Annotated in this window: 55 protein-coding genes (2 of these 55 running past the window's edge); 27 read left to right on the top strand and 28 right to left on the bottom strand. The window is 64.7% G+C overall.

Features of this window, described 5'->3' with window-relative positions:
- On the top strand, positions 1-1129 hold the 3' portion of the coding sequence (guaA, locus tag ABH900_RS03465; protein WP_005413109.1) for a glutamine-hydrolyzing GMP synthase. Its footprint begins 437 nt before the window's first position; only the last 1129 of its 1566 coding nucleotides appear in the window; its start codon lies beyond the left edge, outside the window; it ends in the stop codon at positions 1127-1129.
- A 164-nt stretch (positions 1130-1293) separates the two neighbouring features.
- Positions 1294-2271 carry a hypothetical protein gene (locus tag ABH900_RS03460; RefSeq protein ID WP_429621297.1) on the top strand — a complete coding sequence of 326 codons (978 nt, stop codon included), beginning with the start codon at positions 1294-1296 and terminating at the stop codon, positions 2269-2271.
- A 66-nt stretch (positions 2272-2337) separates the two neighbouring features.
- Here the strand turns inward: ABH900_RS03460 and ABH900_RS03455 are convergent, their stop codons facing one another.
- The 4 genes from ABH900_RS03455 to ABH900_RS03440 all read right to left on the bottom strand — a co-directional run bounded on the left by ABH900_RS03455 (position 2338) and on the right by ABH900_RS03440 (position 6416).
- Positions 2338-3702 carry a reverse transcriptase domain-containing protein gene (locus ABH900_RS03455; RefSeq protein ID WP_429621295.1) on the bottom strand — a complete coding sequence of 455 codons (1365 nt, stop codon included), beginning with the start codon at positions 3700-3702 and terminating at the stop codon, positions 2338-2340.
- Positions 3699-4298, bottom strand: a complete 600-nt coding sequence (locus ABH900_RS03450) for an SLATT domain-containing protein (RefSeq protein ID WP_429621293.1) — start codon at positions 4296-4298, stop codon at positions 3699-3701. The genes ABH900_RS03455 and ABH900_RS03450 overlap by 4 nt, the downstream gene beginning before the upstream one ends.
- A 289-nt stretch (positions 4299-4587) precedes the next feature.
- Positions 4588-4944, bottom strand: coding sequence for a hypothetical protein (locus ABH900_RS03445; RefSeq protein WP_429621291.1), 357 nt, complete (start codon positions 4942-4944; stop codon positions 4588-4590).
- Positions 4945-5492: 548 nt separating this feature from the next.
- Positions 5493-6416, bottom strand: a complete 924-nt coding sequence (locus tag ABH900_RS03440; protein WP_429621289.1) for a LysR family transcriptional regulator — start codon at positions 6414-6416, stop codon at positions 5493-5495.
- Positions 6417-6513: 97 nt separating this feature from the next.
- Here ABH900_RS03440 and ABH900_RS03435 point away from each other — a divergent pair, with 97 nt between their 5' ends.
- Positions 6514-7353: a type 1 glutamine amidotransferase domain-containing protein gene (locus tag ABH900_RS03435; protein ID WP_429621287.1), complete on the top strand. Its 840-nt coding sequence runs from the start codon at positions 6514-6516 to the stop codon at positions 7351-7353.
- Positions 7354-7391: 38 nt separating this feature from the next.
- On the opposite strand, the gene ABH900_RS03430 is transcribed toward ABH900_RS03435, so the two are convergent.
- A complete protein-coding gene (locus tag ABH900_RS03430; RefSeq protein ID WP_429621285.1) occupies positions 7392-8768 on the bottom strand; it encodes a hypothetical protein in 1377 nt (458 codons plus the stop codon).
- Between the two features lie 166 nt (positions 8769-8934).
- Here ABH900_RS03430 and ABH900_RS03425 point away from each other — a divergent pair, with 166 nt between their 5' ends.
- Positions 8935-9414, top strand: a complete 480-nt coding sequence (locus tag ABH900_RS03425) for a tetratricopeptide repeat protein (RefSeq protein ID WP_429621283.1) — start codon at positions 8935-8937, stop codon at positions 9412-9414.
- A gap of 61 nt (positions 9415-9475) precedes the next feature.
- Here ABH900_RS03425 and ABH900_RS03420 read toward each other — a convergent pair whose 3' ends face one another.
- Positions 9476-10309: an enoyl-CoA hydratase/isomerase family protein gene (locus ABH900_RS03420; protein WP_429621281.1), complete on the bottom strand. Its 834-nt coding sequence runs from the start codon at positions 10307-10309 to the stop codon at positions 9476-9478.
- Between the two features lie 103 nt (positions 10310-10412).
- On the opposite strand from ABH900_RS03420, the gene ABH900_RS03415 reads away from it, so the two are divergent.
- Both ABH900_RS03415 and ABH900_RS03410 read left to right on the top strand, forming a co-directional pair.
- Positions 10413-10787: a winged helix-turn-helix transcriptional regulator gene (locus ABH900_RS03415; protein ID WP_429621279.1), complete on the top strand. Its 375-nt coding sequence runs from the start codon at positions 10413-10415 to the stop codon at positions 10785-10787.
- A gap of 146 nt (positions 10788-10933) precedes the next feature.
- Complete coding sequence (locus tag ABH900_RS03410) at positions 10934-11716, top strand: 3-hydroxybutyrate dehydrogenase (protein ID WP_429621277.1); 783 nt, start codon at positions 10934-10936, stop codon at positions 11714-11716.
- Here the strand turns inward: ABH900_RS03410 and ABH900_RS03405 are convergent.
- Positions 11713-12477 (bottom strand): COG4705 family protein, encoded by a 765-nt coding sequence (locus ABH900_RS03405; protein ID WP_429621275.1) that lies wholly within the window; start codon positions 12475-12477, stop codon positions 11713-11715. The genes ABH900_RS03410 and ABH900_RS03405 overlap by 4 nt on opposite strands.
- Before the next feature lie 97 nt (positions 12478-12574).
- Complete coding sequence (locus tag ABH900_RS03400; RefSeq protein ID WP_429621273.1) at positions 12575-12952, bottom strand: DUF4180 domain-containing protein; 378 nt, start codon at positions 12950-12952, stop codon at positions 12575-12577.
- Positions 12953-13098: 146 nt separating this feature from the next.
- Here ABH900_RS03400 and ABH900_RS03395 point away from each other — a divergent pair, with 146 nt between their 5' ends.
- Complete coding sequence (locus ABH900_RS03395; RefSeq protein WP_429621271.1) at positions 13099-14385, top strand: alpha/beta hydrolase family protein; 1287 nt, start codon at positions 13099-13101, stop codon at positions 14383-14385.
- Between the two features lie 25 nt (positions 14386-14410).
- Here the strand turns inward: ABH900_RS03395 and ABH900_RS03390 are convergent, their stop codons facing one another.
- Genes ABH900_RS03390 through ABH900_RS03375 form a run of 4 tightly spaced genes read right to left on the bottom strand, consistent with a single transcriptional unit; the run spans position 14411 to position 16737 of the window.
- Positions 14411-15427, bottom strand: a complete 1017-nt coding sequence (locus ABH900_RS03390) for a DUF6896 domain-containing protein (RefSeq protein ID WP_429621269.1) — start codon at positions 15425-15427, stop codon at positions 14411-14413.
- A gap of 50 nt (positions 15428-15477) precedes the next feature.
- Entirely contained in the window at positions 15478-15936 is a 459-nt protein-coding gene (locus tag ABH900_RS03385) for an SRPBCC family protein (protein WP_429621267.1), read from the bottom strand.
- A gap of 2 nt (positions 15937-15938) precedes the next feature.
- Entirely contained in the window at positions 15939-16271 is a 333-nt protein-coding gene (locus ABH900_RS03380; RefSeq protein WP_429621265.1) for an ArsR/SmtB family transcription factor, read from the bottom strand.
- A 10-nt stretch (positions 16272-16281) separates the two neighbouring features.
- The gene (locus ABH900_RS03375) at positions 16282-16737 is read right to left on the bottom strand and encodes an SRPBCC family protein (RefSeq protein ID WP_429621263.1); all 456 of its coding nucleotides are present in this window, start codon (positions 16735-16737) and stop codon (positions 16282-16284) included.
- A 165-nt stretch (positions 16738-16902) separates the two neighbouring features.
- On the opposite strand from ABH900_RS03375, the gene ABH900_RS03370 reads away from it, so the two are divergent.
- Positions 16903-17427, top strand: coding sequence for a GNAT family N-acetyltransferase (locus ABH900_RS03370; RefSeq protein WP_429621261.1), 525 nt, complete (start codon positions 16903-16905; stop codon positions 17425-17427).
- 12 nt (positions 17428-17439) lie between these two features.
- Here ABH900_RS03370 and ABH900_RS03365 read toward each other — a convergent pair whose 3' ends face one another.
- Positions 17440-17895 carry a MarR family winged helix-turn-helix transcriptional regulator gene (locus tag ABH900_RS03365; protein WP_429621259.1) on the bottom strand — a complete coding sequence of 152 codons (456 nt, stop codon included), beginning with the start codon at positions 17893-17895 and terminating at the stop codon, positions 17440-17442.
- Between the two features lie 31 nt (positions 17896-17926).
- Positions 17927-18130 carry a hypothetical protein gene (locus ABH900_RS03360; RefSeq protein WP_429621433.1) on the bottom strand — a complete coding sequence of 68 codons (204 nt, stop codon included), beginning with the start codon at positions 18128-18130 and terminating at the stop codon, positions 17927-17929.
- Here ABH900_RS03360 and ABH900_RS03355 point away from each other — a divergent pair.
- On the top strand, positions 18041-19063 hold the full coding sequence (locus tag ABH900_RS03355) for an FAD-dependent oxidoreductase (protein ID WP_429621427.1): 1023 nt from the start codon (positions 18041-18043) through the stop codon (positions 19061-19063). The two genes, ABH900_RS03360 and ABH900_RS03355, sit on opposite strands and share 90 nt — an antisense overlap.
- A gap of 96 nt (positions 19064-19159) precedes the next feature.
- Entirely contained in the window at positions 19160-20929 is a 1770-nt protein-coding gene (locus tag ABH900_RS03350) for an oleate hydratase (RefSeq protein WP_429621257.1), read from the top strand.
- Between the two features lie 48 nt (positions 20930-20977).
- On the opposite strand, the gene ABH900_RS03345 is transcribed toward ABH900_RS03350, so the two are convergent.
- Positions 20978-21817, bottom strand: coding sequence for an oxidoreductase (locus ABH900_RS03345; RefSeq protein ID WP_429621255.1), 840 nt, complete (start codon positions 21815-21817; stop codon positions 20978-20980).
- Between the two features lie 102 nt (positions 21818-21919).
- On the opposite strand from ABH900_RS03345, the gene ABH900_RS03340 reads away from it, so the two are divergent.
- Complete coding sequence (locus tag ABH900_RS03340; RefSeq protein ID WP_429621253.1) at positions 21920-22870, top strand: AraC family transcriptional regulator; 951 nt, start codon at positions 21920-21922, stop codon at positions 22868-22870.
- Positions 22871-22934: 64 nt separating this feature from the next.
- Here the strand turns inward: ABH900_RS03340 and ftrA are convergent, their stop codons facing one another.
- Positions 22935-23936, bottom strand: coding sequence for a transcriptional regulator FtrA (gene ftrA / locus ABH900_RS03335; RefSeq protein WP_429621251.1), 1002 nt, complete (start codon positions 23934-23936; stop codon positions 22935-22937).
- Between the two features lie 262 nt (positions 23937-24198).
- On the opposite strand from ftrA, the gene ABH900_RS03330 reads away from it, so the two are divergent.
- The 9 genes from ABH900_RS03330 to ABH900_RS03290 all read left to right on the top strand — a co-directional run bounded on the left by ABH900_RS03330 (position 24199) and on the right by ABH900_RS03290 (position 34816).
- Positions 24199-26775 (top strand): TonB-dependent receptor plug domain-containing protein, encoded by a 2577-nt coding sequence (locus tag ABH900_RS03330; protein ID WP_429621249.1) that lies wholly within the window; start codon positions 24199-24201, stop codon positions 26773-26775.
- Between the two features lie 80 nt (positions 26776-26855).
- Entirely contained in the window at positions 26856-27437 is a 582-nt protein-coding gene (gene msuE, locus ABH900_RS03325; RefSeq protein ID WP_429621247.1) for an FMN reductase, read from the top strand.
- A 156-nt stretch (positions 27438-27593) separates the two neighbouring features.
- On the top strand, positions 27594-27956 hold the full coding sequence (locus ABH900_RS03320) for a DUF3088 family protein (protein ID WP_429621245.1): 363 nt from the start codon (positions 27594-27596) through the stop codon (positions 27954-27956).
- Between the two features lie 14 nt (positions 27957-27970).
- Positions 27971-28948: an MsnO8 family LLM class oxidoreductase gene (locus ABH900_RS03315; protein ID WP_429621243.1), complete on the top strand. Its 978-nt coding sequence runs from the start codon at positions 27971-27973 to the stop codon at positions 28946-28948.
- Between the two features lie 18 nt (positions 28949-28966).
- A complete protein-coding gene (locus tag ABH900_RS03310; protein ID WP_429621241.1) occupies positions 28967-30310 on the top strand; it encodes an LLM class flavin-dependent oxidoreductase in 1344 nt (447 codons plus the stop codon).
- A 4-nt stretch (positions 30311-30314) separates the two neighbouring features.
- Positions 30315-31535 carry a M20 aminoacylase family protein gene (locus tag ABH900_RS03305; protein ID WP_429621239.1) on the top strand — a complete coding sequence of 407 codons (1221 nt, stop codon included), beginning with the start codon at positions 30315-30317 and terminating at the stop codon, positions 31533-31535.
- Entirely contained in the window at positions 31532-32083 is a 552-nt protein-coding gene (locus ABH900_RS03300) for a GNAT family N-acetyltransferase (protein WP_429621237.1), read from the top strand. Before ABH900_RS03305 ends, ABH900_RS03300 begins: the two co-directional genes overlap by 4 nt.
- Positions 32080-33825, top strand: coding sequence for an amino acid ABC transporter permease/ATP-binding protein (locus ABH900_RS03295; RefSeq protein ID WP_429621235.1), 1746 nt, complete (start codon positions 32080-32082; stop codon positions 33823-33825). The genes ABH900_RS03300 and ABH900_RS03295 overlap by 4 nt, the downstream gene beginning before the upstream one ends.
- Before the next feature lie 16 nt (positions 33826-33841).
- Positions 33842-34816 (top strand): ABC transporter substrate-binding protein, encoded by a 975-nt coding sequence (locus ABH900_RS03290; RefSeq protein ID WP_429621233.1) that lies wholly within the window; start codon positions 33842-33844, stop codon positions 34814-34816.
- A 143-nt stretch (positions 34817-34959) separates the two neighbouring features.
- Here the strand turns inward: ABH900_RS03290 and ABH900_RS03285 are convergent, their stop codons facing one another.
- Entirely contained in the window at positions 34960-38079 is a 3120-nt protein-coding gene (locus tag ABH900_RS03285) for a discoidin domain-containing protein (RefSeq protein WP_429621231.1), read from the bottom strand.
- A gap of 520 nt (positions 38080-38599) precedes the next feature.
- Here ABH900_RS03285 and ABH900_RS03280 point away from each other — a divergent pair.
- Positions 38600-39100: a helix-turn-helix transcriptional regulator gene (locus ABH900_RS03280; protein WP_429621229.1), complete on the top strand. Its 501-nt coding sequence runs from the start codon at positions 38600-38602 to the stop codon at positions 39098-39100.
- Positions 39101-39138: 38 nt separating this feature from the next.
- Here ABH900_RS03280 and ABH900_RS03275 read toward each other — a convergent pair whose 3' ends face one another.
- A complete protein-coding gene (locus ABH900_RS03275; protein WP_429621227.1) occupies positions 39139-40215 on the bottom strand; it encodes an MBL fold metallo-hydrolase in 1077 nt (358 codons plus the stop codon).
- Between the two features lie 105 nt (positions 40216-40320).
- Here ABH900_RS03275 and ABH900_RS03270 point away from each other — a divergent pair, with 105 nt between their 5' ends.
- The gene (locus tag ABH900_RS03270; protein ID WP_429621225.1) at positions 40321-40932 is read left to right on the top strand and encodes a TetR/AcrR family transcriptional regulator; all 612 of its coding nucleotides are present in this window, start codon (positions 40321-40323) and stop codon (positions 40930-40932) included.
- Here ABH900_RS03270 and ABH900_RS03265 read toward each other — a convergent pair.
- A complete protein-coding gene (locus ABH900_RS03265; RefSeq protein WP_429621224.1) occupies positions 40920-41591 on the bottom strand; it encodes a TetR family transcriptional regulator in 672 nt (223 codons plus the stop codon). The two genes, ABH900_RS03270 and ABH900_RS03265, sit on opposite strands and share 13 nt — an antisense overlap.
- A 160-nt stretch (positions 41592-41751) precedes the next feature.
- On the opposite strand from ABH900_RS03265, the gene ABH900_RS03260 reads away from it, so the two are divergent.
- Complete coding sequence (locus ABH900_RS03260) at positions 41752-42411, top strand: O-methyltransferase (RefSeq protein WP_429621222.1); 660 nt, start codon at positions 41752-41754, stop codon at positions 42409-42411.
- 15 nt (positions 42412-42426) lie between these two features.
- Here ABH900_RS03260 and ABH900_RS03255 read toward each other — a convergent pair whose 3' ends face one another.
- Both ABH900_RS03255 and ABH900_RS03250 read right to left on the bottom strand, forming a co-directional pair.
- On the bottom strand, positions 42427-44373 hold the full coding sequence (locus ABH900_RS03255; RefSeq protein ID WP_429621220.1) for an EAL domain-containing protein: 1947 nt from the start codon (positions 44371-44373) through the stop codon (positions 42427-42429).
- A 96-nt stretch (positions 44374-44469) separates the two neighbouring features.
- The gene (locus ABH900_RS03250) at positions 44470-45186 is read right to left on the bottom strand and encodes an SDR family NAD(P)-dependent oxidoreductase (RefSeq protein ID WP_429621218.1); all 717 of its coding nucleotides are present in this window, start codon (positions 45184-45186) and stop codon (positions 44470-44472) included.
- A gap of 230 nt (positions 45187-45416) precedes the next feature.
- Between ABH900_RS03250 and ABH900_RS03245 the strand changes: the two genes are divergently transcribed.
- The 4 genes from ABH900_RS03245 (at position 45417) to ABH900_RS03230 (ending at position 49028) form a co-directional block, all read left to right on the top strand.
- A complete protein-coding gene (locus tag ABH900_RS03245) occupies positions 45417-46220 on the top strand; it encodes an APH(3')-II family aminoglycoside O-phosphotransferase (protein ID WP_429621216.1) in 804 nt (267 codons plus the stop codon).
- Positions 46221-46302: 82 nt separating this feature from the next.
- Positions 46303-46893 carry a TetR/AcrR family transcriptional regulator gene (locus tag ABH900_RS03240; RefSeq protein ID WP_429621214.1) on the top strand — a complete coding sequence of 197 codons (591 nt, stop codon included), beginning with the start codon at positions 46303-46305 and terminating at the stop codon, positions 46891-46893.
- The gene (locus ABH900_RS03235; protein WP_429621212.1) at positions 46890-47924 is read left to right on the top strand and encodes a DUF418 domain-containing protein; all 1035 of its coding nucleotides are present in this window, start codon (positions 46890-46892) and stop codon (positions 47922-47924) included. The genes ABH900_RS03240 and ABH900_RS03235 overlap by 4 nt, the downstream gene beginning before the upstream one ends.
- 99 nt (positions 47925-48023) lie before the next feature.
- Positions 48024-49028 carry a phosphotransferase gene (locus ABH900_RS03230; RefSeq protein ID WP_429621210.1) on the top strand — a complete coding sequence of 335 codons (1005 nt, stop codon included), beginning with the start codon at positions 48024-48026 and terminating at the stop codon, positions 49026-49028.
- 63 nt (positions 49029-49091) lie between these two features.
- On the opposite strand, the gene ABH900_RS03225 is transcribed toward ABH900_RS03230, so the two are convergent.
- The 7 genes from ABH900_RS03225 to amaB form a co-directional block, all read right to left on the bottom strand.
- Positions 49092-49979 carry a DMT family transporter gene (locus tag ABH900_RS03225; protein ID WP_429621425.1) on the bottom strand — a complete coding sequence of 296 codons (888 nt, stop codon included), beginning with the start codon at positions 49977-49979 and terminating at the stop codon, positions 49092-49094.
- Between the two features lie 32 nt (positions 49980-50011).
- Positions 50012-51073 (bottom strand): UDP-N-acetylmuramate dehydrogenase, encoded by a 1062-nt coding sequence (murB, locus tag ABH900_RS03220; RefSeq protein ID WP_429621208.1) that lies wholly within the window; start codon positions 51071-51073, stop codon positions 50012-50014.
- Between the two features lie 8 nt (positions 51074-51081).
- Complete coding sequence (locus ABH900_RS03215; RefSeq protein ID WP_429621206.1) at positions 51082-52137, bottom strand: quinone-dependent dihydroorotate dehydrogenase; 1056 nt, start codon at positions 52135-52137, stop codon at positions 51082-51084.
- A 9-nt stretch (positions 52138-52146) separates the two neighbouring features.
- On the bottom strand, positions 52147-52917 hold the full coding sequence (locus ABH900_RS03210; protein ID WP_429621204.1) for a class I SAM-dependent methyltransferase: 771 nt from the start codon (positions 52915-52917) through the stop codon (positions 52147-52149).
- A gap of 7 nt (positions 52918-52924) precedes the next feature.
- Positions 52925-53209: a DUF4190 domain-containing protein gene (locus ABH900_RS03205; RefSeq protein WP_005413144.1), complete on the bottom strand. Its 285-nt coding sequence runs from the start codon at positions 53207-53209 to the stop codon at positions 52925-52927.
- 144 nt (positions 53210-53353) lie between these two features.
- Positions 53354-54157, bottom strand: coding sequence for an SDR family NAD(P)-dependent oxidoreductase (locus ABH900_RS03200; RefSeq protein ID WP_429621202.1), 804 nt, complete (start codon positions 54155-54157; stop codon positions 53354-53356).
- Positions 54157-54303, bottom strand: the final stretch of a protein-coding gene (gene amaB / locus ABH900_RS03195; RefSeq protein WP_429621200.1) for an L-piperidine-6-carboxylate dehydrogenase. Its footprint extends 1386 nt past the window's final position; 147 of the gene's 1533 nt are visible here — the last part of the coding sequence; its start codon lies off the right edge, out of view; it ends in the stop codon at positions 54157-54159. Before amaB ends, ABH900_RS03200 begins: the two co-directional genes overlap by 1 nt.

Raw genomic sequence — 54303 nt, 5'->3', positions numbered from 1 at the left:
ACCGCCGGGCTTCACCATCACCGCCACCACCGACCGCATTCCGGTGGCTGCCATGGCCAACGAAGAAAAGCGCTGGTACGGCGTGCAGTTCCACCCGGAAGTGACCCATACCCTGCAGGGCCAGGCGCTGCTGCGCCGCTTCGTGGTGGACGTGTGCGGCTGCCAGACCCTGTGGACTGCCGCCAACATCATCGACGACCAGATCGCCCGCGTGCGCGAACAGGTGGGCGATGACGAAGTGATCCTGGGCCTGTCCGGCGGCGTCGATTCGTCCGTGGTGGCTGCGCTGCTGCACAAGGCCATTGGCGAAAAGCTGACCTGCGTGTTCGTGGATACCGGCCTGCTGCGCTGGCAGGAAGGCGACCAGGTGATGGCGATGTTCGCCGAGCACATGGGCGTCAAGGTCGTTCGCGTGAATGCCGCGGACCGCTACTTCGCCGCGCTGGAAGGCGTGAGCGACCCGGAAGCCAAGCGCAAGATCATCGGCAACCTGTTCGTTGAGATCTTCGACGAAGAGTCGAACAAGCTGAAGAACGCCAAGTGGCTGGCGCAGGGCACCATCTACCCGGACGTGATCGAGTCGGCTGGCAGCAAGACCGGCAAGGCGCATGTGATCAAGAGCCACCACAACGTGGGCGGCCTGCCGGAGCATATGAAGCTGGGCTTGGTGGAACCGCTGCGCGAGCTGTTCAAGGACGAAGTGCGCCGCCTGGGCGTCGAGCTGGGCCTGCCACGCACCATGGTCTACCGCCATCCGTTCCCGGGCCCGGGCCTGGGCGTGCGTATCCTGGGCGAAGTGAAGCGCGAATACGCCGAGCTGCTGGCCAAGGCCGATGCCATCTTCATTGATGAGCTGCGCAAGGCGGACCTGTACGACAAGACCAGCCAGGCGTTTGCCGTGTTCCTGCCGGTGAAGTCGGTGGGCGTGGTGGGTGATGCGCGGGCTTATGAGTGGGTGATTGCGCTGCGGGCCGTGGAGACGATTGATTTCATGACCGCGCATTGGGCGCATCTGCCGTATGAGTTCCTGGGGACGGTGAGCAACCGGATCATCAATGAGTTGCGGGGGGTGTCGCGGGTTGTTTATGACATCTCGGGGAAGCCGCCGGCTACTATTGAGTGGGAATGAGTTGAAAGAACGAGGGCGCCGAGAGGCGCCCTTGTTGTTTACATGGTTTCGTGGATACATTTCGAAAATGTTCTAAAGTGGAAAGGACTTGGGCGATCCAGAACTTCGGGCAAGTCCTGGCGGGGATTGCGGATCGAACACGAGCTAGGAGAAAGGGGTTTAGGATGCAGCATCCCCACGAATTATTATTGGCGATCGCAAATTCTCGAGGAGGCGTTCAGAAAAAGGCTCGATTGATGATCTTCCGTGCGGAAGGAGGGGCATATCCGTTCGGTACTTTTTTCTGTGAGGACGGCTTCTTTCATGCGGATGAAGATATCGCGTTTTCTGTCGTAAAGTGCGGCGGATGGAGGTCGGTTGCCGATGAATTGCCATTTTCGGAATTTGCATGGGCATCTCCCGCGCAAGTTCGAATATTGGGGTCATTACTATTCTGTCAGGTGATTGACGAAGCCTGGGTGCGGCTGTACCCAGTAATTGGTCGGCATTTGGTTTTGGAGCCGGACGAACTCGATCTGGCGGACGTTAATGTCGTCCAGTTGATCAGATCTCGTATTTTGAATTCTTCGGATTTCCTATTGAATCCGAACGGAACTGCAGGTACTCCCGCATCCATTGGTGGTGCGAGATATGATCTGCTGAGCTCGGAATCCGTAGCGATGAGCAGATTTCCAAGCTCATATCGTAGTATCGATCCGAGAAATCTCGTTCTTATGCGCGGCATTCAGGCGCTGGTGAAGTCTGACATGCTTGGGTGCCATCAGGAGTTTGGCGAGGAGTCCGTCCTCTCCATTTATATCGCGATGGATGCTTCGTTCTCCCTGATCCAGAGGGAGCTAATCAAGGCAGGGAACCCAAATCCCTCCGCGAACGACGCCGCTAGATGGTTGCACAGAGTCTTTGACGAACCCTATGGCTTTGATGCACCTGGTGATTTTGAGAAGTATCTTGGTGAGTTCTATGAGAGCAGGATATCTGCAATACATCCGGCCAGTCGCTTTGGGGACTGTCCATTCCCTCCGGCGATTTGGGGTGATGCGATTCATCTAAGATCTATTCTTCGTCAGGTTTTTTCCTGTCTTGTGCATGGAGCGCATTTTGATGACTTTGATTCTGCGGTTTCAAGGTTTCATCGCGCGTGATTTAGTGTCTAGGGACTGAAGGAGCAATTGATAATTAATTATCAATTACATGAGATTTTAGGAATTCTAGTACGTGTGCACGATGTCGGACTCCAAGTCTCTCACTGCCTTTGTAATTTTTAAAGTGAGGAGTCGGTCTACTTTCTCGTCTGACATTGCGGCTACGCGCTCTCCAAGCCACATTGATAGGCGCTCGCGCTTCTGTGCGGCGCTAAGATTGTCGAAGTTTGGGATGTAGCTCCCAGCCTCCAGGCTCTTTCCGCTGAGCTCATAGTATGTCTTGATAAGGGACTTGGGTTTGAATTTATCCTTTAGCCCAAAGCGATTCATTAGCTTGGAGATTGTCCAGTTTACGGCGCGTAACTGTGATGTTTCTGTGATCTGTGAAAAATAGCAAACCCATCCGAGTCTTTTGTTGTTGAAGGTGCATCCCGTGATTCTTAGGTTTATTTTCCACTTGCAGTATGCGAGGGCTCTGGATCTCTCGGCATCGCTCCGGGCTGCTGAGGCCTTGTGCTTGTAGGCTGTAAGAATTTTTGCAATTGAAGATTCAAATCTCAGTATGCTCTCGCGTCGAATTCGAATTCGATTGCTGCTGATGAGGTAGCCTAAAAAGCTGAACTCTTGGCTTAGTTTATCTATCTTTGTTTTTGAGTCTCCTCCTGGCTCATGGGCCTTGAGGCCCATTTTCTTAAGCCTAGTGATGATCTCACTGGCGGTCGGTGCTGCCTGATCATTTGACGTCAGAATGAGTATGTCGTCGACGTATCTGCAATACCAGATTCCTTCAATCGAATTGAAGTGTTTATCTACTTCAATCATTGATATCTCGGCCAGTAGATTGGAAACTGCGAGGCCTTGGGGCACACCTATTGTGGTAGGCTTTAGGCCCTTCGATGTTTTTGATTCTGGCACTGTCGGTGTCGTGATGGCACTTCGGATTAGAGATCGAATTTCGATTCTCCTGATTCTCTTCCAAGTGCTTCCAAGAACTAGCTTGTGCGGAATGGATGGATAAAATCCTTGAAGGTCTATCTTCGCGAACTCGGAGAATTCGCCGGATGATAGTTTCCCCTTGAGTGTCTCGATTGCGATGTGGGGCAATTTAAGCTTGGATTCGGGATAGACGTCGCCCAAGCATTCGCAAAGTGCGCGCAATGTTATACGGTCTCGGACGGTTGGAATTGAAATTTGTCGCGGCTTTGAGTTGTAGCCTTTTGATATGAGCTTCTCTTTATAGGCCGTAAATTTGTACTTACCTTGGATGATCTTTGAATGAATTAACGAAATTTCATCCCCGAGTCTTTCTCCTAGGGTCGAAGGCTTTACTCGGTCGATTCCGATGGCTGAAGACTTTGATATGCGCTCCGCGTATATCTCGATCAAGTGATCCTTCGAGAACCTGGCTCTGAAACTCTCAGGGGCCTTCATTGGCAAGTATCCATTGCGCAGTACGCTGCAATTAAAGGGGTGGCATAGAGGCTGATTATCAATATGTACCTAAGTATTATTGATGCGATGCCTCTTGCGTACTCAATTTTAGTGGGAATTCTGCTTGTCAGACCAGTGGATAACACCCGCGCCAAGATGTCATCCATTGATGTATGATTCTCGCTGTCCCTGAGCAGTCCGGCGTACAAAGCTTGCTCTGCGAGAGTTGGACCGGTTGGCTGGATGTCGTTGTAAAGTTTCTGCAAATGCAAGTAGTTCCCTCGCATCAGCATGGCACGGCCTCTGAAATCCCTGTTCGTTACAGATAGTGAGATTGCTAGCAGGCCAATTGAAAGTATGGCGCCCAATATGTCGGTGTTATCGCCAAGTATAGTTGGATATCTGATGCTCAGAATGGCTAGGATCGAGCTCAGAATTGCGTACCAGACCAAAAGGAGTTGCGAATGGAAATCCATTCGCTCCAATCGTTCGTGAGCTTTTATTCGAGCCTTGTAGGTGAACCAGATCTTGTCCCTCACGACCCTCTCCAAGAAAAAGAAAAGAGGGGGCAGGGAGTCTTGGTTACCGTTGAACATCCCAAAGGATCAGTAGGCCGGAGCCCAACAGCCGAAGCTGTTACTTATTAGTGCCGCCCTCGCCTAGGCGAGAGGAAATGCCTGCCCCCGAGGCCGATCTTACGGTTAAACCTTCTGAATAGGAAGATGGGTGCCCAAGCCAAAGTGGGGCGGGCATATGGTGCGATCACTCGGCCTAAGCTGCCATAGTCGGGGGCATCTAGGACGCTTGCCTACTCCTACAGCTATTGCAAATGAAGTGAACCTCATATCGTCGGTAATCGTGGCATGGGGCAGATGAGCGCCACACCTACTCCGGCCTAATCTCCCGACAACCCCACTCAACCAACCCCCGACAAGCTAGAAACAACCCATCAACAACCCCCTCATCCAAATGCCGCTCTGGATCCGCTGCCACCCGGCAGCGGTCTGCCGCGTGTAGCAGCTCGAGCACCGTCAGCGCCCCCACCATCGCGCGCTCGGTCCTCGCCAGGCTCACGCGGCGGCCGGGTGACACATCGGTTTCTGGCCAGGGATGCCCATCTGCACCCTCGCAGCCGCGCATGCGCTTAAGGATGCCGAGGAGGTAGTTCAGGTCGGGCAGGGGGGTGTCGTCGTTGATGGGTTCAACAACGGTGTACGAAGAGAAGGTGTCGGATTCGTTCATGGCGTCGGCTTCCGTGGCTGTGCTTAACAGCGCCACCGCGAAGGGTGGCGGACGATGCGTGGCTGCAAACCGGAAGAAGCGATGTCATAAGACCGGCGGGCCCGAGGGCCCCCACGCACCGCCCGCCATACAGGCCGACGGATTGCCCGCCGGCACCGGTTAAGGACGGTGCCGACGGGCAAGCGCAAACTACAGACATCGCTTTCTTCGGGTTTGCAGACCCGACCACCCTTTGTCGGTGGCGCGCCATGGTGTTTACGCCGCCGCTTCGAATTCCAATAGAAATTCGCGAAGGAGTCGCGGAATCCGAGAGCGAAGAACTATTGTTGCATGCACCATTCGTGCAGCACGCGACACCGCCAGACGTATTCGCGCAGCTGCTCTGTTGATTGCGATTCCGAATGACGCAAGCGCCCGCGCCACAAGCGAATAGCGCGACGGCCTTCTTTGCAACAGTTCTTAGATCGCCTCAGCAGGCAATGGCGCCCAATCAGCCGCACGCCCCGAAAATCGGTTCAAACACGACACCGCCAGCCAGCATCCCAGCCTCATCCAGCACCATCCCCAGAACCAACGGCATTCCCCACTAGCAACTCAATCATCGCTCGCGCCGCCGCCGACTGACGCCGATGCGGCGCATAGATCACCGAGAACGGCCTCGACCGCCCCCGCAGCTGCGGCAGCACCTCCACCAGCTCCCCGCGCTGCATCCGCTCGCGCACGATGAATTCATAGCTCTGGCAGATACCGATGCCCTGTTCGGCCAGCGACACCACGCCCAGCACATCGTCGGAGGTCTCGATGGACGAACGCGGCAGCCAATCCACGTCGCGTCCGCCGTCGCGGAAGATCCACGGCGCCAGCCGCCCGGTACGCGGCATCACGAAGGGCAGGCACAGGTGCTGCTGCAGGTCGTCCAGCGTCTGCGGCGTGCCGCGGCGCTGCAGGTAGTCCGGCGCGGCTACCAGCAGCAGTGGGGCGTCTTCCAGCTTCCGCCCCACCAGCCCGCTGTCCGGCAGCTGGCCCAGGCGGATGGCCAGGTCGAAGCCTTCGGCCACCAGGTCCACGTTGCGGTTGGTGATGTTCAGTTCCACCTGCACCTGCGGGTACTGCTGCGCAAAGCGCGCCAGCACGGGCGGCAGCCGGTAGTGGCCATAGGTGGTTGGCACGCTCAGGCGCACGCGGCCGGCCAGTGCACCTTCCTGGGCCAGTACATCGCGCTCGGCGTCGTCCAGCAGGCCGAAGGCGGTGCGCACCTGTTCCCGATAGAGCCGCCCGGCGTCGGTCAGGCCCACGCGGCGGGTGGTCCGCTGCAGCAGCTGCCGGCCCAGCCGCGCTTCCAGCCGGGTGACCGCGCGGCTCAGCACCGAGGGCGTGGTGGACAGCGCCACCGCGCCGGCCGTGAACGAGCCGTGCTCGACCACCGCCAGGAACACCTCCACATCGCCCAGGTAGTCGAACTTGCGGCTCATTTAGCTCTCCGGGGAACAGATGTTTTGCGGTGAGGCCAATTTATCGCCGCTGGAGCGATGAATAAAGTGGCCGCCATTCCCCGATAGGAGCGACCCCATGAACCTGATGACCCGGCTGGCCGCAGCGCTGGCCCTGACCCTGGCCGCCACCGGCGCGCAGGCCGCCAACGTGCTGGTGGTGCTGTCCGACGAAATCCACCTTGACCTGAAGGATGGCAAGGTGCTGTCCACCGGCTTCTATCTCAACGAGCTGATGCAGCCGGTCAAGCTGCTGCTGGACGCAGGCCACGAGGTGACCTTCGCCACGCCGCAGGGGCGGGCGCCGACGGTGGATGCATCCTCGGTGACGCCGGCGTACTTCGGCAGCGATGCCGCACAGCTGAAACTGCACAAGGACCTGCTGGAGAAACTGGCACTGACCTCGCCGACGGCCTCGCCGGTGGGCAGCCTGGCGCGCATCGAGCAGCAGGGGTATGCGCGGTTCGATGCGGTCTACATTCCCGGTGGCCACGCGCCGATGCAGGACCTGCTGAAGAACCCGGCGCTGGGCCGGCTGCTGGCCGACTTCCATCAGCGCAACAAGACCACCGCGCTGGTCTGCCACGGGCCGATCGCGCTGCTGTCCACGCTGACGGATGCTGCGGGTTTCGTGGCAAAGCTGGAAGCCGGTGCGATGCCGGCCACGCCGAAGTGGATCTACAGCGGCTACCAGATGACGGTGATCAGCAACCAGGAAGAAGAGCAGGCCAAGCCGCTGTTGGGCGGCGGTGAGATGAAGTTCTACCCGCAGACCGCGTTGCAGCGGGCGGGGGCGAAGTTCAGCAGCAACACTACGCCGTGGAAGGGGCATGTGGTGGTGGATCGTGAGCTGATTACGGGGCAGAACCCGGCTTCGGCGCTTGAGGTGGGGCAGCGGTTGGTGGAGCGGTTGAAGTGATGGGGAGGTGAGGAAGAGCATCGACGCGTGGCGTGGATCTACCGGCAGCTTGGCCTGCCGCCGGTGACGCAGCTCTCTTGCCAGTGTTGCCAAGCCTTGGTGTCGATGCCGGCTTTCAGCGCGATGGCTTGAAGCTCTGGCCAGTTCTTCGGCGAAGTCGAGGCCAGCAGCCCGCGCATGAAGGCCTGCATCTTCGCCTCACCCACCTGCTTCTCCAGCGAGAGCAGCAGCAAGGGGGCATAGGCGTAGCGATACATCTCACCCAGGTCCGAGCTGCCGTCGATCGCATCGAACGCCGGCAGCGGCGTACTCAGTTTGTTGACGGCCGCCTGCAACCCCGCAACATAGCGGTCGGCCGCCGCATCACCACTGATTCCCCGCAGCGCCTTGATCGACAGGAACTCGGCGCTGGATTCCAGCAGCACCCAGAAATACGGCCCCTGCGGACGGTTGAGCGTGCCGAAGTAGTAATGGCCCATTTCGTGCGCGATGTACTGCACACGTCGCTCGGCACTCTCGCCACCGGCCAGCAGTGAATCGGCCACGTTGACGATGCTGCCGCTCATGGCGATGGTTGGCCAGGTGGCAAAGCCCCATTCGCTGCCTTCGCGATCGCGCTCGATCTGGTTGAGCGTGACCATGCGCAGGAAGGTAGGGCGGTCGACCAGCGGCACGCCCATGTAGCGGCTGTGCACGTCGGCTACCTTCTGCACCGTGCTGGATAATGCATCGACCTTGGCTGTGGGCAGCGTCTCATTGAGAATCGTGACCTGCGCGGTGCGGGTAGTCGGGCCGCTGCCACCGAACAACAGGATCGGCCGCGCGGTGTCGCTGCGGAATCGCCCCTGCGCGCCTTCGATGGCCGGGCTGCCGTTGAGATACAGGAAGCGGCAGCCGGCGCAGTCTACCTGCAGGTCGTAGCGGCTCTGGCTGCTGCGCACGCGGGCCTTGGGGTCGAACGCTTGCGGCAGCCATGCGGACTGTTCGGTGAAGCGGGCGCTGTCGCCGTTGAAGGCCATCATGCCTTTGAAGTCGCCCAGGGCGTCGTGCTTCGGGTACAGCGGGAACGCGCCGACGTACTGCACGCAGATCTTGGCGATGGGCTCGGCAAGGGTGTAGACGCGCGCTTCGCCATCCACGCCCGGGGCGTACCAGCCATCGAACCCGACGGGCTTGCCCTCGCCATCGATCACCTGCGCGACGTTCAGACCGGCGTTGAGTACGAAGTGGCCCTGTGCGTTGGCAGGGGAATTGGACAGGCATACATCGCCTTCCACCCGGCCGGTCGCGATATCCAGTCGTACGCTGCCTGTGGTGAGCGGCGTGGCCACTTGCGCGGTCGGCGCGGCTTGGCTGATGGCAGGGGCGAGCAGTGCGGCGACAACGGCGGGCAGCAGGGCCTTGCAGGGGTTCATCGAGCCATCCTTGGGTGGATTGCGCTGACTATAGGACCAAGGCCGGTGGGCGCGAAGTGCCTTCTGGTCACCCGGCCTTGTGGGGCTGGCGGAATGCCCTGGCGTGGTGCAGGCATAATGCCAACGGGACGAAAGGATGCCCGCGAACAGGAAGGACGCCTGCGCCATGACTGACATGCCAACCCAGCTCACGACCGACTTCGATGCGGTGCTCGACCGCGGTGACATTACCGAGGCGCGGCGGCTGTTGGCCCCCCATCTTGCGCGCGGATGTGCCGAGGCGTTGTTTCTCTCTTCTTCGATTCCTGCTGGGGACGGCGACGCACTTGCCGAGGCGGACAGCTTCGCGTCCATCAGACAGGCTGCAGAGAAGGGTTACATCCCGGCGACCTACGCGGTGGGGGTGCGGCTGCTGTTGGGTGATGCCGTTGAGCAGGACGCCACGCGGGCGGCCGCGCACTTTGAACTGGCGTCGGAGGCCGGCTATTCACCGGCCATGTACGAGTTTGGCCTGGCGCTGTTCCATGGCAAGGGTGTTGCCAGGGATGTGCCCCGTGCGGTGTACCTGATCCGCGCCTCGGCGCAGGCTGGGAATGAGTACGCCAGGGAGTTCCTGCTGGCGTACTCATTGGACGTGGGCACTTAGGGAGCGGATGCGGCGGGCGGTGAAGTTAGACGAGCTGCTCACCTGGGCCGACGTGGCGCCGCTACGCTTCCAACTGGCGAAGCAGCGCCTCCAGATTCCTTTCGCCGCCTTTGGTTTGCGCGCCTGCCTTGAGCCCGCCCCGAATGAGATTTTCGGCCGCAGGGCGCGCGAAAAGTCCTGCCCATGCGTCGTGTTCGCGACGAAAGCCCTCCCGCAGGTCTGTCATCGGCACTGCCTTCTTGGCCGCGGCGATGACGCCTTCGGGCAACGCTGCGATGTTGCGCGCCAATCGATCGACGAAACCGTCGAGCTCTGCCGCAGGCAACGCGCGGTTGATCCATCCATAACGCTCCGCGGTTGTCGCATTGACGACATCGGCGCCCAGGATCACTTCAAGCGTGCGACCGCGCGTCATCCGGGTAGATAGATACTGAGTAGCCCCGCCCCCGGGCGTGATGCCCATCAACGCCTCGCACTGGGCAAGTCCCGATCGGCCATCTGCGGCAAATACCATGTCGGCCGCTGAAATGAATTCGGCGCCTCCGCCGCGCGCCAATCCGGCCAGCTTGACGACCGTGACCTGAGGCTGTTCCCGCAGCAGTTCACCGAACGCCTGGAACGGATTGAGGCCTTCTAGAGCGTCGAGGACAAAATCGTCGAACGCGTGCGGCGCGTCGATCAATGCCATGTCGACATGGGCAATGAAGAACTCTGGGTCTGCACTCTGGAACACCAGCACGCGAGTACTTTGATCGTCACGAACCGAGAGTAGGAAGCGGCGTATCTCGCTCATCAGCGCAACGTCGAGAACGTTCACCGGCGGGTTGTCGATCGTGATCGTGGCGACGCCATCCGCGCTGGAAATGCGAAGCCTGCTGAATTCTGTTGCTGTCATCTGGATTCTCCTGGGCCGGGCGTGCTGTTGACCTGATGGTATTCTTTGCATACCTAGCGTCAATTACGCACCTGAAGCATCCCAGGGATGCTGGAGGATACCGATGGATGAGACTGACCCGATCTACCGCGCCGACTGTCCGAGTCGCGTGATCCTCGACCAGATCGCCGACAAATGGTCGATGATGGTGCTGGCGGTGTTGCACGAGCCGCGTCGCTTCAATGCGATCAAACGCCGACTTGATGGTGTCACCCAGCGCGTGCTGACGCAGACGCTGCGAAAGCTGGAACGCAACGGCATGGTGACGCGCAGGGTTCTGGAGGGCAGCGTGCTGGGCGTGGAGTATGCGTTGACGCCGCTCGGTCGATCATTGCAGGAGCCGTTCTCGATACTGTTCAATTGGACGGTAGAAAACATGGAGCGGATTCAGGATTGCCAGCGCAGCTATGACGCGCGTGCGGATCCGGCCATTTCCTGAATGATGGCGGCGAGGGGGCATTGGGCGAGTTGCCGACATCCGTTCGTACCGTATGGCGCAGGCGCGTTTCCGTCCTGGCGCTGACATGACCTCCACGCGTGGACTGGAAGCTACACTGGCTGCCCACGCCCGATGGAAGCTCGCCCATGTTCAATGGAAAAGTTGCGGTAGTTACCGGCTCCACCAGCGGTATCGGTCTTGGCATCGCCACCGCCCTGGCGCGGCAAGGCGCCGACATCGTGCTGAATGGATTCGGCGATGCGACGGAGATCGACCGTATCCGTTCCAATCTGGAGGCCGAGTTCGGCGTGCGGGTGGCGCATGACGGCGCCGATCTGTCCCGTGGCGAGGCGGTGCGGGAAATGATCACCCATGCCGTCGCGACGATGGGGCGCATCGACATCCTGGTGAACAACGCAGGCATCCAGCACACCGCGTCGATCGAGGAGTTTCCTGTCGAGAAGTGGGATGCGATCCTGGCGTTGAACCTGTCGGCGGTGTTCCATGCAACGGCAGCGGCCTTGCCGCACATGAAGCGGCAGGGCGCCGGCCGCATCATCAACATCGCGTCGGTGCACGGGCTGGTTGGCTCGGTGAACAAGTCGGCCTATGTGGCGGCCAAGCATGGCGTGGTGGGGTTCACCAAGGTTACCGCGCTGGAGAATGCAGGCATGGGCATCACCGCCAATGCCATCTGCCCGGGCTGGGTGCGAACCGCGCTGGTCGAGCAGCAGATCACCGCGTTGGCGGAGAAGGAGGGTGCGGATCAGGAATCTGCGGCGCGCGCGTTGCTGGCCGAGAAGCAGCCTTCATTGCAGTTTGTGACGCCCGAGCAACTGGGGGAAATGGTGGTGTTCCTGGCCTCGGACGCCGCCGCCCAGATCACCGGCACGGCGCTGCCGGTGGATGGGGGCTGGACGGCCCGTTAGTTTGCCGGTTGCGCGCGCCGCTGCAGCATCGGCAGCGCGACCAGTGTGACCAGGATGGTGAACAGCACCAGCGACGAGCCCACCGTGCCGAAGCCCAGGCCGCCCTTTTCCAGCGGCTTGGTGAGCAGGTCGCCGAAGGTGGCGCCGAACGGGCGGGTGAGCACGAAGGCGATCCAGAACAGCACCACCCGATTGATGCCCTTGATACGGCTGGCCAGGGCGGTAAGCGCGATGAGGCTGCCGATCAGCAGTGCGCCGCCGGTGAAGCCCAGCCCGGAATCGTCGGCGAGGAAGTCGCCCAGCGCGGTGCCGAGCGTATTGGAGAACAGCACGGCGGTCCAGTAGAAACCTTCGGCGCGGCGCGATTCAATGTTGCTGACCGAGATCGATTTTTCCGACACCCGCCAGGCCAGCAGCACCAGCGCCAGGCAGCCGGCCAGCAGGCTGGCGCCGGTGGCGTAGCCAAGGCCCAGGGTGCGGTCGAGCAGGTCGGACATGGTGGTGCCGGCGGTGCTGGTGGCCAGCACCACCGACCAGAACAGCACCGGGTGGAATCGCCGTGCAGACAGCTGCAGGGCCAACAGGCCGGCAAAGATCGTCAACAGGATGGCCGAGCTGGCCACGTAGCCGAGGTTGAGCGTCATCGACAGCAGGTCGCCGGCGGTCTCGCCGAGGGTGGTGGCGGCGATCTTCATCACCCAGAAGCCGAGGGTGACCGCCGCCACTTTGCTGTGCAGGGAATCTGCGTCTGAAGCACTCATCGAATGTCGCCTGGGGAGTCTGCCGGTGATGCTGTGGCGGGCGGCGTCGGAGTGCAGTCGGAACGGGGTTCGGTGCGGGTGAGCGTGGTGGTGGCGTTCAGCCGGCGCTGGCCGATGCCGGCAGGCGGGCCAACAGGGTGTCCCAGTCGGCGACGAAGCAGCCGTCGCGGCCGCGGTTGCACTCGGTGATCCACGCGTCCAACGACGCGCTCTGCGCGCGGTAGGCGCTGACGTCACCCACCACGGCGAAGCGCAGGCGGTAGTTCACCAGCATCTGCAGCCACTGACCGGCCATGCCGGAGCGCAGCTCGAAGAAGTCGGCCGACAGGCGTTGCACCGGTATGGCGATCCACTCGGCCTGATGCCCGAGGGCGTCGCCGACCAGGTCGCGCAGGGCGTTGCCATTCAGCAGGGGGCCTGTGTCGGCGCTGCGCAGGATGCGAGTGCTGCCGATCTGTTCGAGATGGGTGTGCATGGTGTGCTCTGAAGTCCGTATCGTCCGCCCAGTATGGCCGTGGAAGGGGAGCGACAGCGAGCGGTTGCAGCATGAATCTGGCGAGTGGACGCGCTAGGCTGCGCCCGGCACCTGCGCAACGCGGGTTCACTGCAATGGGGAAGGGCATGGCAGGGTGGAAGAATCGTTCGTTGTTGATGGCGGTGCTGGTGTGTTCGAGTCTGCCGGCTACAGCCGGCGAGCTGTGCACGGTCAGTGCCTACGGTGACGGGCAGGGCAACATCGTGGTGCTGGGTGCTCCCGCTGCGGCACCGGCCACGGGTCAGCGCTATCTGATGCTGGACGGGCGACGTGGCGCCACAGGCGATGCCGGCGCACCGGTGAGCTGCAGTGGCGATGTGGTCAGCTTAAGTTCGCCTGCGGGAGCCACGCAGCGCTGGCAGCGACTGCAGACCCGCGATACCGATGCAACTTTCATCAGTGCGGGTACCACGCTGGTTGGGCAGTTGATCGAGCCAGCTGGCCCGCCCGACCCGACGCGGCCGCTGGTGGTGCTGGTGCACGGCTCGGAACGCACGATGGCGGTGGCGGCGATCTACCAGCGCATGCTGGTGGCGCAGGGGATTTCGGTGTTTGCTTACCAGAAGCGTGGCACCGGCGATTCGGAAGGCGAGTACACGCAGAACTTCGAGCTGCTGGCCGACGACGCTGCGGCGGCACTGGCGAAGGCGCGCGCGCTGGCAGCGGGGCGTTTCGGTCGAGCTGGGTACTTCGGTGGCAGCCAGGGCGGTTGGATCGCGCCGTTGGCCGCCACGCGTTCGCAGGCGGATTTCGTGGCGATCGGCTTCGGGCTGGTGGTGTCGCCCATCGAGGAGGACCGCGAGCAGCTGCTCGACGAGGCGCAGCGCATGCAGCTGGATGCGGCGGCGTTGGCGCAGGTCGGGCAGCTTTCAGACGCGACCGCGCAGTTGATGCGCACGCATTTCAATGAAGGGTTCGAGGCGCTGGCCAAGGTGCGTACGCAGATCGGTGCCGCACCGTGGGCAAAGACGATCAGTGGCGAATACAGCGGTGACATGCTGCGCATGAGTGACGCTGACCTGCGCCGGATCGGTCGCGCGCGCTTCGACAACCTGGAGCTGATCTGGGACTACGACGCCGAGGCCGCGCTGCGCCGCCTGAAGGTGCCGTTGCTGTGGGTGCTGGCCGAGCAGGACCGGGCCGCACCGATTGCGGCCACCCGCACCATCCTGGGGCGCCTGCGCGGATCAGGGCAGCCGATCGAGACCTACCTGTTCCCGGATACCGACCACGGCATGGTCGAGTTCCGCACCGATGCCGAGGGCAACCGCGTTTCGACGCGGATCACCGACGGCTATCTGCGCCTGTTGGCCGATTGGATCAAGCGGGATGTGAGTGGGCGCTATGGGCGTTCGCGCAGTTTGGCGAAATGAAAGAATAGGGAGCCTCGAATGTGACCTATTCTGCTGAAGCAGGCGTGGTAGTTGATCTACGTCGTTTTCGCTCCCGAGCCATGCTTCTCACTACACTCTCTGCCATTCTTCCGGTGTCCAAGTAGTACACCTCGGCCGTTATTCTGTAATTTGAGAAGAACTCTGCAAGTTGACGATGTAGCTCCATTGCCCATCTCAATCTTTGACCATCCTGCGAGAAAAACGCTTCTAGAGCCTTGGCATCAGTGAGTAGATGGAAGACATTGTTTCGCAGAATTCTTAGGGAATTAGCGTGCTTCTTGAATAGGCTGTTCAGTTCGTCTAGCAGTGGAATCGCTTCCTGAAAAGAGTGATGGCGCCTTCTCTGAAGTAGTAGTCTTACCCCGATCGACTGAATGCCTTCCATTGTTGAGTGCAGATATCCCAGCCATGACAGGAGGTAGACGCGGAGTCCTATTCTCTTCAATCGGCTCAGTCCCTGATGCTTCTCTGCGTAACGGACGGTTGAATTGTAGTGTCCGAGCATCACGTCTGCTGAGAGAAAGCATTCAGAGTACAGGGTTAGTATCCTGTCCTGAGACTGGTGGGGCAGGCCACAGCCATCCGTCAGGACTCGATTTACATCCTGGTTCTTGCTGATTGCAATGTCAGCAACGTAATACAGGCCATAGGGGGCTTGAATTAGTTCACCTTTGATGATCCCATCTTTCAGCCATACTCCGAGCTCAGAGCGAGCCGAGGTTGGGTAGGCATCGCGCCTGCAGTCCAAGAAGCATTCAAGACGCCATCTGTCAAATCCAGTGATCTCTCCTTGATCTCCAAAGTCAAAATCAACTTGTCCGTCAGGTAGATCCAGCCAGATTCCGCGGCCATGCCTTTGGTAGCTCACACCTCCGACGAGCTTTCCCTCTCGGGGTTCGTTCCGAAGGGTCCACTCGTGGCTGCTATATGGCATTTCAATGCCAGATTCGCTCAGAATCTTTACTGCGTACGATACTTGCTTCTGATAGTCGCGAATGAGATTCGCGAAGGCTAGTTCCATGGTCTGTCGTCAATGATTGGCGATGTCTGATTCGGGTGAATCTATTCCGCTCATCTCGGCTTCGCAAACACATCCAACCCCTTGCCCGTTTCCAACAGCGACTTCAGGCTGGACAGCACGATCGGCCAGCCCTGGCGGATGCCGGTATCCATGCCGCTGCCCGGCTCCAGTTCGTCGTGGGTGACGGTCAGCCGCACCATGTCCTGGTAGGGCACGATGTCGAAGGTGACCTGGCTGTAGGCATCCGGATTGTCGGCCTGCGAGGCGGCGGCCCAGGTGATGACCAGGCGCGAGGGCGGGGTGCTTTCCACCACTTCGCCGACCAGCTCGACCGAGCGCGTTTCGTTGGCGCGTACATGCTGCCAGCGCGAGCCGGGTTGCCAGTCCGAGACGTTTTCGTGGCCCCAGTAGCGGCTGGCGATCTCGGGGCGGGTGATGGCCTCGAACACCTTCTGCGGTGTGGAAGCGATGTAGATCACATGGATGAAGCGGGTGGTCTCTGCGGACATCGTCATTCTCCTTCCAGTTCTCGTTTCAGGTCATGCAGCAGGCTCAGGCGCTGCTGCTCGAACTTGCGCACCCAGCGCTCGTAGACTTCATGCAACGGCACCGGGTTGATGAAGTGCAGCTTCTCGCGGCCACGGCGCACGGTGCTGATCAGGTTGGCGTCTTCCAGCAGGCCCAGGTGCTGGGTGACCGATTGCCGGGCCATGTCCAGGTGCTCGCACAGCTGGCCCAGCGTCTGGCCGTTGTCTTCGCAGAGCAGATCCAGCAGCGTCCGGCGCGATGGATCGGCCAGGGCCTTGAAGACCTTGTCTGCGTCGCGCACGTTGTCTACCGCCATGGGGAGGTCTTCAGTTCCAGTTGTCGATCCTGACGTCGTGTGGGTTGGGCTGGCCCTTGCCGGTCTCCAGCAGTGCCTTCAGGCTCATCAGGAACACCGCCCATTTGGTGCTGCAGTGGGAGGTGAACTCGATGCGCTCTTTCCAGCCTTCGTGGGTGAACAGGACGATGCAGTAGTCGCCTTCCTGTTTCAGCGCAAAGCGCACGTGGGTGCCGATCCATTCGGCAGGGCCGGCGAGGAACTGCCAGAGTACGAGCTCGCCGGGAATGAGCTGTTCGAGCTTCATTTCCATGGCGCCGATCTCCTGGCTGTTGCTCGTGAAACGCGCCTTGACCGTGCCGCCGACCTCGCGGTCGCCGTGGGTGTCTTCGGCCCACCGGGCCGCCACACCCTCAGGGGTGGCCAGGGATTGGTACACCTGGCTTGCTGGGGCCTTGATGCCGACCCTGTGTGCGATATCCACCATGGCAGGTTCCTCGCAGTGGGCGGGCAGGTGCCGTCCTTGGGGTGACTATATGCAGGCAGTTGCCTGCATGTAAAGTGCGATGGGCAGGCGCCGGATAGATACACTGGGCACTTGCCAGGCATGGTCTGGCACTACTGGATTTGCGGGACGTCAGGGAGTGCGTGCGTGACTGAAACTGGAAAGGACCTCTTGAACATCCGCCGCGCGGGCGTGGCGGATGCCCCTGCGGTGCTCGGGTTGTTTGACGAGGTGATTGAGTGGTTCATGGTCATCGGCAATCCGCAGCAGTGGGGCACTGAGGCGTGGTCGTCGATTCCGCGCCGGATCATCCAGGTGACCGATGCGTGCGCGCTGCCGGGGGCGTGGGTGGCACAGGATGAGCAGGGCCGGGTGCGCGCGTTCCTGGCCTTGGGCGAGGCCATGCCGTATGTGCCTGCGGCAACCGGGCCGGAGCTGTACGTGCGCGTGCTGATTGCTTCGCGCGATGCGCGGGTTCGCGGTATCGGCCGCCGCTTGATGATGTTCGCCGACGAGCAGGCACGCGCGGCGGGCGTGGAAGACCTGCGCGTGGATTGCTATGGCGGTGGCAGCGGCGAGCTGGTGCGTTTTTACGAATCGTGTGGTTACACGCGGCTGTCGACGTTCAACGTGGACGGCTGGCCGGGGCAGGTGCTGGGCCGCCGCCTGTGAGTTGGCGGCGTTTCAGTTCTCTGCGTCCTGCAGGGCCGCATGCAGTTTGTCGGTGATCTGCTGCAGTGCGGCCAGATCATCGGCTGAGAGATGATCGAGAAAATACTGGCGCACGCTGGCGACGTGGACTGGCCGCGCCTCCGCCAGTTGCGCGTGGCCCTCTGCCGTCATGCGAATCACCACTTTGTTGTCGCTGCCGGTATCGCGCTCGATCAGGCCACGGCCGGCCATGCGGGTGAGCTGGTGGGAGAGGCGGGTCTTGTCCCATTCCAGGTAGTCCAGCAGTTCGCGCTGGCGGCGGCAGCGGTCCTTGGCCTTGCCCAGTTCCATCAGCACGATGAAGTCGGCACTGGAGAGCCCGGTGCGGCGGGTGATGTCCTGGACGATGCGGCCGGAGGTGATCTCGGCCATGCGCCGGAAGCCGCGCCAGGCGGCCCACTCGTCGGGTGTGAGGGTGGGGGGAGTCATGGGCCAACGGTGCCCGGAGTTGGTTGACGTGTCAACCGGAACGTTCTATGGTTGATATGTCAACCACCAGGTAGGTCGCCCCATGTTGCAGCATCCCCGTATCGCCATCATCGGCGGAGGTCCCGCCGGCCTGACCGCTGCGCTCATCCTGCATCGGGGCGGCCACCGTGTGAGCGTGTACGAGGGCGAATCGTCCGGGCAGCAGCGCACCCAGGGCGGGACGCTGGATCTGCATGAGGATTCGGGCCAGGTGGCGTTGCAGCGCGCCGGTCTGCTGGAGGCGTTCCGCGCGGTGGCGCGCCATGAGGGGCAGGAGGAGCGGACGGGCGACCCGTGGACCGGGGAGATTGTCGCCGGTGGGTTCGGGCCGGAGGGAAGCATGGATAAACCGGAGATCGACCGCGGCGACCTGCGCCAGCTGCTGCTGGATGCGCTACCGGCCGGCACGGTGCAGTGGGGCCATTGCCTGACCGAGCTGGTGCTGGCCCAGGCAGGCCGTCACAGTCTTCGCTTTGCCAACGGTGTGCAGGCCGAGGCGGACATCGTGATCGGTGCCGATGGTGCGTGGTCGAAAGTGCGCGCTGCCTTGAGTGCGTGCCAGCCGTTGCCGACCGGCATCACGTTCTTCGAAGGATGGATCGAGCAGCCTGCGGCGGATATCGCGGCCATGGTGGGGCAGGGCAGCCTGTTCTGCTTTGGCGGTGAGGAGGCGCTGTTCGCGCAACGCAACAGCGGCGATCGTCTCTGCGTGTATGCGGCGCTGAAGCGCTCCCCTGATTGGCTCGATACGCAGATCACGCAGCAGGGCATGCGCACGCTGGTGATGGACAGCTATGGCCGGTGGGCGCCGAACCTGCGGCGCCTTCTGGAGGCGTGCACGGACTTCGTGCGGCGGCCGATCTACAGCTTGCCGGCGGATTTCCGCTGGGCACCGCGTGAGGGCGTGACGCTGATTGGTGATGCGGCTCACCTGATGCCGCCTGTGGGCGTGGGCGTGAACCTGGCGATGCTGGATGCGTCGGATGTAGCGATGGCGTTGTGCGCGCAGCCGGATGCTGTGAGCGCGATCCGTGACGCGGAGGCGGTGGTCTGCCAACGCGCCAGCGCAATGATGCCGGACGCCATCCTGGGCTTCCGGCGCTGGTTCACGCCGAACGTGGGGGCTTGAAGCGCCTGCGTCACTGCGTCGCAGCCTTGCTGCAGGACCTATGCCATCGGTTCGGCGCTAGAGTGGGGGCATACCCCATGCAGGAAGGAGACGCGCATGTACTACAGCAGTGGCAACTACGAGGCCTTTGCGCGCCCGCGCAAGCCGGCGGGCGTGGACAGCAAGACCGCCTGGTTCGTGGGCTCGGGCCTGGCCTCGTTGGCGGGTGCCGCATTCCTGGTACGCGATGGGCGCATGCCGGGCGAGCGCATCACCATTCTGGAACAGCAGCAGATTGCCGGCGGTGCGCTCGATGGCCTGAAGGTGCCGGAGAAGGGGTTCGTGATTCGCGGCGGCCGCGAGATGGAAGACCATTTCGAGTGCCTGTGGGATCTGTTCCGCTCGATTCCGTCGCTGGAGATTGACGATGCCAGCGTGCTGGATGAGTTCTACTGGCTGAACAAGGACGACCCGAACTATTCGCTGCAGCGTGCCACGATCAATCGCGGCGAGGATGCGCACACCGACGGACTGTTCACCCTGAGCGAGCAGGCACAGAAGGACATCATCGCGCTGTTCCTGGCCACCCGGCAGGAGATGGAGAACAAGCGCATCAACGAGGTGCTGGGCCGCGACTTCCTGGACAGCAATTTCTGGCTGTACTGGCGCACGATGTTCGCGTTCGAGGAATGGCACTCGGCGCTGGAGATGAAGCTGTACCTGCATCGCTTCATCCACCATATCGGCGGGCTGCCGGACTTCTCGGCGCTGAAGTTCACCAAGTACAACCAGTACGAATCGCTGGTGCTGCCGCTGGTGAAGTGGCTGCAGGCGCATGGCGTGCAGTTCCAGTACGGCACCGAGGTGAACGATGTGGACTTTGACCTTGCCGACGGGCGCAAGCAGGCCACGCGCATCCACTGGACGCGGGACGGTGTGGCTGGTGGCGTGGATCTTGGAAAGGACGACCTGCTGTTCATGACGATCGGTTCGCTGACCGAGAACTCGGACAACGGCGACCACCACACCGCTGCACGATTGAATGAAGGCCCCGCGCCGGCCTGGGACCTGTGGCGACGCATCGCCGCGAAGGACGCGGCGTTTGGGCGACCGGACGTGTTCGGCGCGCATGTACCGGAAACCAAGTGGGAATCGGCCACAGTCACCACGCTGGATGCGCGCATTCCGGCCTACATCCAGAAGATCGCCAAGCGCGATCCGTTCAGCGGCAAAGTGGTGACCGGCGGCATCGTCAGCGTGCGTGACTCGCGCTGGCTGATGAGCTGGACGGTGAACCGCCAGCCGCATTTCAAGAACCAGCCGAAGGACCAGATCGTGGTGTGGGTGTATTCGCTGTTCGTGGATACGCCCGGTGACTACGTGAACAAGCCGATGCAGGACTGCACCGGCGAGGAGATCACCCGCGAGTGGCTGTACCACCTGGGCGTGCCGGTGGAAGAGATCGACGAGTTGGCTGCGACGGGGGCGAAGACGGTACCGGTAATGATGCCGTACATCACCGCGTTCTTCATGCCGCGCCAGGCCGGCGACCGCCCGGACGTGGTGCCGGAGGGTGCGGTGAACTTCGCGTTCATCGGCCAGTTCGCCGAATCGAAGCAGCGCGACTGCATCTTCACCACCGAGTATTCGGTGCGCACGCCGATGGAAGCGGTGTACACCCTGCTGGGCATCGAGCGCGGTGTGCCGGAGGTGTTCAATTCCACCTATGACGTGCGCTCGCTGCTGGCCGCGACGGGGCGCCTGCGTGACGGCAAGGAGCTGGATATCCCTGGGCCGGCGTTCCTGCGCAACCTGCTGATGAACAGGCTGGACAAGACCCAGATCGGTGGCCTGCTGCGCGAGTTCAAGCTGGTGCAGGAGGACTGAGCAGGCAGGAGGGAGGCCGCCGGTGAGAGCATCGGCGGCCTCAAGGTCTCACGCTACGCCGTCGGTCGAGCGGCTCAGCTGTTCCCACGCGTCGATGCTTTTGGCCATCGTATCCAGCTTCGCCCGCACCAGCTGCAGTGCATCACTGCCCAGCAGCAGGTGGCGGGGAGGAGCGTCGCTGTCGATGACCTGCAGCATGGCCCGCGCAGCCTTCACCGGATCACCGAGCTGGTGGCCACTCTTCGCCTCGCGCGCGCTGCGGATGGGATCGAACAGCGCGTCGTAGTCGTCAATGCTGCGTGGTGCCCGCGCCATCGAGCGACCTGCCCAGTCGGTGCGGAAGGAACCCGGTGCGACGGCCGTGACGTGGATACCAAACGGCGCGACTTCCTTGCCAAGCACTTCACTGATGCCCTCCAGCGCGAACTTGCTGCCGCAGTACCAGGCGATGCCCGGCATCGTGATGAAACCGCCCATGGAGGTGATGTTGAGGATGTGGCCGCGGCGCCGCGCACGCATGTGCGGCAGCACCGCTTTGATCAGCGCGGCCGGTCCGAATACGTTCACTTCGAATTGCTGCCGCAGCTCGGCGAGCGTGGATTCCTCGAGGATGCCTTCGTGGCCGTAGCCGGCGTTGTTGACCAGCACGTCGATGGCGCCGACGTTCGCTTCGACATCGGCGACGAGCGCGTTGATGGCGGCCGCATCGGTCACGTCCAGCAGGCGACCAGAGGCGCGGCCCGGAGCGAGGGCTTCGAATCCCTGCCGGGCGGTTTCGCTGCGCACGGTGCCGACCACGCGATGTCCGGCCCGCAGCGCCTGCTGGGCAAGGGCGCGGCCGAAACCGCTGCTGACGCCGGTGATGAGGATGAGGCGGGAGGTGGGCATGACCAGAAGCTCGTGAAGGACAGGACTTGCACGTTAGTGCTTGAGCAGTTGGCGCCCCAGGCCTAGGATTCGCTCATTCTTGCCTATTCCTCTGGAGCATCCATGCCGGTGGTCGATTCCCTGCAGGACCAGGTGCAGGCGCGCCTGATCGGCCTGCTGAAGACATCGGCAGTGGAGGAGGGCTATACGCTCACGGCGCTGCCGGGGGTGCGGCTGCTGCGATCCAACCGGCCACTTGCGCGCACGCCGGTGTTGTACGACCCCGGCATCGTGATCGTCTGCCAAGGCGTGAAGCGCGGCTATCTGGGCGGGCAGGTCTACCAGTACGACGCGCAGCACTACCTGGCGGTTTCGGTGCCGGTGCCGTTCACGATGGAAACCGAGGCATCGGCCGAAGCACCGCTGCTGGCGATCTATCTGCACCTTGATCTGCAGATGGCAGCAGATCTGCTGATTGAACTCGGTGAGCAACCGGGCAGGACCGAAACGCCGGCGCAGAGCATGATGTCCAGCCCGATGCAGGCACCGATGCAGGCAACCGTGTTGCGCCTGCTGGAGGCGCTGGCCGAACCGCTGGAAGCTGCCATGCTGGGCCCTGCGTTGGTGCGCGAGGTGTACTTCCGCGTGCTGACCGGGGCGCAGGGAGGCGCGATGCGCGAGGCGCTGGCCATGCGTGGGCGCTTTGGCAGCATCGGCAGGGTGCTGCGCACGATCCATGTGTCCTATGCCACTGCCTTGGACGTGGGGCAGCTGGCCGCCGCGGCGGGCATGAGCGTGGCGACCTTCCATGATCAGTTCCGTGCGATCACCGGCACATCGCCAATGCAGTACGTGAAGTCGACCCGGTTGCATCAGGCCCGATTGCTGATGCTGCGCCAGGGGATGACGGCGGAGGCCGCGTCGCTGGCGGTGGGGTATGCCAGTCCGTCCCAGTTCAATCGTGAGTTCAAGCGCCTGTTCGCGCTGCCGCCCGCCGCCGAAGTGGCGCGGATGCGGCGCAGCTTCGCATTGCCACCGCCGCCAGTAGATGCGGTGTATGTGTCTTCGCATTGAATGGCCGCGCAGGGACCACCCTGTTTTCTTGGTAAGCCGGCCAGCGGCCGGCCCTACCATGGGTTCAGCAGCCGACTAGCCGGTCCGCGCCGATCCCACTGCGATGTTGGCTACGGTACTCGGTGGGGCTGGCATCAACCTGGCCGCGGAAGTGCCGACGGAACGATTCCTGCGAACCGAAGCCGGCCTGCTCGGCAATCCACTGCAGGGGCCGGTCGGTGGTTTCCAGCAGTTCGCGGGCATAGACCACGCGCTCGCGGATCAGCCAGTCGATGGGTGACAGGCCGGTGGCTTCCAGGAACTGCCGCTGCAGCGTGCGCTGGCTGAGTGCGGCGTGCTCGGCCAGGCTGCCCAGTGAATGGGGTTCACGCAGATTGCGGCGCATCCATTCCATCAGTTTCGCCAGCCGCGTGGGCTCGCCCAGCGGGATCGCGCGGCTGACGCGCTGGCTGCGTCCGGCATCGCGCCACGGCGCCAGCACCAACCGTTCAGCGACGAGGTTGGCCACGCGCGCACCGTAATCGTTGCGCACCATGTGCAGCATCATGTCCATGCCGGTGGCCGAGCCGGCCGACGTGATGATGCTGCCGGTGTCCACGTACAGCACGTCCTCGCGGACATCGATGCGCGGGAACTCGCGTGCGAGGGCTTCGGTGAGGCGCCAGTGGGTGGTGGCCTGGCGGCCGTCGAGCAGGCCGGCCCAGGCCAGTACGAAGGCCCCCGAGCAGATCGAGGCGATGCGCGCGCCGCGAGCGTGTGCGCGGAGGAGCGCATCGATCAGGGCTTGAGGAGGGCGCTCGCTGGGTTCGCGCCAACCAGGGATGACGATGATGTCGGCGTCATCGACGGCATCAAGAGCGTAGGGCAGCTGCACCTGGGTGTTGCCGAGCATGCGCAGCGCGCCGGGTTCGCCTGCGCACAACTGCGTGCGATACCAGGCCACGCCGAGTTCGGGTCGAACCGGTGCGAACAAGCCGACGGCGCAGCCGAACTCGAACAGCCCTTGGCCATGGCAGGCGACGATGGCGACGAGCGGCGCGTTGGGATCGGCGGGAGGGCTGGGCATGGCTTGATGCTACGGGTGGCGGTGTGCGGCGCGGAGTGGCGTGCGGGCATGAGGTGATGCCGGCGGAGAATATGAGGCCTGGGGTCGGATCCCTTTCCTTTGGAAAGGGATCCGACCCCGTGTGCGCAGGCCGCCTAACGTCATTACCAGCGGTCATGTGGGTGGCCGGATGTGACGGTTGGGTGACGCGATCCTGCCTGTTGCGGCGCGTGAACAGGCCCTTGAATGGAAGCGTGTTTCCGGCCCACCCCCACGAGCCCCCATGCCTGCCGCCCACACTCCTGTCCTGAGCACCCTTGCCGTCCTGATCGCGGCCGCCCTTGCTGCGTCGCCCAGCCATGCTGCTGAAGCTGATGCAGATCCTGCCACCACGGCAGCGACCGCCAATGTCGCGGCATCCACACTGGACGCCGTGGTGGTGACGGGTTCGCGCACCAGTACGCGAACGGTGAAAAACAGCTCCACGCCGATCGACGTGATCTCCGCCGAGGACCTGGCGTCCACCGGCCAGGCCAATCTGCTCGAAGCGCTGCAGCGTGCGTTGCCATCGCTCAGCCAGATTGGTGGCTATCAGAGCGATCAGGAGAGCCTGATCCGTGGCTACCAGCTGCGCAACCTGTCGCCCGGTTACACATTGGTGTTGGTGAACGGCAAGCGCCGCAATGCCAGCGCCTACGTCAGTGGGGCCAACGGCGGCGGTTTCCCGGGCCATGCCTGGGCCGATCTGGCGCTGATTCCGGTGTCGGCCATCGACCATGTGGAAGTGCTGCGCGACGGTGCATCGGCCATCTACGGCTCCGACGCGATCACCGGTGTGGTCAACGTGATTCTCAAGTCGCAGGCTCACGGCGGCGAGTTCGCAGTGGAAAGCGGCCAGAGCATCGATGGTGATGGTTCGCGCACCAGCGTGCGTGCGAATGTGGGCCTGCCGTGGGGCGCCGATGGTTTCGTCAACCTGTCCGGTGAGACGACGCGCCAACACCACGCGATCCGCACCCGGCGCTATATCGATGGCTACCTGAGCTACCCGGCAGTGGATGCCAGCGGCAACCTGGCGGGGCTGCGCCCGAACAACCGCCTGCCGGCCGGTACATCGCCGAACCCGGCCGAGGCTACCCGTAATGCCGAGGCCAACACCATCCTCAGCTCGCCGTCGTATGCGTTGAAGGCGTTCGCGGTGAACGCAGGCCATGGACTGGGCGAGAGCGCGCAATTCTACGCCAATGCCACTGCCAGCGACCGCACTGCGCAGGCGATCCAGAATTTCCGGCTGCCGGCGACCATCTTCACCACCTACAAGGCACCCGGCGTGCTGCGCGTGTTCCCGGATGGCTTCCTGCCGGTGCTGGAAACCAAGGAGAAGCAGTACACCGGCACCGCCGGCGTGAAAGGCCAGGTTGCAGGCTGGGACTACGACGCCAGCCTGACTGGCAACCGCAGCACGGTGCGTACCTATACGCGCAACTCGGTGAATTACTCGCTTCCCTATCCCGGTTCGCCCACCGATTTCTATGACGGCAAGCTCGACTACCAGCAGGGCATTGCCAACCTGGACCTGCGCCGAGGCTTCGAGGTGGCGGCCTTTGCGTCGCCGCTGGAAGTGAGCGCAGGTGCCGAGTATCAGCATGAACAGTACGAGCGCGGGGCAGGGCAGTGGGAGTCGTACACCGGCTTCGGTGCGGCCGCGTTCGTGGGCTATTCCACCGCCGACGCGGTGAAGGCCACCCGCAACAGCAAAGCGGTCTACGTGGGTGCCGCCACCAACGTCACCTCGCGCTGGTACCTGGATGCGGCCGCGCGCTGGGAAGACCATTCGGACTTCGGCAGTGTCTCGACCGGCCGCCTGACCACGCGTTTCGACTTCACCGATGCACTGGGCGTGCGGGCTACGGTCAGCAATGGTTTCCATGCGCCCAGCCTGGGCGCGCAGTTCTACCAGGCCACCGGCAGCTGCCCGTGCGGTACCACGCTGGTGGCACAGGTGTCTTCGCCTGCAGCCATCGCACTGGGTGCGACCGCACTGAAGCCGGAGAAGGCCACCAACTACAGCCTGGGCGTAACCTGGGACCCGAGCCCGGCGTTCCATCTGGCGCTGGACGCGTACCAGATCGACATCCGCGGTCAGCTGGGCCAGTCCAGCCAGATCGGCTACAACGCGCAGGATCCGGCGCGCATCACCGACAACAGCGGCACCGTACTGAGCGCGGCGCAGAAGAACACCATCGACGCACTGTTGGGTTCGGCCGGCATCAGCATCCTGCCCGGTGATGCGTTCTATGCCAGCTACTTCACCAACGTCGGCAACACCCGAACCCGTGGTGTCGAATTGACCCTGGAGGCGAACCAGGAAACGGCTTGGGGCAAGCTGCGCTGGAGCTACGCGGCCAACGTCGGCCGCACGTCCATCCAGAAGGTCAGCGATATTCCGGCGGTGCTGCAGGGCTTGCCGAACATCAACCTGTTGACCAAGTCGAGTGAGTACGCGCTGCGCTTCCGTACGCCGAGCTACACGCAGGTGGCGGGGCTGGGCTGGCAGAACGGGCGCTGGCGCTCAAACATCGACTTCACCTATTACGGCCCGATCAAGCGCCTGAACAACGGCGTGGAGTACAAGCAGCCGCCGGTGCTGGTGACCAACCTGTCCGGTGGCGTAGAACTGGGCGCGGGCTGGAGTGCGGCGCTGGGCATCAACAACGTGTTCGAAAAGCGCACCCGCAAGGTGCCGGAGTACGCGCGCAGTGCGACCGATGTGGCCAGCATCGAAACGACCTGGGACAACGGCGATGTGCTGAGCAACATCGGCGCGTTCTGGTACGGGCGGATCAATTACCGGTTCTGATCCAGAGCAGTCGAGCATGGCTCGACGCTACAAAAGCGAAACGTCGCCGGGCACGGCCCGGCGCTACCGAGGAGGGGTTCATGTCTTCTGCATTGAAGGTGGTTGCGTTGGTGGGGTCGCCGACGAGTTCGGCGACCTCGCGCACGCTGTTGCTGGTGCGGCATCTGCTGGATGCGTTGCAGCAGCGGGTGCATGCCAGCATGGACCTGGTGGAGCTGGCGCCGATCGCGCGCTCGCTGGGCCAGTCGCTGTCGCGTGGCGAGGCGGAACCTGCGGTGGAGCAGGCACTGGCCACCGTCGAGGCGGCCGAGCTGTTGGTGGTGGCGGCGCCAGTGTACCGCGGCTCCTACCCGGGCCTGTTCAAGCACCTTGTCGATTTCATCGAGCTGGAGGCGCTGGTGGATACGCCGGTGCTGCTGGCGGCGACCGGCGGCAGCGAGCGGCATGCATTGGTGATTGATCATCAACTGCGTCCGTTGTTCAGTTTCCTGCAGGCACACACGCTGCCGATCGGGGTGTACGCCACGCCGGCGGACTTTGAGGGTGAGCGCATCCACAGTGCCGCACTGCAGGCGCGGATCGAGCTGGCCAGCGAGCGCGCGGCCGGGCATCTGGCGGCGCAGGCCAAGGCCGTATCGGTGCCACTTCGACGAATCGCCTGACGCCATAACCGGTGGCGCTTTGCTTATGGCCAAGCCGCATCTGCGTGGCCGGATCTGACCGCCGATTGTCGCCTGGCACCGTCGCTGCCGCCACCGGCATCACTAGCATCGAAATCGAAGCGGCATCGCACTGCCGGCACCGATGAGGACGACCCCGTGAGTTTGGACGCAACCGATAAACCCATCCTGTTCCTGCTCGACCGCGAGTTCGAGGACGGCCAGATTCCCGGCCAGCGTTTCTTCTGCCGGCACAGCCTGTTGCTGGAGGGCGCACTGTCGAGTATCGATGGCCTGGATGCACAGCTGGATGTGCGCCGCATCGGCTTCACGCGGCCACGCCGCGAGGTGATCGCCGAGATCGGTGAACAGGACCAGTCCCTGCCGAAGCTGGTGTTGCCGCAAGGCGTGCGCAGCGAGCATGCCAGCGGTGCCCACCAGGACCGTCAATACATCTCCGGTGCCGAACCGATCCTGGCTGCGCTGAACGGCCTGCTCGGCATCCCCGTGGCTCACCCCTGAGCGAGGACGCGCGCATGAGCTACCTGACAAGCGTATTGGACAAGAGCCCGGTGGCCGAAGGCGCTTCGCCGGAACAGGCGCTGCGCAACAGCCTGCAGCTGGCGCAACGCGCCGAGCAGCTGGGCTATCACCGCTACTGGTTTGCCGAACACCATGCCGCACCGACCCTGGCCAGCCCGGCGCCGGAAGTGCTGGCGGCGTGGGTGCTGGCCCAGACCCGGCGCATCCGCATCGGCAGTGGCGGGGTGATGTTGCGCCACTACGCGCCCTACAAGGTGGCGGAGAACTTCAACCTGCTGTCCGCGCTCGCACCGGGGCGTGTCGATCTGGGTGTAGGCAAGGCCCCGGGTGGCCTGCCGGCCTCGACCGCCGCACTGGCGGCAGGGCGACCGGCCTTCGCCGATTTCGACCAGCAGGTACGTGACCTGGAACGCTATCTTTCCGCTGCGGATGCCGACGCACAGGCACGCCCGATTCCACAGGTGGCACCGGAGCGCTTCCTGCTCGGCGCCAGTCCGCAGAGCGCGAAACAAGCGGCCGAGCTGGGCTGGCGTTTTGTCTATGCCGCGCATTTCGATGGCGACCCGAAGCACATCGAGGCAGCCTTCCAGGCCTACCGCAGCGTGTCGACGCAGCCACCGCTGCTGGCCACGGTGGCCTTCGCTGCACCTACTGCCGAAGCGGCCGCGCGCCATATCGGTGCGCTGCGGGTCTACAAGCTGCACCTCGGCCCCGGGCAGACGGTGAACCTGCCGAGCCCGGAGGCCGCCGCCGAGTATGCGCGCCAGGTCGGCGTGGCTGACTTCCGCATCGAAGAAACGCGCCCGAGCGTCCTCTCTGGCGATGCGCAGCATGTGCGTGACGAACTGGATGCGCTGCACCGGCGCTTCGGCGTGGGCGAGTTCATCCTTGATGCGCCGGTGGCCGACCTCGACGCACGCCTGACATCCCTTGAACTGCTGTCGCCCGCGCCGCGCGCGGCGGTGGCCTGACCTGCAGGAGCGATTCCCATGAGCACGCCCCCCCGTCACATTCCGTTCGGCATCATGCTGCAGGGCCCCGGCAGCCACATGCATGCCTGGAAGCACCCGTCCAACCCGGCCGATGCCAGCGTCAACCTGCAGTTCTACATCGATATCGCGCGTACCGCCGAGGACAACGGCATCGCGTTTGGTTTCGTGGCCGATGGGCTGTACATCAACGAGAAATCGATTCCGCACTTCCTCAACCGCTTCGAGCCGATTTCACTGCTGTCGGCACTGGCCACGGCAACGAAGAAGATCGGCCTGGCCGGCACACTGTCGACTTCCTACAGCGACCCGTTCACCGTGGCCCGCCAGTTCGCCTCGCTGGATCTGCTCAGTGGTGGCCGTGCCGGCTGGAACGTGGTGACCTCGCCGCTGGAAGGCTCGGGTCGCAATTATGGACGGCCGCACCCGGAGCATGCGCTGCGCTACCAGATCGCCGATGAGTACCTTGAGGTGGTGCAGGGGCTGTGGGATTCGTGGGATGACGGTGCCTTCGTACGCGAACGCGACAGCGGCACCTTCTTTGCACCGGATGCGTTCCGCCGGCTCGACCACAAGGGTCGCTACTTCCAGGTGGAAGGGCCGCTCAACATCCAGCGCTCGCCGCAGGGCCAGCCGGTGATCTTCCAAGCTGGGTCGTCCGACGATGGTATTGCGCTGGCCGGCAAGTATGCCGATGCGGTATTCACCCATTCCCCATCGCTGGAAGAGACCCGCGCGTTCACCCAGAAGGTGAAGAACTCGGCGATCGCCCACGGTCGCAGCGGCAACGAGGTGAAGATATTCCCGGGTATCGGCCCCATCATCGGCCGCACCGCCGAGGAGGCCGAAGCCAAGTATCAGGCGATTGCCGCGCTGGCCACGTTGGAGGATGCGTTGGCTTACCTGGGCCGCTTCTTCGATCATCACGATTTCAGTCAGTACGATCCGGACGCACCGTTCCCGGAGCTGGGCGACATCGGCAGCAATTCGTTCCGCTCCACCACCGACCGGATCAAGCAGGATGCGCGCGAGAAGAGCCTGAGTCTGCGCCAGGTGGCGCTGGAGGCGGTCAGCCCGCGACCGAATTTCATTGGCACAGCCGAGCACGTGGCGGACGAACTGATCCGCTGGTTCGATGCCGGCGCCAGTGATGGCTTCATCCTCGGCTTCGCCGCGCAGCGCGAAGGCCTGGATGATTTCGTGAGCCAGGTGCTGCCGATCCTGCAGGCCCGTGGCTACCACCAGCGCGAACTGGAAGGGCAGACCTTGCGCGAGCATCTGGGCCTGCCGTACAAGGCCAGCCGCCATTCGACCGCCGTCGAACCGGCGCGGAAGGTGGGGTGAGACGATGAGTGGAGAAACTGCGGTAGCGCCGGGCCACGCCCAGCGAAATCCTGCGCCAACCGGTGTGCTGCCCGAGATTGGTGCGCGTGCCGAGGCGGCCATCGCGATCCGCCACGATCTGCACCGCCACCCGGAGCTGGCCTTCGAAGAGCATCGCACCAGCGCCCGCGTGGCCGAACTGCTGCAGCAGTGGGGCTATGAAGTGACCACCGGCCTCGGCGGCACAGGCGTGATCGGTACGTTGCAGCGCGGGCAGGGCAGCCGTCGCCTCGGCCTGCGGGCGGACATCGATGCATTGCCGATCCACGAGGAATCCGGGCTGGCCTATGCCAGCCAGAACGAAGGCCTGATGCACGCCTGCGGGCATGACGGCCATACCGCGATCCTGCTGTCGGCCGCGCACTACCTGGCTCATCACGGACGCATCGATGGCACCCTGCAGCTGGTGTTCCAGCCGGCCGAGGAAACCGGTTCGGGCGCTTCGAAGATGATTGCTGATGGCTTGTTCGAGCGCTTCCCGGTCGATGCGATCTATGGGCTGCACAACTGGCCCGGCGTGCCGGTGGGCCACTTCGGCTTCGTCGACGGCCCGGCGATGGCCTCGGTGGACTGGGCGCGGCTGAGGGTGATCGGCAAGGGGGGGCACGGCGCCGAGCCACAGGGCAGCGTCGATCCGATCCTGGTGGCTGCGCACATCATCACGGCGCTGCAGAGCGTGGTCTCGCGCAATGTCGATCCGCGGCAGATGGGTGTGGTGACCGTCGGTTCGATCCATGGCGGCCAGGCCGCCAATGTGATTCCGGACGTGGTCGAGCTGAAGCTGACGGTACGCGCGTATCTGCCGGAAGTGCGTGACACGCTGCGCCGCCGGGTAGCTGACATTGCCGAGCAGGTTGCTGCCGCATTCGGTGCACGCGCCGAGATCGAATTCCCACGTGGCTTCCCCAGCGTGATCAACCATCCGGAGCAGACGGCCTACATCCGCGAGGTGGCCGTGCAGGGCTTCGGCGCGGATCAGGTGGCGGCAGAGTTCGCGCCGCGCACCGCCAGCGAGGACTTTGCCTTCCTGCTGCAGGCACGGCCCGGCAGCTTCGTCTTCGTTGGCAATGGTGACAGCGCGCCATTGCACAGCCCGCGTTATGTATTCAACGACGCCGCGATCGCGCCGGCCGCCAGCCTGTGGGCGCGGCTGGCGGAAGACTATCTGGTGAAGGACGTGACATGAGCAGCGACGAACGCTTTCTCTACACCTCGGTGGATGATCCGCTGGCGCGGCCACTGTTTGACGGTCTGGAGCAGGAATACGACAACCGCTATGCCGATGTGCGCCGGCGCATTGGAGGCAGCGCCCGCGAGGAGCTGCAGCGCTATCCGGCACAGGCCTTCGCCGCACCGGTCGGTGCCTTCGTGCTGCTGCTGCGCGCGGGTGTGGCGATCTCCGGCGGGGCCTTCATGCCACATCGCGACCCGGATACGGCTGAATTCAAACGCATCTGGACGCTGCCGGGCCTGCGCCGTCAGGGCATCGCCCGGCGCGTGCTGCAGGAACTGGAGGACCAGGCGGCGCGTCAGGGCTATCGACGCGTGTTCCTAACCACCGGCTTTCGCCAGCCCGAAGCGGTGGGGCTGTATCTCACCCATGGCTACACCGCGCTGTTCGACGTGGATGCCGATCCGGAAACCATCGCCCACCTGCCGTTCGAGAAGCAGTTGCTTGCGCCAGCGCCGGCGGTTGCACCACCGCAATCCGTGTTGCACGGAGCGCACGCATGAGCACGCCCTCCACCGCGCTTGAAGGAATCGCCGCACGCCCGGCGCCTGCGCCTGCGTTGAAGATCGTTCCGGCGCGGCATCCGCTGCAGATGGTCGGCACCGTGCTGGCCCTGGCACTCATCCTGATCGGGCTGCAGTCGATACTGGGCAATCCACGTTGGGGCTGGGGCACCTTCGCCGAGTGGTTCTTCGCACGGCCGGTGCTGGAAGGGCTTGGCCGCACGCTGCTGCTGACCGCGCTCGGGACCGGCCTCGGCTTCGCGCTGGGTACGTTGCTTGCGCTGGCGCGCGTGTCCGGTTCGCCGCTGCTGTCGGCGGTATCGTGGGGCTACGTGTGGCTGTTCCGCTCGATTCCACTGCTGGTGCTGCTGCTGTTGCTGAACAACCTGGGCTATCTGTACAGCACCATCGAGCTGGGCGTGCCGTTCACCGGTATCAGCCTGTTCTCGTACCCCACCACCCAGCTGATCGGGGTGTTCACCGCAGCGGTACTGGGCCTGACCCTGAACCAGGCCGCATTCTCGGCCGAGGTGATCCGGGGCGGCATCCTGTCGGTGGACCACGGCCAGTACGAGGCGGCCGCCGCGCTCGGCTTGCCGCGTGGCCGCCAGGTGCGCCGCATCATCCTGCCGCAGGCGATGCGCTCGATCCTGCCGGCGGCGTTCAACGATGTGATCGGGCTGGCCAAGAGCACCTCGGTGGTCTACGTGCTGGCACTGCCGGAACTGTTCTACACCGTGCAGGTGATCTACCGCCGCAACCTGGAAGTGGTGCCGCTGCTGATGGTCGCCACGGTCTGGTATCTGGTGATCCTGACCGTGCTGTCGCTGCTGCAGCGGCGCGTGGAGCAGCGCTTCGCGCGTGGCCAGCTGCAGCGCGAGCGTTCGGTATCGCGCGTGTCGTCACCGACGCGTGTGCAGAGCGATGCCGCAGTGCGGGTGGCCCATCGCCCGCGTATCGCCACCCAGGTCGAGGCGGGCGAGGGCGCAGCGGTGTCGCTGCATGGCGTGGGCAAGGTGTTCGGTGATCAGCCGGTGCTGGACGATGTGAATCTCGAAGTGCGTGCCGGCAGCGTGACGGTGCTGATCGGCCCGTCCGGTGCCGGCAAGTCCACCCTGCTGCGGCTGATCAACCACCTGGAGCGTGCCGACAGTGGCTACGTGACCGTCGGCGGCCAACTGATCGGATACCGCCGCGATGGTGACACGCTGTATGAACTGCCGGAGCGCGAGATCCGCCGTCGTCGCGCCGAAGTGGGCATGGTGTTCCAGGGTTTCAACCTGTTCCCGCACCTGACCGCATTGGAGAACATCATCGAGGCGCCGATCGCCGTGCGTGGCGTATCGCGTGCGCACGCCGAACAACAGGCGCGCGTGCTGCTGGAGCGGGTCGGCCTGGCCGACAAGGCCGATGCCTTCCCACGCCAGCTGTCCGGCGGCCAGCAACAGCGCATCGCGATCGCCCGCGCGCTGGCGCTGCAGCCGAAGGTGCTGCTGTTCGACGAACCCACCTCGGCGCTGGACCCGGAGCTGGTGGCCGAAGTGCTCAGCGTGATCGAGGAGTTGGCCCGCTCGGGCACGACCCTGGTGATCGTCACCCATGAGCTGAGCTTCGCCCGCCGCGTGGCCGACCACGTGGTGATGATGGACCAGGGCCGGGTGGTGGAGCAGGGCACGCCCGAGGCCCTGTTCGAGCGACCGCGCCAGCAACGCACGGCCGACTTCCTGGCCAAGACCCTGTAACCCGCAAAGGACCACCATGAGCCCTGCAGCATCGCCTCGCCCTTCGCGCAGCACCCTGTTGATCGTGGGCGTGCTGGTCATCGGCATCGCCGGCATCGTGTATTCGCGCGTTCGCCAGGCCCCGCAGGCCGAGGCAGCCGCCACGACCAGTCTGGCCGGCGCAAATGCCGCCACGCTGAAAGGAACGCCCGACCCGAAGGCACAGGCGTTGATTCCGGCCGGCTACCGTTTCGTTACGCCCGGCGCGTTCACTGTCGCCACCCATCCGGGGCAGCTGCCGCTGGCCGACTACGGTGCCGACAGCAAGGAGGTGGTCGGCATCGAGCCGGACATCGCGCGGCTGATTGCCGATGGGCTGGGCCTGAAGCTGGTGATCGTACCGGTGGCGTGGGCCGACTGGCCGTTGGGACTGGAGTCTGGCAAGTACGATGCGGTGCTGTCGAACGTGACGGTCACTGAAGAGCGAAAGAAGAAGTTCGATTTCTCCAGTTACCGTTACGACCTGTTGGGCATCTATACGCGCAGCGATGGGCCGATCCAGAAAATCGAAAAGCCTGCCGATGTGGCCGGGCTGAAGGTGGTGGTCGGTGCCAGCACCAACCAGGACCAGATCCTGCGCCAGTGGGACCAGCAGAACATCGCCGCCGGCTTGAAGCCGGTGGAGTACCAGTATTTCGACGATGCCGTGGTGGGCCGGTTGGCGGTGATCACCGGCCGCGCCGATGTTTCATTCGAGCCCAATGCCACCGGCGCCTATTCCGCACGCGATGGCAAGGTGCGGCGTGTGGGCCTGTTCCCCGGTGGTTGGCCGAATGCTGCAGCAATCTCGGTGACCACCCGCAAGGGCAGCGGCCTGGCCGATGCGGTGACGCAGGCACTGAACACCCAGATTGGCAGCGGCACCTATGCGCAGGCGCTGGCGCGCTGGAACGTAGCCGAGGAAGCGGTTCCGCATTCGCAGACCAACCCGCCGGGCTTGCCGACGCTGTGACGTCACAGCGTCGAGCTTGCTCGACTGGCATGGTGGTCGGGGAAAAGCAGTCGAGCAAGCTCGACTCTGCAAGAGCATCCACGCATGGCGTGGATCTACTCGCGGAGTCTGCTTTCGGTAGAGCCGAGCCATGCTCGGCTGCTCTACCAACGCGCTTCCAGCGTCTTGAATGGCTTCGCCAGCCGCACACCCTCTGCATCGAACGCGGTGACCGCGCGACCATCCACCCACACGCTCTTCGGCATAGTCCGCGCAGGCCACCAGACCTTCACCGCCGTCCCGCTGCGCAACCCTTCGCCGAGCGTAACCCGCAACGAGCCATCGCGTTGCCGCGCCTCCATCCGCAGCGTGCCGTAGGCCGTCGGCAGGCGCTCCACCGCCAACCCGTCACCGGCCACCCAGGACGGGGGCGTGCCTGGCAGCAATGACAGTGCGTCGTCCTCTTCGCGCATCAGCATCCCGAACAACGTGCGGCCATACTCGGCACCGATCCAGGTGTGCGGCATGTCGCCCAGATAGCGCGGGAAGCGCAGCCGCGAGTGCACGACCTCGGCCAGAACCTGCCACTCCAGCGGCCTGCGATCGTGCAGCAGGCCCTGCAGCAGTTCATCGGCCGCTTCGGGCTGGCCCAGGTGCACGTAACTCAGCACGTTGCGGATTTCATACGGCGTGTAGGCATACAGCGCACCGGGCTGGTTGCGCTTGCGCACATCGTCCAGGTAGCGGGCGAAGGTGGTGCGCAGTGCCTCGGCAGGCAGCACGCTCTGCGCGCCGGTCGGGTCCAGCGCGATCGACACGCCGGTGGGATCCCCATCGCCCAGATCGGCCGAGGAGGGAATGAAGTCGATGCCCTTCCAGGCCATCGTCGCGCGGATCGAAGCGTGCAGCGCGTCGTACAGCGCCTTGTACTGTTCGCGTGCCCACGCCGCAGTTTCATGATCGCCCAGCGCGTCGGCCAGCCACGCGCCGTCATGCCAGCCTTTCAGGCCCCAGTAGTCATCCCAGTAGCTGTGGGTGGGTGAGGGATAGCCTTCATGACTGATCGACGGGGCGAGGATGCCGGCGAACCTTTCCGGTGCGGGTTGGTCGGCCTTGTAGCCAGGCACCAGCGTGCGCTCGCGCAGCTCCTGCAGGAAACGCAGGGCCGCTTTCACTTTCGGCAGATACGCACGCACCGATCCGGGGCCGCCATCGAGGCGGGCGACATCGGCCACCAGCGCAACGTACTGGCCCTGGCTGTCGTACTCGATGTCCGAACCGAAACCGGTGTTGACGCTGCCATCGTCGTTGAGGATCGGCGAGACCAGACCATTGGCATGCACGCCGTGTTCGCTGTACCAGGCCAGGTAGTCGCGCGCGACCTTGGCTTCGCCCATGCGCAGCAGCACGGCCGAGGTGGCCATGCCGTCGCGGATGAAGGAACGGTTGTAGTTGCGCGGGCCCGGCTGCATCGCCGGGCCGGTCTGGTTGATCAGCATGTACGCCGCCTGTGCTCGCAGCATGTCCACCAGCGACGGATCGGGCAGGCGCAGGCCAACCTGGCCCAGCCGTGCCTGCCAGTCGGCGGAGGCCTGTGCGGCCAGTGCGTCGTATGCGGTGTCGGCATCGCTTGGCAGCGTTGCCAGATCAAGTGTGGGTGCTTCGGGCAGCACGCCGTTGGCATCTGCAGCGGCGGCACCCAGAGGGAAGGCAACCACGATGGCCTCACTGGCCCCCGGTGCCAGCGAGACGCGGTAGTTCAGCGCAGCTGCTGCAAGACCCTGCTCATCGCGTGCCTGTTGTGCGGTGGGCAGCTGCCCTGCGGCGAGGGCAGAGGTGATTTCCGTTGCACCATCCTGGCCGAAGGCCGCCGCACCGGACGCCGATACCGGCGTGAGCGACCGCAACAGCATGCGCCCATTGATGCGCACGGCCTGTCCGTCGATGGCCACCTCGCGGATCGGCGAAAGACCCCCGTTCTGCCACGGCGGATTCATCTGCATCGGGCGCACCACGAGGCTGAGCGTGCCTTCGATCCTGGTGCTGCCCGAGTTGTGCAGTCGATGTCGCAGGAACGTCACAGGTTGGCCATCGCGTTGGATGGCGAATGTTTCGCTGCGCAGCTCCAGGCCGGGTTGCGGTGACCACGTAGTCGATGGCATCGGCTTCCAGCCATCACGCAGTGCGTGCTGCATCTGCTGATCTGCAGCGCCAGCGACGCGTCCGTCGGCGCTTCGCCAGAGCGGCTGCACCAGTGGTGCGCCCTTGAAGGCTTCCAGATTGCCGTACTCGTCAAAGATCGATTTCTGCCGGCCCGCGTGTATGCCTACTGCGGTCCAGTACGTCTGCTGCATATGCAGCGATGCCGGGAACAATGCGCGTTGCGCGCCACTGGCGGCGATCTGGTAGCGCTTCATCGGCGTCATCACCGCCTTCGGGCCGAGCAGGCGCAGGCGAGCTACCTGCGGTGCAGTGCCATCTACGCTCAGGCGGAATGCACGCACGGGCTGCGCAGCATCGGCGGCGAGCCAGCTCTGGCGGTGGTTGGCCGCCTGCGCATCGCGTGCAAGGTCCCGCCAGTGGCCCTGGGCATCCTGCGCCTGCAGGCGAGCCGCACCGCGTGCACCATCGGCCCATTCCACTACCAGGCCGGCCGTGGATTGCGCGTGCGGCAGAGTGATGTCGAGCGTGTGGTTGCGGCTTTTACCGGTCGGGATGGCGACCGAGCTGCCGCCCTGCCAGAGCGCGGCTGCCTGCGTTGCATCGACACCGGCGACGCGCGCGCTGAGCGTGCTGTCCAGCGGCTCCATCTCGAAGATGGAAACACCCCAGTCGGAGGTGCGTTGTGGGCTGGCCAGCCGCAGGTAGCGTGCCTGGCGCGGCGCGAAGTACAGCGTTTCCACGTCGCCCAGCGAATCGGCCATGGTGTAAGCGGTCTGCCACTGCGTGCCATCCAACGAAGTCTGCAGCGAATAGCCTTCCGGGTTGGAGACATCCCAGGTGAGGCGCACACCGGCCAGCGTCGCGGCGGTACCCAGATCGATCTGGAACCAGTGGCCGGGGCTGAATGCACCACCGGTGACGGTTTTCGGGTCACCGTCGATCAGGTGGCTGATCGCCATCGCCGGCACCTGCTGCGAGGAACTGCTGGCCTGCCATTGGCCGCGCGGGGGAAGGACCTGCGCCTGTGCGGCGGAGGCGAGGGCGGCGAGCAGCAGGGTCGCGGCAGACCGCGTCGAAAGGGACAGGGGAATGAGCCTGGAACGTTCAGCGCGCAACGTCATTACGGACAGCCTCGCAGGTTCGACCGATATCGGGCGAGCACTACGCTAGCAAGGGCTGTAATCGTTTACATGACGCGCTGCAATAGCCAACGGAAGCGTGCGCGAAGGGACGAGGTCGGCGTGATGACGGATGTGACTCTGGACGCGACCGCAGGATTGGCTAGGTTCGGCGCAGGCCATGGAATCCCGGGCAGGTTGTCAGTTGACAACCTGCCCGGGGCAGGTGCAGACTTCGGAGAACAGCGGATGTCTCGTGTGCGTCACCCTGACAAGGACATTGAAGCCGCCTTGCGCTTTGCAGAAGCGCGGGGCTGGCGGTTGCGGATAGGCGGCAGCCATGCATGGGGGCGGATGTACTGGCCCTACAACGACAGCGAGTGCCGGTGCGGAGAATTCTGCGTCGTGAGCATCTGGAGTACGCCGCGTAGTGGCCGCAATCACGCCAAAGCACTGCGCCGCGTCGTAGAGAACTGCAGCCGCGAGCAATGAGTGGCTGCCCGAGCGGAGAGAAGGTGGGCAAATGAGGGAATTCAATTTCACCCTGAAGTATCGCGTGCCGGATGCGTACGACGACGCTGACATGCTGGAGCAGCGTCTGGCGGAGTCCGGCTGTGACGATGCGCTGCTGGGCATCGGGCGGCCGGGCCGGATGGCGCTGGCGTTCTGTCGCGAGGCGGACAACGCCGGTGCCGTCCTGGCTTCGGCGCTGGACGATGTGCAGCGTGCCGTGCCGGGCGCCGAGCTGGTCGAAGTGAGCCCCGATCTGGTGGGGCTGACCGATGTGGCGGACCTGCTGGGGGTATCGCGCCAGAACATGCGCAAGCTGATGCTGGCCAACCCGCAGTCATTTCCATCGCCGGTTCACGAGGGAACCACGTCGATCTGGCATCTGGCTGACATCCTCGGCTGGCTGCAGGCACGCGGCAGCGGGAAGGTCACCTCGGAAATGGCGGAACTTGCTGCTGCGGCGTTGCAGCTCAACCTGGCCCGCGAAGGGCGCAGGCTGCATTCAAAGGCGTAGTGCCGGCAAAGGCCGGCACCCGCCGGGAACGCAGCGCGTTACAGCTCCACCTTCTCCCACCAGCGCGTGCCTGCCTGCGGTGCCTGCATGTCCAGCGCTTCGCCCATCATCGGCGTGGCCACCGGAACGTTCTTCGACGCCGCCAGCGCCGTGATGCGCTCGAACGGCTGCTGCCATTCGTGCAGGGCCAGATCGAACGTGCCGTTGTGGATCGGCAGCAACCACTTGCCGCGCAGGTCCAGGTGCGCCTGCAGGGTCTGTTCGGGCTGCATGTGCACAAAGGCCCAGCGCGGGTCGTAGGCGCCGGTCTCGATCATGGTCAGGTCGAACGGACCGTACGTCTCGCCGATGGCCTTGAAGCCATCGAAGTAGCCGGTGTCACCGCTGAAGAAGATGCGGAAGTCGCCATCCTGGATCACCCACGACGCCCACAGGCTGCGGTCGCTGTCGCCCAGCCCGCGGCCGGAGAAGTGCTGGCCGGGCGTGGCGGTCAGGCGCAGGCCGGCGGCTTCGGTGGACTGCCACCAGTCCAATTGTTCGACCTTGGCCGCATCCACACCCCAGGCGATCAGCTGGTCGCCCACACCCAGGGGTGCGATGAAGCGCGCGGTCTTCCCGGCCAGCTGCATCACCGCCGCGTGGTCGAGGTGGTCGTAATGGTTGTGCGAGAGGATCACGCCGGCAATCGGCGGCAGTTCTTCGATGCTGATCGGCGGTGCATGGAAGCGCGCCGGGCCCATCCACTGCACCGGCGAAGCACGCTCGGAAAACACCGGGTCGGTCAACCAGTACTGGCCGCGCAGCTTCAGCAGGATCGTGGAGTGACCGAGCCGGAACAGGCTGCGGTCAGGCGCGGCGTCCAGCGCGGCGCGGTCCAGCGCCTGCACCGGGATGGGGTGGGCCGGCACGGTGCCCTTGGGCTTGTTGAACAGGAAGGTCCCCCAGATCTCCAGGCCATCGCGCAGGCCCATCGCCGGCTTCGGCAGGACGTTGCGGAACTTGCCGTCGCGGTACTGCGGCGAATCGGGGAAGTCGGGGAGGGACCAGGACTTGCAGAAGGTGTAGGCGGTCACAGCGAGGATTCCAAGCAGGAGAACAAGGAGCAGGCGCTTCATGGGTGACGTCCGCTGGGTACACTGCACAGTGTAGTTTCCTGATTTCGGAAAGTACACTGATCGGTGTAAAATGTGCGAATCCGTTCAGCTATCCGGTTCTCCGCCATGTCCCGTGCCCCGCAACGCCTGACCGACCGCAAACGCGAAGCCATCGTGCGCGCGGCGGTGGAGGAGTTCCGCGCGGCGGGCTACGAGGCGACCAGCATGGACCGCATTGCCGAAGTGGCCGGGGTCTCCAAGCGCACCGTCTACAACCACTTCCCGAGCAAGGAAGCGCTGTTCTCGATGATCCTGGAGGAGCTGTGGGAGCGCAGCGTGGCCAGCGATACCTTGCCGTACCGCAGCGACCAGCCGCTGGATGTGCAGTTGCTGCAGTTGCTGGGCCAGAAGCTCGAACTGCTCAGCGATGCCAACTTCATCGATCTGGCTCGGGTGGCGATGGCCGAGATCATTCATTCTCCGGAACGCGCGCAGGCCATCGTCTGCCGCATGGGCGAAAAGGAAAGTGGCGAGAGTGCCTGGATCCGCGCTGCGATCGCCGATGGGCGATTGCGCAAGGTCGACCCGGAATTTGCCGGCCATCAGTTGCATGGCCTGGTGAAGAGCTTCGCGTTCTGGCCGCAGGTGACGATGGGGCAGGCGCCGTTGAAGGCGCAGGAGCGCGCACGGGTGGCCGAGTCGGCGGTGGCGATGTTCCTGGGCTTCTACGCGCTCTGAGCTTTGCGGCGCTTCGCCGGGGAGATGGCAGGCGCCCCCAGTTGGATCAGGTAGCCGCAGAACATGTCGGCCACAGCGTCAGCGCAGGTTCTGATCTCGCGGGCGCTGCGTGGTGTGTTGGAGAACTCGCGGCCGACCGCGCTGAGCATCGTCTCGATCAGGTCGGTGGCCAGTTGCCGCGTGGCCGGGGTGGCAACTGGCAGCGTCTCGACCATGAACGCCGCCATTGCGGCATCGGCGGCGCTACGCGCCTGCTGTGCCTCCGGCGCGTCGCGATATAACGGCGCGGCATCACTGAGCGCGCCGCGGGTCTGCGCCTCGTCGCACTCGGAACGGATGAACGCATGCACCAGTTGGCGCAGCCGCTGCAAGGGCGGCTGCCGGGTCTCCTGCAGGATGCCGCGCACCATGTCTGCGGTCTGCTGCCACTCGTCCTGCTGTAGACGGAACAGGATGGCCGCCTTGTTCGGGAAGTACTGGTACAGCGAACCGATGCTGACGCCGGCGCGCTCGGCCACCCGGGCAGTGGTGAAGCGTGGGGCGCCTTCGTGCTTCAAAACCTGAGCAGCAGCTTCGAGGATGGCCGCCACCAGATCGCTTGAACGCGCCTGGCGAGGCTGTTTTCTCGAAGAAATCTGCGGGGGGCGACGTTCGGCCATGGGGCGGTTCCAATGCGAATAGGCAGCGACGGGATTCGTCCGTAGGCTTGTTTGCGACGAATCATTCGCATTCTAGGGGGCGCCAACGAGGCCCTCAAGCGTGCTGGTGCCACGCGGACGCCGCGTCGTCGTCTCCCATCACAGCACTGGAATTCCTGCCATGAATACCCTGATGTCCGCCCCGGTCGCGCCGCTGCTGGCGCGCCTGTTCGATGAAGCCGATACCGCCTGCAGCCCGGCGTTGACGGCGGTCCCGCATGCCGAACGGCAGCGCCTGCTGGCCAGCCGCGAAGAATACCCGCGGCTGTACGGTGAACTGCTGAGGGACTTGTGGTTGCCAGTGTCGGCCGATACCGGTCGCCTGCTGTACCTGCTGGCACGCAGTTGTGGCGCCAGCAGCATCGTGGAGTTTGGTACCTCCTTCGGCATCTCCAGCATCTACCTGGCTGCCGCATTGCGTGACAACGGCGGTGGCCGCTTGCTCACCACCGAATTCGAACCGGAGAAGGCCCGGCGTGCGGCGGGGCACCTGCGTGAGGCGGGACTGCAGGACCTGGTCGAACTGCGCGTGGGCGATGCGCTGCAGACGCTGGCTGAGGGGCTGCCGGCAACGATTGATCTGGTCCTGCTGGATGGCGCCAAGGTGCTGTACCCGGAGATCCTCGATCTGCTGCAGGACCGCCTGCGCCCGGGCGCGCTGGTGGTGGCCGACAATGCCGACGACAGCCCGCACTACCTGCAGCGTATGCGGGCCGTGGGCAGCGGTTACCTGTCGCTGCCGTTCGCGCAGGACGTGGAACTGTCAATGCGCCTGGGGTGACTGCCGCAGCAGCGCTCAGCTGCCGGCGAAGCGGCGGAACTCGTCGGCCGGCAGTGCCGCCGAGTACAGGTAACCCTGGCCGACGTCCACCCCCAGCGCCCGCAGCTGCTGCTCCTGCGCCAGTGTTTCGGTGCCCTCGGCCACGACGATGGCACCGCATCGATGCGCGACTTCGACAATGAAGCGCACGATCGACTGCGACTTGGCATCGGACAGCGTGGCGATCAGCGCCTGTTCGATCTTCACCTCGGCGATGGCCAGCTGCGAGAGCAGGATGAGGGTTGAATAGCCGGCGCCGAAGTCATCCAGCGACATCGTCACCCCCGCCACCAGCAGCTGCGCGATGTTGGCATCCACCACATCACGCTCGACGATCTCGGTCCACTCGACGATTTCCAGGCGCAGCATGGCACCGGGCACGTCGTGCAGCTGCAGCAGTTCCTGCAGGCGCAGGCCGAAGTCGGGCAGGCGCAGTGACTCGGCCGACACGTTGACCGCGATGGTCAGTGGCGTACCGCCGTGCCGGCAGTGCTGCAGGAAGTGCACCGCCGACTGCAGCGTGGCCCATTCCAGGTCCGCCAGCCGGCCGTGCCGGCGCAGCAGCGAGATCACCCGCATCGGTGCGATTGGTCGGCCTTCGCCGTCGCGCATACGCAGCAGCGCTTCAGCGCCGACCAGCTGGCGGTCCTGCAGGCGGTGCTTGGGCTGGTAGCACAGCGGTGCATCGCCCTGCAGCAACCAGCGTTCAAGCGCGGCTTCGATCAGCGCGTCGATCTCGCTGTCGCGCTGGATCGGATCGTCAAAGAACACCACGCCTGATTCGATCGCGCTCAGCGCCAGCGTGATCGCGCGGAAGGGCAGGCGACCGTCTTCGTCGCTGGCCGGTGGCTTCAGCTCGACCACCGCACAGCGGAACAACGGACGGAAGCCCGGCCACTCGCGGCCGACCAGGTTGGAGAGGTTGTTGGCGAGCTCGGTGACCTGCGCCTGGGTACGCAGCTCGGCCAGCGACAGGCCACGTACCAGCATCGCCAGCGCAGCGTCGCCGAACTGGTAGATCTCCAACGCGTCGACCGGCAGCGTTGGCAACAGCCGGTGGACTTCGGCCGGGGTATCGCGTTGCCACAGTCCGTTGTCCTGCAGGGGCCCGTAGCGTAGCCGCAGATCACGCAGGTTGCCCATTTCGGCAACCAGCAGGCAGGCCTTGGCAGGACCTTCATCAGCGCGCCAGTAGTGCTGCAGTCGTTCGCCCAATGCGCGCATGTTGGGCAGGCCGCTGATCGGATCGATGCGCAGCCACGCCTGCTCTCGCTGGCGCTGCGCGTCGATCTGCGCATCGTTGTAGACCAGCGCGAACACCGCACCCAGCATCAGCAGCGATACTGGAAGTGCCAGCAGGCGCTGGATCGCAAGTTCCGCTACCGGGAGTTGATCGGCACCGATGATGGCCACGCCCAGTGCCAGGCCCAGGAAGGTCACCGCGATGCGCAGGGACCAAGCCTGCAGGATCATGCGCGCAGAGAGTTCACTGAGCATGCGCGGGTGCAGGCGCTGGCGCAGCCAGACACCGGCCATCATCTGCATCATGGCCTCGAGGGCGGCGGGCAGGAAGAACGTGGTGCCGGAAAATTGGTAGCGGGCAAGCAGGCTGGCGGCCAGGCAGACCAGACCGCCGCGCCAGCCGCCGAGCAGGCCACTGACCAGCAGGATGTCAAAGCCCAGGTGCAGCTTGACCACCCCCTGGGTATAGCCGGCCACGAACCAGGAATTGAACAGGTAGATCAGGCCGAGTGCCACGCCCACGTACAGGCGGCGGCCTTCGATGGCATGGCCGGCGCGGCGGGTGGCAATCAGCAGGACACCGATCATCCCGATCACCGCCGTGGCCTGCAGCAGGTACAGCGGCAGGCTGGGCAGGGCACTGTCCAGGACCTGGGCCGAGACCCGTGAAAGCGCATCCATAGCAGGCTCCCGCCTGTGACCGACGGCCAATGACGAGCAGGGTAAACCACGGCCGAGCGCGCGGCCACCGAAGATGCCTGATGCAGGCCGCCGTGGTCAGTAGCGCGGGTCGGCGATAGCCGGCAGTACCAGTTCGCGCACGAAGCCGGACGGTGACAGCTGCAGCAGCGCACGCACCATCGCCACCACGTCGTGCACCGGCACCAGTTCGCCTTCCCCGCGCGCTGCCGCATCGGCCACGGGCACCGACAGCGCGTCGTCGGTGTTGAGATAGCCCAGCTGCAGGCTGGTCACCGCCAGGCGGCGATCACGGAAGCCTTCGCGCAGCGCTTCAGCGATGCCGTTGAGCGCGAACTTCGACGCACCGAAGGCGACTTCGGGGCGGCCGCTGCGCGGCAGTGCCGAGGTCGAACCAGTCAGCACCAGCTGCGGGCGCGGTGCGTTCAGCATGCGGGGCAACAAGCGCTGCAACAGCACCAGAGTGGCGGTGATGTTGACGTCGACCAGCTGCGTGAGCGCGGCATCGCTTTCATCGAGGAAGGCGTACTCCTCGCTGAAGGCCTTCTCTTCCCAGATGCCCAGGTTGTGGATCAGCACATCCAGATCGGCCGGCGCCTGTGCGGCGATGTGGTCGGCAGCGAGGGTGGGCTGGGCCAGGTCGGCTTCGATCCACTGCAGGGTGACGCCCTCGGGGCATTCGATATCGCGCGGGCGATTGCGCGAGACGCCGACCACCGTGTCGCCGGGCTGGCACAGGCCTTCCACGAACGCCCTACCGAGGCCCCTGCTGGCGCCGATGACCATCAATTTCATGTTGCTTCCTTGTGTACTGGGGAGTTCCAACGGACGCAGGTGTGTACTCCTTGCGCGGCGCCGGCCACTGTGGACGGCACGCGGCGGCTCGTCCATCGGTGCGCGCGTTGCGGTAACGATCCGGTTCAGCGCCGCGACCAGGCTGAGGTGCAGTTCCGGCATGACACTGCACCCGCCGGATGCGCGACAATCGCCACCGTCACCGACCGTTGCGGAGCCTTCGCATGTGCATGGATGAAACCGACTCCGCCGCTGATGGCATGCCGTTGCCCCAGGCATGGCAGGACATGTTGGCGGGAGCACGCATCAATCGGCAGTCGATCGGCGTTTCGCGCGCGGAGGTTGCCCGCGTGCAGCGGCCGGGGCAGGGCGATGCCTTCCTGAAGACGGAAGTGATCGATGCCTTCAGTGAGCTGGGTGATGAGATCGCGCGCCTGCGTTGGCTGCAGGCGCAGGGCCAGCCAGCGCCTACGGTGATCGCTACCGCCGAGGAGGCGGGGCGTCGCTGGTTGCTGATGAGCGCCGTGCCTGGGCGCGATCTGGCGTCATCGCCGGAACTGGCCCCGCAACAGGTGGTCGAGCTGTTGGCCGATGCGCTGCGCGGCCTGCACGCGCTGCCGGTTGCCGGATGTCCCTTCGACCAGCGTCTCGCCTCACGCCTGCAGGCGGCCGCGGCGCGCGTGGAAGGCGGGCTGGTCGACGCCGAGGATTTCGATGATGAGCGCCTGGGGCAGAGCCCGCAGCAGGTTTTCGCCGAACTTCGGGCCACGCGGCCGGACGACGAAGACCTGGTGGTGAGCCACGGCGATGCCTGCCTGCCGAACCTGATGGTGGCCGAGGGCCGCTTCAGCGGCTTCATCGACTGCGGAAGACTGGGCGTGGCTGATCGCTACCAGGATCTGGCGCTGGCCGCGCGCAGCCTGGTGCATAACTTCGACGATACCCGCTGGGTGACGCCGCTGTTCCAGCGCTACGGCATGGCGGCCGATGAGCGGCGGCTGGCGTTCTATCGGCTGCTCGACGAGTTCTTCTGACGCCACGCAGGACTGAACGCTCGCCTGCCAGCGTGGCGTTTCGACCTTTACAGTGAACGGACGTTCGTTCAACTTAATGGCCATGAACCGCACCGACCGCAACCAGCAACGCATCGCACAGATCCTGCAGGCGGCCCTGCAGTGTTTTCTGGCCAAAGGCTTCCACCTGACCAGCATGCGTGACATCGCGCAGGCGGCCGGCGTCAGCCTGGGCAATCTCTACAACCACTTCCCGGGGAAGGAGGCGATCATCCTTGCGGTGGCGGTGGCCGAGAGCGAAGAACTGGCGCCTTTGCTGCAGCGGCTGGGCGCCGCCGACGGCGAGCGCGTGCAGGTGCTGGCGTTCCTGCAGGACTTCCATGCGCTGTGCCGGCAGCCGGAATGGGCGACGCTGGCTGTTGAAGTGCTGGCCGAGAGTGCACGCAACCCCGAGGTGGCCGCAGCCTTCGCGGCCAACCGCAGACACCTGCAGCTGGCCCTGGCTGATGCCCTGCAGCGTGTGGCGCAACGCGAGCGGCGACGTCCCGCATTGCCCCCGGGCACGCAGGCTCAGGTGCTGCTGGACGCGATCGAGAGCGATGCGCTGCGGCAGGGCCTGGGCGAAGCCGGTGATGCGGGCAGCACCCCTTTGGATCTTGGCCTGCTGGCGTTGCTGCTGGGTGCGCGTGCATGAGCGCCGATGAGCGGCGGTTGCACGGATTGGATCTCGCCCGTTACCTGGCATTGGCCGGCATGGTACTGGTCAATTTCCGCCTGGCCATGGCCGTGGAGGCCGGTAGCGACGGTTGGCTGGCCACATTCTTCCACTTGCTGGAAGGCAAGGCGTCGGCCACCTTCGTCACGCTGGCCGGCCTCGGCCTGGTGCTGGCGACACAGCGGCAGAGGTGGATGCAGGCCAGCGTGCAGACCTGGCGCCGCGCCCTGTTCCTGCTGGTGCTGGGCGTGCTCAATCTGACCCTGTTCCCGGCCGATATCCTGCACTACTACGCGGTGTACTTCGCGCTGGCGGTATTGTGGCTGCGCGCCACGCCGCAGGTGCTGCTGGCCAGCATCATCGGTGTGGCGGCGTGTTCGTTCTGGGCGTTGCTGCATTGGGACTACAGCCACGGCTGGAACTGGCAGACGCTGGACTACGCCGGGCTGTGGCAGTGGCCGGGCGCCGCGCGCAACCTGCTGTTCAACGGCTTCCATCCGTTGTTGCCGTGGATGTGCTTCTTCCTGCTGGGCATGCTGTTGGCGCGGCTGCCACTGTCGCAGCCGCGCGTGCAGCGTGCCGTGTTGCTGCTGGGCCTGTTGCTGCTCGGCGCCGGCCAGGGCGTGCAGCACCTTGCGCAGGGCTCGGCATGGCAGCCGTGGCTGGGAACCCAGCCGATGCCGCCGGGGCCGGCGTATGTGCTGACCGGTGCCGGTGCGGGCTGCAGCGTGATTGGCGCTTGCCTGTGGTTTGCGCGCGCGTGGCCGGTCGAGGGCCTGGCGCCGTTCACTGCGGCCGGGCGCATGACCCTGACCCTGTACGTCGGCCATATCCTGTTGGGCATGGGTACGCTGGAAGGGCTGGGTCTGCTGGATGGCAGCGCATCGTTGCCGGCGGTGCTGCTGTGGGCGCTGCTGTTCCTGGTGCTGGCCACCGGCGCCGCGTGGCTGTGGTCGTGGCGGTTCGCGCGTGGCCCGCTGGAAGCGGTGATGCGGCGTATTGCCGGCTAGCACTCTGCTCACGCAGGCGTGATGTTGTGACGGACATGTCTGTGCCGCAAAGCGCGCATCTGCGATAGTGGCGGCTTGTAATACTTTCCGCTTGCATCCATGTCATTCGCTTCGGCGCAGCATATCGGCGAAGTCCTTCAACAGTCCTATGGCATCACGGCCACCGCCGTGGTGCCGCGCCCAGTGGGCGCCGACGCCAATGCAAGCGTGTATCGCATCGATGCACGGCGTGGGCAGTGGTGGTTGAAATGCCGCACCTACCAGGTCGATCCTGGTGTCTGGGACAGCCTGCACTGGCTGCGCGGGACGTTGGGCATCGAGGAGATCGTTTCGCCCTGGCCAGCACTGACCGGTGGTGCCTCGGTGCAGCGTTGGGGCCTGCAGTTCACGTTGTTCCCCTATGTGGAAGGCCAGTCGGGTTTCGAGGCGGCCTTGAGCCGAGCGCAGTGGCGGCGTTTGGGTGAGGTGCTGCGGCGCCTGCATGAGGCCCGCCTTCCGCCGGAGCTGGAGCAGGCACTTCCGCGCGTGCGGCTGGAAACGCTGGCGCTGGACACTGTTGCACAGTGGCTGGCCGACGGTGGCCTGCCGGTGCCGCAGGAAGGGCTGGGGCGTGCGTTCATTTCGATCTGGGAGCAGCAGCGGGCGCGTATCGCCGCGCTGCACGCGCGTGCGCAGATGTTGTGTGCCGCGTTGCAGGACCAGCCTGCCGAGCTGCATCTGTGCCACACCGATCTGCATGCCGGCAACCTGCTGATGGGCCACGATGGGGCGCTGCACCTGATCGACTGGGACGGCCTGTCGCTGGCCCCGCGCGAGCGCGACCTGATGTTCGTCGGCGCGGCTGTCGGCGGGCGCTGGGGGCGCGAGAATCCGCTCGGCTTCGAGGAAGGCTATGGCAGCGATCCGGGTGACCGACGCTGGATCGCCTGGTACCGGCACTGGCGCATCCTGCAGGACCTGATCGAATTCCAGCAGGTGCTGCTGGCACCGGATGCGCTGGATCGCTCGCCACAGTTGCGCCGGCAGTCGTTGCATTTCCTGAGTGAACAGTTCGCACCGGGCAATGTGTTCGATGCGGCCGAGCGGGCGTATCGCGCGCTGTAGATCCGCGCCATGCGTGGATGGTGTGATCAGGCGAGAGGGTCGTTATCCACGCAGGGCGTGGATTTACTCGGCCGGTTTGACGGCAGCGGTGACGGCTGCACTGGCGGCGCGCCGCGACAATACCGCTTCGCGATGGGCGATGTAGGCGTTGGCGGCAAGAATGATGCCGGCACCGACGATCGTCCAATGGTCCACGGTTTCGTTGAACAGCAGCCAGCCGCACACCGTCACCAGCGGCAACTGCAGGAAGCTGATCGGGGTCAGTGCCGAAACCTCCCCCAGGCGTAGTGCGCGCGTCCACAGCAACTGGCCGATGGTGCCCAGCACGCCGGTGGCGAGCAGCCACAGCCACGCCTGGCCGGTCGGCCACACCCAGACGAACAGTGCCGGAACCAGCGACAGCGGTACCCAGAACACGTAGGTGTAGAGCACTACGGTATCGGCGCTGTCCACGCGGGTCAGCTGCTTGATCTGGATGGCCACCAGTGAGCTGAGCACGGCCGCGCTGACGGCCACCAGGCTGCCAACGGTAAATCCGGCGGTGCCGGGACGCACGATCACCAACACGCCGATGAAGCCAACCACCACCGCCGCCCAGCGACGCACGCGCACGGTCTCGCTCAGCCACAGCACTGCCGCAATCGTGACGAACAGCGGCGTGGAGTACGAGAGGGAGACCGCCTGTGCCAGCGGCAGGTGGCCCAGCGCCCAGAACGCGCACAGCATCGAGCCCAGACCGATCGCGCTGCGCACGAAGTAGCGTGGCAGCTGTTGCGTCTTCAGTGGCGCACGGCCCGGCCGCAGCAGGATCGGCAGCAGTGCCAGCAGGCCGAAGGCGTTGCGGAAGAACGCCACTTCCTGTGTCGGCACGTAGCGGGTGGCATAGCGGATCGCCACCGCCATCAGGCCGAACGCCATCGTGCTGCCGAGCATCAACAGCGCCGCCCGCATCGGGGTGGCGCTGGGGGAGAGAGCGGGGGCATTCACCACTGTGCGCCGAGCAGGCGGGGCTCCGGTTCGATCGGCACGCCGAACTTTTCCAGTACCGAGGCCGAGATGCGGCGCGCCAGCGCCAGCAGTTCAGCGCCGCTGGCATTGCCATGGTTGACCAGCACCAGTGCATGGCTCGGTGCCACCCCGGCATCGCCTTCGCGGAAGCCCTTCCAGCCGCAGGATTCAATCATCCACGCGGCCGAGACCTTGCGCCTGTCGTCCTGCTCGGCAGGGAACACGGGAAGATCGGGGAAGTGCTGCAGCAGCACGTCCACCTGCTCCAGCGGCAGCACCGGGTTCTTGAAGAAGCTGCCGGCATTGCCGAGCACCTCCGGGTCGGGCAGCTTGCGGCGGCGGATCGCGATCACCGCATTGGCCACGTCCACCGCACCGGGCAGTTCCACGCCCTGCGCCTGCAGTTCTTCGCGGATGCCGGCGTAGTCCATGCGCAGATCGTGCAGCAGGGGCAGCTTCAGTTCGATGGCGGTGATCAGGTAGCGGTCCATCTGCTGCTTGAACACACTGTCACGGTAGGCGAAGCCGCATTGTTCGTTGTCCAGACGCACCCAGGCCTGTTCCTGGCAGTCCCACGCCTCGACGGCCTGGATGAACTCGCCGACCTGCGCGCCGTACGCGCCGATGTTCTGGATCGGTGCGGCGCCGGCAGTGCCGGGAATCAGCGCCAGGTTTTCCAGGCCGGACAGGCCCTCCTGCAGCGACCACATCACCAGGCCGTGCCAGGGCACGCCGGCGCCGGCGCGGATCACCGCATGGTCGGCGCGGTGTTCAAGGAAACTGATGTCGCGGTTGCCGAACACCAGCACCGTGCCGGGCAGATCCTCGGCGATCAGCACGTTGCTGCCGCTGCCGAGCACCAACAACGGACCACCGGCCACTTCGGGTAGCGCCAGTACCTCCGGCAACAGGGCGGGGTCGTGCAGTTCCAGCAGCTGTGCCGCGCTGGCCTGCACATGGAAGGTGTTCAGCGCCTGCAGCGGCGCATTGCGGGTGAGCGTCCAGCGCAGCGGTGCGGCGGCATCGTTGGTGTCCATGGGTGCGCTCACAGCGGTGCCACCGCGCCGCGGCTCGGGGCCTCGCGGCGGCGACGGATCGCCTCCACGCACTCCGATACCAGTGACGGGCCACGGAAGATCAGGCCGCTGTAGCACTGCACCAGTGCGGCACCGGCGGCCATCTTGGCCACGGCATCGGCGCCGGACAGGATGCCGCCAACACCGACCAGCGGCACCGACTCGGGCAGGCGCGCGCGCAGCCGACGCAGCACCAGGGTGGACTGCTCCAGCACCGGTGCGCCGGACAGGCCGCCGGCTTCGTTGGCCAGCGGATCGCCGGAGACCTTGCTGTGGTCGATGGTGGTGTTGGTGGCGATCACGCCGTCCACCTGCAGTTCGCCCAGCACGCGCGCGGCGGCATCGATGTCGCGCTCGTTGAGGTCCGGCGCCACCTTGACCAGCATCGGCACGCGGCGGCCGTGCTGCGTGGCCAGGGTTTCCTGGCGGTCACGCAGCTGGCTGACCAGCTGCCGCAGTGCGGTCTCTTCCTGCAGTTCGCGCAGGCCGGCGGTGTTGGGCGAGGAGATGTTGACCGTGATGTAGTCGGCCAGCGGGTACACCTTGTCCATGCAGGCGATGTAGTCATCGGCCGCCTGTTCGTTGGGGGTGTCCTTGTTCTTGCCGATGTTGATGCCGAGCAGTCCGCGGCGGTTGCGCGCACGCTCGACGTTGCGCACCAGCGCGTCCACCCCGGCATTGTTGAAACCCATGCGGTTGATGATCGCGTTGTGCGCGGGCAGACGGAACAGGCGCGGCTGCGGATTGCCGGCCTGCGGGCGCGGGGTGATGGTGCCGATCTCGACGAAGCCGAAGCCCAGCGCGAACAGTGCGTCGATGTGTTCGCCGTTCTTGTCCAGGCCGGCGGCCAGGCCCACCGGGTTGGGGAACGTCAGCCCGAACACGGTGCTCGGCATCGGCGCGATGCGTGCGGCCAGCAGCGGCGTGGTGCCGGTGCGCCAGGCCAGGTCCAGTGCGGACAGGCCGAGGCCGTGGGCGCGCTCGGCGTCGAGCGAGAACAGGAAGGGGCGGGCAAGCGAATACATGCGTTGGTTTCAGTCCAGCGTGCCGAGGAAGGCTCGGGTTCGATATTCAAAAGCAACCTGGCCGTCGACCGCGTGGGCGGCGAACAGGTCCTGCAAGGCGTCGATCATCGGTGCGTGGCGTGGATGGTCGGCCTGGGGTGCATAGGAAGAGGACAGCAGGCGCCCGCGCAGGGCATCGAAATCCAGATGCTGCACGTTCGGCAGCTGCACCATGCCGCGCAGTCCCGGTCCGAACCAGGCCTGCATGGTGGCGTCGTCCTGGTAGCGCTCGGCCACGGCGCTGTAGTCGGTACCGAAATCCAGCAGCAGCTGTTCGTAGCCGACCAGGAACGGGCTGGCATCGAGCAGGCGCGAGTTCCAGTAGATCAGTGCCAGTCCGCCGGGGCGCAGGATGCGCTGCCACTCGGCGCGCACCGCCACGGTGTCGAACCAGTGGAAGGCCTGCGCGACGCTGACCAGATCGATGCTGGCATTGCCCAGGCCGGTGGCTTCGGCGCGGCCGTCCACAGCACTGAACTGCGGGTACTGCGGCGCCAACCACTGTTCGGACGCAGCGCGCATGGCGGCGTTCGGTTCCACCGCAATGACCGGATGGCCGGTGGCCAGGAACAGGCGGCTGGAAATGCCGGTGCCGGCGCCGATGTCGGCCACCTGCGCCTGATGGCTGACGCCCATCGGACCATGCAGCCAGTCCAGCAGGGCCGACGGGTAATCGGGCCGGTAGCGGACGTAGTCGGCGACACGGCTGCTGAAGCGTTCGGTGCTGTCGGAGGCGGTCATGGCGGGCTCAGTTCGAGACTGCGGCCAGCCACGCAAGGCCGCCGAAGAACAGGATGAAGACCAGGATGGCGGCAAGCACGGCACCAACCATCACCCAGCCCAGCACCAGACCGGTGACGGCCAGGCCGTCACCCTCAAGTTCGTGCGGGCGGCGGCGGATCTCGGCGCGGGCCATGTGGCCGGTGATGATGGCGACGATGCTGGCCACGAAGGGCAGTACGGTCCAGCTGGCGATGCCCATGACCAGGCTGACCACAGCCAGGGCGCTTGTCTGTCGGGGTGCCACGCTCATCGGGGTCCTCCTTGGCAGTGTGCACATGATAGTGCCTCTGCCGTGGCAATCCCATGGGCGGCGGATGCAAGGGCACGGTAGGCGTCGACCCTGGTCGACGAATGGAGAGTGCCAACCAAGGTTGGCAGCTACCGGGAACGAGGGCTAGCCCATCAACACCTGGCCGCCATCCACGTTGAGGACGCTGCCCGTGACCCAGCGTGCCAGCGGCGAGCACAGGAACAGGGCGGCGTCGGCGATCTCGCGCGGGTGGCCGAAGCGACCGAACGGGATCTTCGCCAGGGTGCCGTGGTACAGCACCGGATCTTCGATGCGGCGACGGTCCCACAGGCCATCGTCGAATTCGATCGAGCCGGGTGCGATGGCATTGACCCGGATCCGGTCCTTGGCCAGGGCCAGCGCCTGCGAGGTGGTGTAGTGCGAAAGCGCGGCCTTGGCGGCGGCGTAGGGGGCGCCACCGGGGCGTGGCTGCTGCGCGGCGATCGAGGACAGGTTCAGGATGCAGGCGTCGTTGGAGGCGCGCAGCCATGGCAACGCCAACCGCGATGCGCGCACGGCCGCCATCAGGTCGATCTGCAGGCTGGCAGCCCAGCCGTCCTCGTCGTCGGCCATGCCGTAACCGGTGGCATTGTTGACCAGTACGTCGATGCCGCCGAGTGCATCGGCCGCGGCATGCAGCCAGCCCTGGATCTGGCCGACATCGGCCAGATCGGCGGCAAACGTGTGCAGCGGAGTGCCCTGCGCCTGTGCATCGGCACGCAGGGCATCCAGCCCGACCTGGCCGCGCGCGCAAACCGAGACCTGCGCACCGGCGCCGGCGAATGCCAGCGCCATTTCACGGCCGATACCCTTGCTGCCGCCGGCGATGAGTACACGGCGGCCGGTGAAATCGAGGGTCGGAGCCCCGGAGGGGCTCTGACCCGCTTGCGTGGCCGGGCCCGTTGCCATCACAGATCGAACTTGATGCCCTGTGCCAGCGGCAGCGAATCCGAGTAGTTGATGGTGTTGGTCTGGCGGCGCATGTAGACCTTCCATGCATCCGATCCGGACTCGCGGCCACCACCGGTGTCCTTCTCGCCACCGAAGGCGCCACC

The organism is Stenotrophomonas sp. AN71 (assembly GCF_050435725.1).
In the GTDB taxonomy this organism is placed as follows: Bacteria; Pseudomonadota; Gammaproteobacteria; order Xanthomonadales; family Xanthomonadaceae; genus Stenotrophomonas.
The sequence above is the reverse complement of the archived record's forward strand: the minus strand, read 5'-3'. Positions and strand labels throughout refer to the sequence as shown.

What these genes read in the sequence shown, in the direction of transcription:
- ABH900_RS03415 (WP_429621279.1), top strand. Translation starts at nt 10,413, where the DNA reads ATGGATGAGACTGACCCGATCTACCGCGCCGACTGTCCGAGTCGCGTG.
- ABH900_RS03380 (WP_429621265.1), bottom strand. Translation starts at nt 16,271, where the DNA reads ATGGCGGTAGACAACGTGCGCGACGCAGACAAGGTCTTCAAGGCCCTG.
- ABH900_RS03295 (WP_429621235.1), top strand. Translation starts at nt 32,080, where the DNA reads ATGAGCACGCCCTCCACCGCGCTTGAAGGAATCGCCGCACGCCCGGCG.
- ABH900_RS03365 (WP_429621259.1), bottom strand. Translation starts at nt 17,895, where the DNA reads ATGACTCCCCCCACCCTCACACCCGACGAGTGGGCCGCCTGGCGCGGC.
- ABH900_RS03430 (WP_429621285.1), bottom strand. Translation starts at nt 8,768, where the DNA reads ATGAACCCCTGCAAGGCCCTGCTGCCCGCCGTTGTCGCCGCACTGCTC.
- ABH900_RS03235 (WP_429621212.1), top strand. Translation starts at nt 46,890, where the DNA reads ATGAGCGCCGATGAGCGGCGGTTGCACGGATTGGATCTCGCCCGTTAC.
- ftrA (WP_429621251.1), bottom strand. Translation starts at nt 23,936, where the DNA reads ATGCCCAGCCCTCCCGCCGATCCCAACGCGCCGCTCGTCGCCATCGTC.
- ABH900_RS03200 (WP_429621202.1), bottom strand. Translation starts at nt 54,157, where the DNA reads ATGGCAACGGGCCCGGCCACGCAAGCGGGTCAGAGCCCCTCCGGGGCT.
- ABH900_RS03390 (WP_429621269.1), bottom strand. Translation starts at nt 15,427, where the DNA reads ATGGAACTAGCCTTCGCGAATCTCATTCGCGACTATCAGAAGCAAGTA.
- ABH900_RS03425 (WP_429621283.1), top strand. Translation starts at nt 8,935, where the DNA reads ATGACTGACATGCCAACCCAGCTCACGACCGACTTCGATGCGGTGCTC.
- ABH900_RS03225 (WP_429621425.1), bottom strand. Translation starts at nt 49,979, where the DNA reads ATGCGGGCGGCGCTGTTGATGCTCGGCAGCACGATGGCGTTCGGCCTG.
- ABH900_RS03260 (WP_429621222.1), top strand. Translation starts at nt 41,752, where the DNA reads ATGAATACCCTGATGTCCGCCCCGGTCGCGCCGCTGCTGGCGCGCCTG.
- ABH900_RS03445 (WP_429621291.1), bottom strand. Translation starts at nt 4,944, where the DNA reads ATGAACGAATCCGACACCTTCTCTTCGTACACCGTTGTTGAACCCATC.
- ABH900_RS03210 (WP_429621204.1), bottom strand. Translation starts at nt 52,917, where the DNA reads ATGACCGCCTCCGACAGCACCGAACGCTTCAGCAGCCGTGTCGCCGAC.
- ABH900_RS03250 (WP_429621218.1), bottom strand. Translation starts at nt 45,186, where the DNA reads ATGAAATTGATGGTCATCGGCGCCAGCAGGGGCCTCGGTAGGGCGTTC.
- ABH900_RS03255 (WP_429621220.1), bottom strand. Translation starts at nt 44,373, where the DNA reads ATGGATGCGCTTTCACGGGTCTCGGCCCAGGTCCTGGACAGTGCCCTG.
- murB (WP_429621208.1), bottom strand. Translation starts at nt 51,073, where the DNA reads ATGGACACCAACGATGCCGCCGCACCGCTGCGCTGGACGCTCACCCGC.
- ABH900_RS03440 (WP_429621289.1), bottom strand. Translation starts at nt 6,416, where the DNA reads ATGAGCCGCAAGTTCGACTACCTGGGCGATGTGGAGGTGTTCCTGGCG.
- ABH900_RS03215 (WP_429621206.1), bottom strand. Translation starts at nt 52,137, where the DNA reads ATGTATTCGCTTGCCCGCCCCTTCCTGTTCTCGCTCGACGCCGAGCGC.
- ABH900_RS03240 (WP_429621214.1), top strand. Translation starts at nt 46,303, where the DNA reads ATGAACCGCACCGACCGCAACCAGCAACGCATCGCACAGATCCTGCAG.
- ABH900_RS03450 (WP_429621293.1), bottom strand. Translation starts at nt 4,298, where the DNA reads ATGTTCAACGGTAACCAAGACTCCCTGCCCCCTCTTTTCTTTTTCTTG.
- ABH900_RS03310 (WP_429621241.1), top strand. Translation starts at nt 28,967, where the DNA reads ATGAGCACGCCCCCCCGTCACATTCCGTTCGGCATCATGCTGCAGGGC.
- ABH900_RS03275 (WP_429621227.1), bottom strand. Translation starts at nt 40,215, where the DNA reads ATGAAGCGCCTGCTCCTTGTTCTCCTGCTTGGAATCCTCGCTGTGACC.
- ABH900_RS03285 (WP_429621231.1), bottom strand. Translation starts at nt 38,079, where the DNA reads ATGACGTTGCGCGCTGAACGTTCCAGGCTCATTCCCCTGTCCCTTTCG.
- ABH900_RS03400 (WP_429621273.1), bottom strand. Translation starts at nt 12,952, where the DNA reads ATGCACACCCATCTCGAACAGATCGGCAGCACTCGCATCCTGCGCAGC.
- ABH900_RS03305 (WP_429621239.1), top strand. Translation starts at nt 30,315, where the DNA reads ATGAGTGGAGAAACTGCGGTAGCGCCGGGCCACGCCCAGCGAAATCCT.
- ABH900_RS03350 (WP_429621257.1), top strand. Translation starts at nt 19,160, where the DNA reads ATGTACTACAGCAGTGGCAACTACGAGGCCTTTGCGCGCCCGCGCAAG.
- ABH900_RS03230 (WP_429621210.1), top strand. Translation starts at nt 48,024, where the DNA reads ATGTCATTCGCTTCGGCGCAGCATATCGGCGAAGTCCTTCAACAGTCC.
- ABH900_RS03435 (WP_429621287.1), top strand. Translation starts at nt 6,514, where the DNA reads ATGAACCTGATGACCCGGCTGGCCGCAGCGCTGGCCCTGACCCTGGCC.
- ABH900_RS03395 (WP_429621271.1), top strand. Translation starts at nt 13,099, where the DNA reads ATGGCAGGGTGGAAGAATCGTTCGTTGTTGATGGCGGTGCTGGTGTGT.
- ABH900_RS03340 (WP_429621253.1), top strand. Translation starts at nt 21,920, where the DNA reads ATGCCGGTGGTCGATTCCCTGCAGGACCAGGTGCAGGCGCGCCTGATC.
- ABH900_RS03245 (WP_429621216.1), top strand. Translation starts at nt 45,417, where the DNA reads ATGGATGAAACCGACTCCGCCGCTGATGGCATGCCGTTGCCCCAGGCA.
- ABH900_RS03405 (WP_429621275.1), bottom strand. Translation starts at nt 12,477, where the DNA reads ATGAGTGCTTCAGACGCAGATTCCCTGCACAGCAAAGTGGCGGCGGTC.
- ABH900_RS03330 (WP_429621249.1), top strand. Translation starts at nt 24,199, where the DNA reads ATGCCTGCCGCCCACACTCCTGTCCTGAGCACCCTTGCCGTCCTGATC.
- msuE (WP_429621247.1), top strand. Translation starts at nt 26,856, where the DNA reads ATGTCTTCTGCATTGAAGGTGGTTGCGTTGGTGGGGTCGCCGACGAGT.
- ABH900_RS03315 (WP_429621243.1), top strand. Translation starts at nt 27,971, where the DNA reads ATGAGCTACCTGACAAGCGTATTGGACAAGAGCCCGGTGGCCGAAGGC.
- ABH900_RS03290 (WP_429621233.1), top strand. Translation starts at nt 33,842, where the DNA reads ATGAGCCCTGCAGCATCGCCTCGCCCTTCGCGCAGCACCCTGTTGATC.
- ABH900_RS03280 (WP_429621229.1), top strand. Translation starts at nt 38,600, where the DNA reads ATGAGGGAATTCAATTTCACCCTGAAGTATCGCGTGCCGGATGCGTAC.
- ABH900_RS03385 (WP_429621267.1), bottom strand. Translation starts at nt 15,936, where the DNA reads ATGTCCGCAGAGACCACCCGCTTCATCCATGTGATCTACATCGCTTCC.
- ABH900_RS03265 (WP_429621224.1), bottom strand. Translation starts at nt 41,591, where the DNA reads ATGGCCGAACGTCGCCCCCCGCAGATTTCTTCGAGAAAACAGCCTCGC.
- ABH900_RS03410 (WP_429621277.1), top strand. Translation starts at nt 10,934, where the DNA reads ATGTTCAATGGAAAAGTTGCGGTAGTTACCGGCTCCACCAGCGGTATC.
- ABH900_RS03375 (WP_429621263.1), bottom strand. Translation starts at nt 16,737, where the DNA reads ATGGTGGATATCGCACACAGGGTCGGCATCAAGGCCCCAGCAAGCCAG.
- ABH900_RS03455 (WP_429621295.1), bottom strand. Translation starts at nt 3,702, where the DNA reads ATGAAGGCCCCTGAGAGTTTCAGAGCCAGGTTCTCGAAGGATCACTTG.
- ABH900_RS03420 (WP_429621281.1), bottom strand. Translation starts at nt 10,309, where the DNA reads ATGACAGCAACAGAATTCAGCAGGCTTCGCATTTCCAGCGCGGATGGC.
- ABH900_RS03345 (WP_429621255.1), bottom strand. Translation starts at nt 21,817, where the DNA reads ATGCCCACCTCCCGCCTCATCCTCATCACCGGCGTCAGCAGCGGTTTC.
- ABH900_RS03300 (WP_429621237.1), top strand. Translation starts at nt 31,532, where the DNA reads ATGAGCAGCGACGAACGCTTTCTCTACACCTCGGTGGATGATCCGCTG.
- ABH900_RS03460 (WP_429621297.1), top strand. Translation starts at nt 1,294, where the DNA reads ATGCAGCATCCCCACGAATTATTATTGGCGATCGCAAATTCTCGAGGA.
- ABH900_RS03270 (WP_429621225.1), top strand. Translation starts at nt 40,321, where the DNA reads ATGTCCCGTGCCCCGCAACGCCTGACCGACCGCAAACGCGAAGCCATC.
- ABH900_RS03360 (WP_429621433.1), bottom strand. Translation starts at nt 18,130, where the DNA reads ATGCAGATCCAGCGTCCCGCCCTGGGTGCGCTGCTGCCCGGACGATTC.
- ABH900_RS03205 (WP_005413144.1), bottom strand. Translation starts at nt 53,209, where the DNA reads ATGAGCGTGGCACCCCGACAGACAAGCGCCCTGGCTGTGGTCAGCCTG.